Raw genomic sequence first — 51,916 nt, forward strand, 5'->3', positions numbered from 1 at the left:
CACGACGACGCCCGGCACCGGACCGTGTCACGGTCCGGTGCCGGGCGTCGTCGTGTGCGGCTCCGCGAGGCGTCAGGCGCCCACGCGGTCGCGCAGCTGCTGCAGCTCCGCCTGGATGGACTCCGGCAGAGACTCTCCGAAGCGGTCGAACCACTGCTCGATGTCAGCCAGCTCGGCGGTCCATTCCTGCTGGTCCACCGTCAGCGCGTCGTGGAGGTCCTCGGCGCTGATGTCCAGGCCGGTGGTGTCCAGCGCCTCGGGGGTCGGGGTGAGGCCGATCGGGGTCTCCACCGCCTCGCCGCGGCCCTCGATGCGCTCCACCACCCACTTCAGCACCCGGGAGTTCTCCGCGAACCCGGGCCAGGCGAAGCCGCCGTCGCGGTTCCGGCGGAACCAGTTGACCAGGAAGATCTTGGGCAGCTTCTCCGGGTCGGCCTTGCCGGAGACGCGCACCCAGTGGTTGAGGTAGTCGCCGGCGTCGTAGCCGATGAACGGCAGCATCGCCATCGGGTCCCGACGCACCTGGCCGACCGCACCCTCGGCGGCGGCGGTGGTCTCCGAGGACAGCGTCGCGCCGAAGAAGATCCCGTGGTTCCAGTCCCGGGACTCGGTGACCAGCGGGACGGTGGTCTTGCGGCGGCCGCCGAAGAGGATGGCGTCCAGCTTCACCCCGTCCGGGGAGTAGTACTCCTCAGCCAGCATGTCGGTCTGATCGATCGGCGTGCAGAACCGGGCGTTGGGGTGGGCCGCCGGCCTGTCGGCGTCGGGAGTCCACTCGTTGCCCTGCCAGTCGATCAGGTGCGACGGCGGCTCCTCCGTCATGCCCTCCCACCAGACCCCACCGTCATCGGTGAGGGCGCAGTTGGTGAAGATGGAGTTGCCCTTGGCGATGGCGCGCATCGCGTTGGCGTTGGTGTGCCACCCGGTGCCGGGAGCCACGCCGAAGTAGCCGGCCTCCGGGTTGACCACCCGGAACTCGCCGTCCTTGCCGGGACGGATCCAGGTGATGTCGTCCCCGAGGGTCTCGGCGGTCCAGCCCTCCAGCGTGGGGTCGATCAGCGCCAGGTTGGTCTTGCCGCAGGCCGAGGGGAAGGCCCCGGAGATGAAGTAGCTGCGGCCCTCAGGGCTGGTGAGCTTGAGGATGAGCATGTGCTCGGCCAGCCACCCTTCGTCCCGGGCCATGGCCGAGGCGATGCGCAGCGCGTAGCACTTCTTGCCCAGCAGGGCGTTGCCGCCGTAGCCGGAGCCGTAGGACCAGATCTCCCGGGTCTCCGGGAAGTGGACGATGTACTTCTCCTCGTTGCAGGGCCACGGGACATCCTCCTGGCCCGGCGCCAGCGGAGCACCCACCGAGTGCACGGCGGGCACGAAGAACGCGTCGAGCTCCTCCATGCGGCGCAGCACGTCGGTGCCGATCCGGGCCATGATCCGCATCGAGGCGACCACGTAGGCGGAGTCCGTGACCTCCACACCGAACTTGGGATCCTCGGCGTCGAGCGGGCCCATCACGAAGGGGATCACGTACATGGTCCGGCCGCGCATGGCGCCGTCGAACACTCCGGCCAGCGTGGAGCGCATCTCGGTGGGGTCCACCCAGTTGTTGGTGAAGCCGGCGTCGCGCTCGTTCTCCGAGCAGATGAAGGTGCGGGACTCCACCCGCGCAACGTCGGCGGGGTCGGAGAAGGCGGCGAAGGAGTTCGGGAAGTCGGGGCTGGTGAGCCGGGTCAGCGTGCCCGCCTCGACGAGCTCATCGGTCAGCTGGCCATATTCCGCATCGCTGCCGTCCACCCAGTGGATCCGATCCGGTGTGGTCAGTTCTGCGATGTCGCTGACGAACTGGATCAGCTTCTCGTGCGTCGTGGGGGCATCCACCTGGATGTCCTCCGCACCGGGCGCCTTTGCAACGGTGTCGACCATCGTGTCCCTCCATTGGGTTCTTCAGTGCACGTGGGTTCTTCAGTGCACGGCCCGCTCAATCGCACTCCTGTGTGCGGCGACGACGGCGGACATCGTGCGTCGACGGTGACGCGCGCCGGCCGGTGTTCACCTCATCGTGAACACCGAGCCCGTCGAGGCCTTGAGGGACCGGATACCTTCCACTGTACTGGTCCGCGAACCCCGCGACGCACCGAAAGTCCACATAGTGGTCACGGGATGCAGAGTGAACCGATTTTCGTGAGGATCACCACGTTCGGGTCGACGATTTTGCCCTCCCTCCGGAGCCCGTGTATAGTCTTTCTGGTCGAGATCGCGACAGCGGGATCGGCCGACAACAGAACATGCGCCTATAGCTCAGCTGGATAGAGCGTCGGTCTACGGAACCGAAGGTCTGGGGTTCGAATCCCTATGGGCGCACCGATTGGGGCCCGGAATCCCGCCGATGTGGCGGGGTCCGGGCCTCACCTGTCCCCAAGATCCCCAAATCTGTCCCCACGACGGGGATACGCTGGTCCCATGGCAAGCATCGAGACGCGCACAGGCAAACGCGGCACCTCTTATCGGGTCGTCTGGTGGACAGGTCAGAAGCCGAACCGCTACAAGAAGTCAGCGAACTTCCCGACCCGCAAGGCTGCCGAGGACTACGCGAAACTGATCGAGCACGCCGGCGGCGACCAGGCCGCAGCAGATCAGGCGGTACTCAGCCAGTCATCAGCCGCCCCGCACCTCTCGGAGGTCGCCGAAGCGCATATCTCCCGGCTGATCGACGTCAGCGACTTCACCATCGGCCAGTACCGCAGATCCGCACGCCTCCACCTGAGCCGACTCGACATGCCAGTCGACCAGATCACCGACGACGACATCGCCCGCTGGGTCTCGTGGATGAGCAAAGAGGCACGCGACGGCAAGGGCTACAGCCCGAAGACGATCAAGAACGCGCACGGACTGCTGCACTCGGTGCTCGCGTTCGCCGTCAAGAGAGGCCACCGCTCAGACAATCCCGCTGCCGAGACGCGCCTGCCCTCTGCTGATCAGCACGACGAGCGCGACAAGTTCCTGACCCGAGAGGAGTTCGCGGCCCTGCTCCCCCACGTCTCCGAGCGATACCGGCCTCACGCGGTCTTCCTATGGGGCACCGGCGCCCGGGCATCCGAGCTGTTGGCGCTCACACCGGAGGACTTCACAGTCGTGGACGGGGTGACCTTCGTGTCCATCACGAAGTCGGTGAAGATGAACGAGTCAGGCACCGGCACGACGATCGGGCCACCCAAGACTCGACGCTCCCGACGGCGGATCGACGTCGACGACGACACCATGACGTGGGTATGGCCGCTGGTGCGAGCAGCTGGCCACGGCCAGCCGGTCTTCCCGCTCATGCAACCGCGCACGTCCTCGACGCTCTGGAAAGCGATGTGGAAGCCTGCGATGGACCGCGCCCGGGCGGCGGGCTTCACGAAGCGACCGAAGGTCCACAGCCTGCGGCACTCGCACGCCTCGCACCTCCTGGCCGCCGGGATGCCCATGCATGAGGTCTCACGCAGACTCGGCCACGCGTCCCTGTCGATCACCGACGACGTCTACGCACACATCGTGCCGTCGCGCCAGGCGTCAGCCTCCCTCGCGATGGCCGGAGCCGTGCCCGCACTCGCCTCGTCCACCGCAGAGATCGCGTGATCCTGACCGACGAGTTCTGTACGAGTCAGGCCCTCCGGGCTGGGGCATCCCCGGCCTTCTAATCTCGCGTAGAGTCACTCTCAGGTGACGCCCCAGGAAATGCAGGAGCTCGCGACTAATGACTCGCATTCGACTTTGGTCCATGCTGGCTGGCTTGGTCAGGAAAAGGCCTGCCGTTCACGACCGACTCCTCAGTTATGGTCTCGCAGTCAAGACGAACCCCCGCAGGAAGGCGTCAGAGGCGCTTTGGTCCATCATCTTGACGCTGGCGTTCTCTATCCTCGCGGTCGGCTCTCGCCCCTTTTGGTCCGGGTGGTGGTTGTTCCTCATCGGCGTTGCGCTGGCCCAGGCGTGGAGCGCTCTGCGGGAAACTGCCGAGACCCTCTATGATGCCGCCGATCGTGAGGATTCCGAGACTGTAGAGGTCACCACGCACGCACTTTCTGACGGCCTGCGTCACATACAGGACAAGGTGACTGACGTTGTCCTGGAGTCACCCTCGAAGCGGTCCGCCGCGAGCAAAGAACTTGCCCGCCTCGCAGTCTCGACTCTCCTGCAGACCTATCACGGTTCGGTCCGTGGCGCCCGGGTCACTGTGTTCATCCTCAATTCCGACTGGAGTCGCGCCGACCCAGTGGAGTCACGGGGACGCCATGACGTACCGCGCCCTTTCCTCAGCAACGGAGAGCATCGTGACACGCTGTTCTTCGAGTGGCTGGCGAGCAACGACAAGCAGCCTCGGTTCCAAGCTGATACTCACGTCAGGACTGACGGCGATCGACGTGAGCCCAGCGTGCACTACCGGACGTATATAAGCGCGTTGATCTACAACTCCAGGGGTACTTATGGCATGCTGACCGTAGACGCGAAGGAACCCGCGTCACTCGACGAGAGAGACAAGCACCTTATACAGGCGTTCGCATGTGAGCTCGCAACAGCGTTCGCTGTAGCATTGCCCCCCGTCGAACCAGACGGCACAGACCGCCGAGCCATATCTAAGAAGCCGAAGTAGGTGATCTGCATGGCATCCCCCAAGACTCTCACCCTCAATGAGCAAAAGAGGGCGAACGAGATGCAGAAGCGAATCCGCAAGCAGGTCCGCGCCGAACGACAGCGCCGCGAAGCGGTTCGACTGCAACGCCTGAGCCTGCGCCGAGCTTCCGCCCCGCGCAAGGCGACCGCCTAACTCAACCTCCGGAGCGCCTCCAGCCCCTTGGGGCTGGAGGCGCTTTGCTGTATAGGCCTGGCCGTGCCGAACGGCCGACCCGCCCGCGTGACTGTCCGCCGATGGAACGCCTCGCTGAGAGGCCAGCCCCAAGGGTGCTTCTAACCTCCACCACCTTGCGCACTGTCGCCCCGTAGGCTACAATAGAAGTGTGCTCAAGGGGAGCCCTGAAAACAGAAGAAAGGAGGTGAGGCGGATCGAGACAATCGGACTCATCATCGGGGCCGCAGGGATCGCAGTCAGCATCCTGGCCTGGCGATTCCCCCGATCCACCCGATGCCCCCACTGCGGGAAATGAGGAGGGGGCCTGGATATCCCAACTATCCAGCCCCCGGCCTCGGGTCCATTCTACGATCCGCTCCACACCATGAACACCATCATCCGCACACCCTGGCCCTGGGCGGCCCTCGCCATCGTCGCCGGAGCCCTGGTCGCCGCAGGGCAGTGGCCACACCTGGCCGTGATCATCGCCGCCGCCGGGTGCTTCATCTCTGGCATGGGCATCCAGCGGCACCGTTCCGAGACGGAGCCGCGACGATGAGCAGCCAGGAGGAACTGATCTCCCAGGCGCAGCAGACCTACGAGCGGGTGCGCAGCGAGCAGGAGCAGCTGCGCGCCCGTGAGCGGGAGCTGAAGGCCGAACGCGCCGCATCACTCCAGGAGGCCCTGGACGGCGGCGTGACGGCCACACGCCTGGCCGAGGAGATCGGCATCAACCGGGTCACCCTCTACAAGCTCCTGAAGGAACACAGGCCCCGCTGAGATCTACCGAATCGTGACCCGCCTGTCATCGACCCATGTCACACCCGGTGCGTAGACTCACCCGCAGATCAACACGCTATAGGGGTCGCACCAGAGAGGCCACCATGCACACTCGCACCATTCACCGCGCCGCGGTCGCCGTCGGCGCCGCTACCCTGCTGGCCATCACTGGCTGCAATGAGACCGGAGAGCCTGAGCCCGAGAGCGCGGATGCCCTCAACGCCGAGCAGGCCATCTACCCAGAGCCCGGAGGAGAGTCCAGCGACGCGGACGACGCGCCCCGCCCGGTCATCAATGCGCCAGAAGTTGAGCCCTGCCCATACCAGGACGAGCTCGCCGCCCAGGCGCCCGACGACCCGGACGAATTCCTTGATGAGATGGACTCGCTGATCTCCGAAGCGATCGAGCTCGGATGCGAACCCGACATTCACGGCTCGATCACCTTCGAGGAGCCGGTCTACGTATACGACGACGGATCTACCCTCGACGAGCTCATCAGCGTCCGCCACGCCATGTCCGTCGACGACATGTGCGATGAGGGCTACATCTCCGAGGAGGACTGCGAGAACGAGCTCCCCTGACTCCAGGGCTTCCTCTACACGCACGAATGGGCCGCGCCCAGCACCTGACTCGGTGCTGGGCGCGGCCCTACGTGTACGTTCTTACCAGCCCACTCCGATCTGCGCTCGATAGGCTGCAACCTCGACGCTCCAGGCTGCCCAGGATGTGGTCGAGGACCCCGTCTCCAGGCGCCACTTCGACCACTGCCGAGAGTTGTGGCCAGCGCCGGCGTACTCCCAGTAGGCGCGGCCCCCTCGTCCACCTCCCGCGTTGCCCCAGCGGATGCCGTGGCGACGGATGGTGCGCGTGCGGTAGTAGGTGTCCGTGTAGGCCACCTGCCAGGCGCCCTGCTCAAAGTCAGACCCGGAGGTGCTCCGCGTCCACCCGTAGATAGCGCTGGTGCTTGATGTCGACGCAAGGGACGTCTGACTCAGGTTCGCATCACTTTCCGTGGTGGCACCCGGCGTCGGCTCGCCGGAGATCCGCTTCCCGAGCTCGTAGGTGGCCAGATCGATGTGCCCCAGGGCGAGCGCATCGTCCTCGTTGAGGGCTTCCTCCACATCGATGATGCTGTGAATCGGCGATCCGCCGACCAGCACTCCCGTGTTGAAGTCCACCGAGCCATCCCAGTCGGGCCGGTATCCGAGCTCGTAGGCGCGGTCCAGCAGTGGCCGCCAGTCCTCCTGAGGATCGAGCTTCTCGGCCACCTCCGACAGTGCTCGGAGGACCTTTTCGCGGGCACTGGACTCGATGATGGCCCGGTTGTGTTGCTCAATGCTCATTGACTACTCCAGTTCTCTCGGTTTCCCCGGCCTCACTGGCCAGGCTGGTCTCCCCCGCTGCGCTCGCGGGGGACGTTGAGTGAGCCGATGCCCGCGTTGCCGTCAGAGGCTCCTGCGCCGATCGCTTTGAGCACGGACAGCAGCCCGGCGATCAGCCCGGTGATGCCGATCCCCGCCCAGTCGATGGAGGCGTGGTCGATCACGCCGGTGATCTCGCCGCCGACGGCTACGACGATCAGCGCTGCCCAGGTCTGGGCGATGGTGGCGACGGCGCGCTCGGCGGCGTCCTTCCAGAACGTGGTGCTGTACATGAGCGGTCCTCCTGTGTTCATCGGTTGAGGATGATCTCGGCTTGGCGGTTGAGGTATTCGACCTCAGCCGTGATGGTCATGGGTCCGCGGTCTCCGTCGATGAGCCCGCCGTAGTGGCCGCGTTCACGCAGGCACTCCTGCAGGGCACGGGTGGTGCGCTCGCCGAACCACCCGTCGGAGGGGCCGGCGTCGTATCCGAGGCCACGCAGCCAGGTCTGGATGCTGGCGGTGAGCTCGTCACCGTCGAGCCCGATCCGGTCCATCAGGTCTCGCCAGGCCCGGTCGGTCCATTCGTTGTGCTCGTCGACGACGGTCAGGTACGCCTCAGGCCACCGGCCCTGATCGGGCGCAACGGGCGTGCGCTCCCCTGCCTCCGAGTCCGATTCCGGCTCCGGCTCCGGCTCCGGCTCCGAGTCAGGTTCAGGTGCTCCGGCGGCCGCGTCGGTGGCCCAGTGGCCGCGGTCGATGGCTGCGCGTAGCTTCTCCCAGTCGACGCCGGTGGGGTCGGTGCGGCGGTCGGGTGCCCATTCGCCGTGCATGACGTGGCGGATCTCGCCGCGCCACTCCTCGTTGAAGGCGGCGCCGATGCGTGCGCCGGTCTCCAGCTGCGCATCGGTCACCGGGTGGCCCGCCCCGTTCGCGTCGAACGAGACTCCCACCGCGTGGCGGTTGGCATCGTCGCGGGGCATCCCGAACCCGGAGCCGCGGCCCGCGTGCCCGGCAGTGCCAGCAGCGACCAGGTGCGCGGTCCCGTCCCTGCCGATCAGGATGTTGTAGAGCGGGTAGCCGGCGCCGCGGGTGACGTAGGCCAGCGTCGGGGCGTCGGAGGACGAGGCACGGAACGTCTTGTCGCCGGTCTCGGTGGTGTGCCACATGACGGCACACACCTCGGTGAGGCCGCCATCGTGGGCGGTGCGGGTCTGCCAGCCGCCCTGCGTGGTGAAGGGGACATCGGCGTCGCGGAGCAGCCGGTCCAGGCCAGTGAGGAACATCGTGTTCTCCTGTTCATCGGGCATAGGAAGACCCCCGCCGGATGACGGGGGTCGAGGGTGATCAGAGCCCTTCAGGGCGGGGCGGCGGCGGAGGCTCGCGCCGGTCACGGATGTGATCTTCCAGGGTGTCGATGTGGTCGCCGAGGAGCCGGATCACCACCGCATCCTCTCGCCGCTTGTCCCACAGCTCACCGATGCGGCGGTCCTGCTCCAGCGAGTGCGCTCGCACCTGCTCGGCCTTATCCTCGGCCTGCTTCAGTCGGGACCAGAGGTGCCCCTGGGTCGCGGCCATCACGGTCAGGATGACCCCCGTGAGGCTGATGATCGCGGTCATGGCGGCTGTGCTCATTCGACGCCTTTCATGCGTTGAGTCGTTTCGTCTCGGCTGGGAGCCCCCCGCCCTCGAGCTGTTCCCACAGGCGGACGTCCTCTTGGCCGATCGTCCAGAGGGCGATGCCGGCGAGGCCCCAGTCGTGGTCTGCCCGGCCGCGCCATCGGACGATGGTCTGCGCGTCGGAGAAGTAGACGAGGCTGGCCCCGTCGCGGTCGATGACCATGAGCCGACCGATCCACACGTCGTGGTCGGTAGGCCGGACGACCACCTCGGTGTCCTCACCGGTGGCGATCGGGAAGCCCTGCCAGTGCTCATAGACCCAGTCCTGGGAGATGCTGGCCTCCTGCCCGGCCCTGGTCTCGGGCTCGTCGACGTCCTCGAGGGGTCGGAACCGGTTGCGGTCGTCCCACTCGACGCCCTCACGGGGCAGGCGGCCGAACAGCTCCGTGCTGCCGTTGACCTCGACCTCGAATGCCTCGCGGGGCTGGTACCACCACCCGTCGCCCAGGTAGCTGTGATCCAGCCACACCTGCCCGGTGGTGTCGTACTCTGCGACGCCGTCCATGGCTGGGGTGACGTCCTCCTCGAGGGCGAGGGGGACGCTGGTCTCGCTGATGCTGTAGTAGACCCGGGCGGTGCCCTCGCGGACGCGGAGGGCGAGGACCGCCCGGCCGCTGCCGGGGTCGGCGCGACCGGCCGGGACGCGGAGGTCATGCTGGCGAGCTCCGTACCGTCGGTGTCGAGGAGCCGGACCTGCCCGGTGTTGTCGGCCTCCGCGGTGATGCCCTGCAGGGTGATGCGGAAGGCGCCGGCGTCGACGTACTGGTAGCGGGCGAGCGCGTAGAGCGCTTGGCTGCCGAAGTCATTGGCGAACCGCAGCCGGCCGGACCCGCGGAACTGTGAGTAGCTGCTCTGGTCCTGCTGCCACCAGAACCAGGTCTCCCCGTCCGGCTGGGTGTAGAGGTTGTCGAGCTCGGAGGCTCCGGCGTAGTCGTCGATGATCGTGGCCGCGACCGGGTCACGCTTGATGACCTCCGCGGTCAGCGTGTACCCGGTGCGCGGTGACACCGGTCGGCCGGTGTTGTCGATGACCTCGGCGGCGTGGAACTGGTAGGTCAGGTGGGCGTCGCCGACGCTGTTGTCCGTCACGCTCCACAGCGGCACCGCCGAGGGGAGCCCGTATCGGACGGCGTAGTCGCGCTGTTGGAACTGATCGAACAGGACGCCGCGGCTGGTCTCGGTCTGCTGGGGGAACCGCCAGTCGTAGCAGTCGCTGATCCCCCAGAGGGATTGGGAGGACTGGTCCCGGTAGCAGATCCACCCGGTGTGGTGGTGCCGGCTGGACCACGGGGTGACGCCGGTGAACATCTGCCAGGCGGCGTAGTAGCTGCCCGGGAGGCCGCGGTACTCCGTGGGGTCCGGCTTGCGGTGGATGCGCCAGAACTGGCCGTAGAGCGGCAGGCCCATGTGTACCTTGGCCGGGTCGATCTGGGAGGCGGCCCAGTCGTAGACCTCCTCGAGCCAGAAGCCGGGGCTGATCGGCCCCGGCGCAGACCCAGACCAGGCGAAGTCGTAGCTCATGATCTCGACACGGTCGAGGATGCTGCCGAGCTGCGCGTAGCGGACCCAGTTCTCCCCGCCGATGCTGCCGGTGCTGGTCAACGGCGGAAGGGCTGCGGAGCACTCGCGGCCGAGCCCGTGGGCGCGGTTGGCGACGGCTTGGAAGATCGCTTCCGACTCCTCGGAGCGGGTGTCGCCGCCATACTCCATGTCGATGTCCACGCCATAGAGCCACGGGTAGGCCTCGAACATCTGCGACTGGACCTGGTCGGCGAGGTGCCCGCGTGCTGCCGCCGAGTCCCGGAGGCGTCGAAGATCGCCCGCGGCCCGTCGTCGGGGTCGTCCATGTTGCGGAAGCATCCCCAGAACCGGATGTGCGGCCACCGCTGCCGGTAGTCATCGAGCAGGGCCGGGTTGAAGGTCTCGGTGAGTCCTCCGTGCCGGTCCACGGACCAGGCGAAGATCGCCACGTCGGTGATCCGGTCGCCGTAGTGCTCGAGGGCGAACTGGACCCGCTCGTTCCAGAGCAGCCCGACCCATACCCACACCGCCGACGCGTTGGTCATTCTGGCTCCCTGTCCTCCCATGCCAGGCGCAGATGCGCCCGGTCGTCTGTCTCGGTCCTGACCCACAGGTCGGAGCGGCGGGTGATGATGGGAGGCCTGCCCCAGCCCTGAGAGGCCTTGTGCCGGCGGCCGTCGACCTCCGCGGTCCCGTCGACCTGCCCGAACCGGTAGGAGCCGACACGGACGTCGCCGGGGCTGGTGGTGGCGACCCCGACCTGCACGGGGGTCGCGGCGTCCAGGTTCGCCAGGGCGACCACCTCGAGCCCGTCCTGGATGACTCCGTTCCGGTACTGGCGGCCGCCCGGCCGGGTGCCGACCTCGCGTGGGCTGACGGTGACGCCGGTGGCCGGCTTGCCCGGCTGCAGCTGCACGTCGGTGATGTCGATGCGGGCCGTGGCCGGGAGGTCGCGGGCGCGGATGCGCAGCGTGATGCGCTGGACACCTCCGGGGGTGTGGAGGGGTCGCTGCAGCCTCACGCCGGATCACCTGGCAGCGTGTCGGGCCAGTCGTCCTCGGTGACCCATAGCGCGGAGAGACGGAACTGCCCGTCCGGTCCGGTGACCCGGAATCGGCCGTGAAGCCACACGGTCAGCAGGCCGAGCTCCGGGCTGCCGATGCCCTCGGCGACGGTGGCGTAGTAGGTCTGCGAGGGCCGGAACCCCTCGGGGTAGACGTCGACCTCGTCATAGGTGCCCTCGCCGAAGTCCACCGCCACCACGTACAGGGCGACGAATGGGCCGCGCCGCTCCGTGTAGATCCCGAAGTTGGTGGAGATGTTCGGGAACAGGTCGGTGATGTCCCGGAGTCCGGTGCCCTCCTCGGCGCGGTCGGCGAACTCCTCGACGGCCTCGAGGCGGGACTGCATCGCGGTGAGCTCGTCCTGCACCGTGGCGAGCTGGTCCTGCACCGCGGAGACGTCGTCCTGCAGGTCGCTGACGTCCGAGCTGAGTCCGTCGACCTCGCCTTGGACCTGGTCGGCGGTGCTCTGTGCCTCCTGCGCCCAGGATCGGGCGGTGCTGTCCTCGGTGCCGTCCTCCTCGATGGTGCGGACTCTCTCGTCGAGCTCCACCAGGTTCGCCGATGGGTACATGCCGGCCTCCTCGCTGACTCCTGCTGACCATGGCAGCTCGGTGGTGTGCGGCATCCACCCGGTGACGGTGCCGCCGGGCTGCAGCATCAGGTCGGTGACGGTGACTTCCGCCTCGGACGGCAGGGACCGGACCCCGACGCGGAGGGTGATCTTCGCGGGTCGGTCCTGGCCGACATTCAGCACGCCGTGCATGCCAGCGCCTCCCCTCGGTCAGCTCAGCTCGAGCTCGATGGTGTCGGTGCTGCCGTCCTCGTACTCGACGACCGCCTCGACGGTGAGGTCCGGCGTCCAGCCGGAGGGCCCGTCAGTGTCGATGTCGAAGCTGAACGCGTAGTCCTCCCGGTTGTCCGGGGCGATGGTCTGCTCGATCCACCGCTCCCCCGACCCGGCGAACCGGACCGCGTAGTCCCCGGTACCCTGCCCGGTCTCGACGATCTCCGCACCGCTGGATGCCCAATGCGCCAGGCCCTGGTCGAACCGGCTGTTCAACAGCAGGTTGAACGGCACCAGGTCGAAGGTCGACACGTCGCTGCCGGTGGTCATCGACGACGCGTTCCCCGCGTCCTCGGAGCCGAGCTCCCGCAGCTTGGCTGACAGAGTGACCTCCGAGCGCCACGGCTCGATGACGTTGTACTCCATGGCCACGATCCGCTGCTTGTCGTCGACCCCCAGCTCCGGGTCGATGACGGTGACCAGGTCTCCCACGTCGAACCGGTCGATGTCCCGATCAGTCACCGCCGACATGTCGCTGACGGTCAGCTCATAGGAGACATCCGGCCGGGACCGGCGGGCCACCGCATCCAGTGCCCGGTCGAGCATCGCGTGCGGAGAGGTGCCGGAGTCAAAGGTCAGCGTCGCCTCGCGGACGTCGTCGGTATAGCTGAAGTCCTCCACGTAGGGCACCCCGTCGTTGACTTCAGCGATGGTGGTGCCATCCTCGTTTCTGGCGTAGATCCGAGTCACCAGGCTGGTGGTGTCCTCCACCCGGCGGACGTCGCTGAGGCCACGCTGGGCGAAGAACGAGACGCCACGGTCCCGGCCCTCCCGGTCGACCAGGGACACCTCCCGCTCCGCGTTGTTGAACACAAGATCCCCGCCGTGCTGCTCCTGGATGGTGCGCAGCGCCTCCAACGGGTTGGTGTCATCGAGCTCGTAGCTGCGCCGGGTGGTCACATTCGCCACGCCCACACTCCACCCGGTGCCCTCGAGGACGTCCTCCATGGCCTGGCCCGCGGAGGTCTGGGTGTAGTCCTGCCCGGTCACCTCGCCGGCGGTGGCCAGCTCATAGAAGCGAGCCTCCGCGTAGATCTCCAGGACTGGCTGGCGGCCTGTCCTCGCGGTGCTGATGCGGCGGGTCCAGTAGCGCTCGCCAGCGACCTCGACGATCCGCTCGGCGCGGATCAGGTGCGCATGCCGGTGGGAGGCCGGGATGCTGAGCTCGAAGGTGTGCTCCCCGTTGACCTCCGTGGTGACTACGGCCTCGGTCGGGTCGATCACTACGGCGGCGGGCTGGTCGTCGTCCCAGAGGATGACAGGCGCGTAGGGGTAGACAGGCGGGTCGCCCTCCTCCCACTCGCGTGCCTCCACAGTGACCTCGAAACTGCGGGAGTTCTCCCGGCCGAGCTCGTCGGCAAGGATGACCGTCACTTCCCCGGTGTCGATGTCGAAGCCGGCCGCGACCGTGAGGGTGCCACCGTCTGTCACGTTGACATCGACTAGCCGGTCTGCGGTCACGGACCAGTCGGGGTCGCCCGAGACCTCGAACTCCAGCTGCTCGGTGTGCAGCTCTCCCTGCCACAGAATGATGTCGCCGATCGGCTCGAGCTCAGGCGGCGGATCCTCCGGGATGGTCAGCGTGATGCCGGTGAACTCGTCCCCCGAGTCGAGCAGGATCTCCCAGCGCATGAGCCCGTCGAAGGTCTCCGGCAGCTCAGCCGGGTCGGCTTCGTCCCAGGTCTCGCCGTCGTCCTCCGACAGGTAGGGGGTCGCCCCGTCCGGGGCTCCCTCGACGACCGGCTGCTTCTCCCAGGAGACGTGCTCCGCGCCGGTGTGCAGGGTGCCCGCTGCGGTGGCGGTGACCCCCTCCTCGGTGACCTCGAAGGTGTCGACGTGGTCCTGGTCCTGCCCGTTGGCCCACTGGCCGTACGCCATGGCCTCGGCGAACTCGTCCAGGTCGAAGCCGGGGCCGGGGTGCGCCACGAGTGCCTCGTCGAAGGCGCCGCCGGTCCAGTAGTTCGCGGTGCGCAGGTCGAAGATGTCGAGGTTCGCGCTGCTGTTGGTCGCCGGTGCCCCGGAGAGGTCACGGACCGGGCCGGTCCAGGAGCGGCGGCCGGAACGCTCGACGCTGAACATCTGCGAGGTCTGGGCGTCGTAGTCGACCAGCATGCCGACGAACTGGTAGCTGGTGGTCTGAACCCACGGGTGGTCTTCGTACTGGTCCAGCACCAGGTCGCCGGCATCGTCGTAGATCTGGTGCCGGATACGTCCCGAGGATCCCGAGGTCGACAGGTACACGACCGGGTCGTCCCCGGCGCGGGTAGACATCAGCGGGTTGAAGCTCATGGTGTACTGCTGCCGCACCCACATCCCGATCAGCAGCCGGCCCTCATTCGGCCAGAGCCCGTCGAAGTGGGCCAGCTCGAAGCGGCCCTGGTCCTCGGCCGGATCGACGGTGTTGACCCCCATGTGGAGGCCCCAGTAGCCGTCGGTGTACCCGTCGTTGGCGCCGCCGGGGATCCGCTCCCAGGTGCGGGTGTCGTCGACGGCGTCGTAGTACAGGCTGCCGCCGGCCGGGTCGATGCGCTGCAGCGCGACCGGGTTGAGGTCCGGCCAGGACAGGGGCACCTCGCCCGAGTAGGCGAACCGGTCGGACCACTGCGGCATCAGATCCTCCTCGCGTTGGGCCGGAACGTGATCGCCCGCGCCGGGGACACCTCCACCTGGTAGGTCTGTCCCTGCTCGAGCCTCGGCCGGTCATAGTTGCTCATCCGGTGCACCGCCGAGGACACTGCCTCATCCCGGTCGGTGTTCCACAGGTAGAACTCCATCCGGTGGTAGTCCAGGACCAACTCGTGGGTGGTGCCCCACGAGAAGAACCGGGTGAGGCTGACCTCGTGATCACCGATGGTGATCGTGTACTCCTCATCGTTGCCATTGGTCGAGACGACGATGGTAGGGAATGCACGGGTGTTGCCGATGTCGTGGGTGTAGGTCAGTGACCCGGTTCCGGTGAGCTCGGTCGGGTCCGCCTCGAGGGCGGCCGGCTCGGGTCCGACCGTCTCGAAGACGACATCTCCCCGCAGGCTCAGAGGCGATCCGCCACGCCAGATGACCCGCTCCCAGTCGATGGACTCGGCGACGACCACTTCAGGGATCGCCCAGTCCTCGTCTCCCTCGATCACCAAGTCACGAGGCCCACGTACGGGATCGAGCATTGCCATCAGCTCGTCCCGGCGCCGGTAGGTCTGTTCCGCAGACGAGCCCATGACGCGGATCTCGAAGACGATCTGCTGGGCTTCCCGGGACGCGCCGCCGAAGAATCGACCATTGCGTCCCGGGACATCGACGGTGTGAAGCTCCAGCCCACCGAGTGAAGGCCACTCGGTGAGCCGGGCCTCGACACCATCGAGATCGTCAGCCAGTACTCCGCCGTAGGTGAAGCTGGTCATCGCGTTGCTCCCTCCAGGCTCACGCGGCCCCGTGACCGGTCTGCCCGCTGGATGCGGGTGTTGAGATCCTGCGAGAGCTGCTTGACCCGGTCGTCCGAGTCCAGCCGTGCTCCGCGCATGTCCACGTTCAGCGTGAGACCACCGCCGGATCCCTGACCGCCGGGGCCACTGTCGGCGGGGTCCACACGGGCCGCGCTGGGCACTCGTGGACCTTCCACGTCGGGGGCTTGGATGGCGGCCGCCGCGGCGATGCGCTCCGCCTCAGCGACCACGTCATCCTCGCCGTCGGCGATACCTTCGGAGAGCATCTTGGTGATGTTGTTGCCGCCGAGCTCGGGCGGGTTGTCCCGCAGCGGGCCCTCCTTCGCGGGCGACCAGGGCAGGAAGTCCTTGACCACATCGACCGCGCCGGAGATCGCATCTCCGACCCCGCCGACCATGTTCTTGATGCCGTCGATCAGGCCCTGGATGATGTTCTGTCCGCCCTCGAACAGCAACGATCCCAGGTCGCCGAGGTTGGCGACGATGTCACCGGGGATGCCCTTCACGTAGTCGAGCAGCTCCACGAACTTCTCGACCGCGGCATCCTTCACCGAGAGGATCCACTCGCCGAACTGGACGTACAGCTGCGCCAGAGCGATCAGACCCTGCACGATCCGCTCCGGGATCGAGGAGATCCAATCGACGATGCCGTCCCAGATGTCGGAAGTCCAGCGCTTCGCGGTCTCCCATCCGTCGCGGACGAAATCTGCCGCGTTGGAGGCGGCATCGGTCACCCAATCGACGATGTTGTTCCACGCGTCGACGACGAAGGTGACCACCGCATCCCAGGCCTTGGCGGTCCACGCGGAGACCTTGTCCCAGTTGGCGATGATCAGCGCGACCAGGCCGACCACTGCCGCGATGATCCAGCCGATCGGCCCCATGGCCACCAGCCAGGCTGCTGCCATGCGGGCGGCGTGGATCATCGACTGCACACCCATCAGCACCCAGCCGGCCACCACACGAGCAGCAGCAGCTGCCATGGCGGCCGCACCGCGGACCGCGGAGGCGATGATCTGAGCAGTCCACACCGCGGCAATCCGCACACCCGAGGCCACAGCCGCAGCAGTCATCGCCAGGAACCGGGCCGTAATCTGAGCCGCCGCCGTGATCATGGCCGCCACGCCCTGCGCTGCGGCCACCACCATGCGAGCCACCCAGGCAGACAGGGCGGCCACCTTCGCCCAGATCGCCGTGGCAGCTGCACCGATGCCCGTCACCAGCCCGACCACGCCCTTGGCGAGCAGCGGCACCACCGTGAGAATCCCCTTCAGCAGCGGCCCCAGGGCCATCATCGGCATCGCCAGCATCCCGGCCGCCTCGGCGAGGCCACCGTACTTGAACATCAGGTTCTCGACGTTCTGCTGCAGCTTCTCCATCGGGGTCATCAGATCGTTCATCTGATCGGCCTGCTCTTGAGCCAGGCCCGGCATCGGCTCCACGGCTTCCCCGTACTCGTCCCACTCCTCGGCAGTCAGCCCCAGGGTGTCGAGGAAGGCGTCCATGTCGCCCTCGGAGTCAGCCACCGAGCGGCGGAACTCACGCACCGCTTCCTGCCCGGTGTAGCCCTGATCCCGGAAGTGCTCGATGCCGGCGGCCGCGTCGTCCAGGCCGAAGCCCAGGCCCTGCAGCTCATCCGGCACCCGGCCCAGGTTGCGCTCCAGGGTGGCCAGGGGCACGTCGGTCTGAGTGATCAGCCGCGCCATCTGGTCGGAGTTCTCCCCGACGTCGTTGAGGTCATCGCCGAACGGGGCCAGCATCTTGTCCGCGGCCTCGATCGAGTCGGTCAGCTCCATGCCGGTGGCATCGGCCAGAGTGTCGACCGCAGGCAGGATCTCCTCGAACCCCTCGCGGGTGGTGATGCCCTTCTGTGTCAGCAGGTCCATCCCATCGGCGGCGTCGGCCGCGGCGAAGGTGTGGTCCGACATCCCGTGAGCGAGGTCGCGCAGAGAGTCCTCGGTCTCGCCGGTGGCGATCGAGGTCCGGCGCAGGGAGCCCGTGGCGTCTGCCTGGCCCCGGGCGAAGCCCTCCAGGGCTGCACCTCCGGCGGCAGCGCCGATGCCGATTCGGCCCAGGTTGCGCTCCACCGAATCCACGGCAGACTCGATTCCGGAGGACAGCTGGTCATCGACACCGACGCGGACCATCAGGTCAGCAAGACTGGCCATGACTGGCACCCCCTACTTCTTGGGCTCGCCCTTGAACTGTTTGGTCATCGCCTGGGCGATCATCTTCATGTCCTGCCACTTCTGTGCCGGCTTGCGGTCCCACTTGGGGATCAGCTTCTCGAGCTTGACCTTCTTGGAACCCAGGCCCTGCAGGATGTAGAAAGCGGTCAGGGCGGCGTTGGTGTCGTCGCGCTCCGTGCCGAGCGGCCCAGTGACACGCTCGTAGGCCTGCCACTGGGTGAGCTCGGCGCTGGAGATGCGCGAGACCATCTCCTCCCGGGTCATCCCGCCCAGGTGGGCGGTCAGTCGGAAGGTGAATCGCCGCCAGCCGCCTCGCCGAAATCCTCGACCGCCTCCTCGGCTGCGCCCTCGTCCATGCCGGAGAGCTCACGGATCGCCCCATAGACGCGGTCGAGAGCAGCCCCGGACTTGCGGCCCAGCTGCACGACCTCCTTGTCGGTGAACATCCGCTCCCCGTCCTCGCCGACGATGCACTTCGCGGCCAGCGAGGCGCGTACGTCATCCACCGCACCGAGGTTCTTCCGGGAGGCGGCCATCTTCATCTCGAAGGCGTCACGCCCCTGTCCGGTGAGGCCGCGGACGCGCACGGTGCCGCCCCATTCGGGCACCTCCACGTCACGGGTGGGCAGGTCGTCGGCTCCGAGGATGTCGGACTTGGACAGTAGAGTCATCAGGCGGCCTCCGTGATCTCCGGCTTGGAGGTGACCTTCAGAGTCATCTCCGCGGTGAGCTTGTCGTCGTAGGGTGCATCCGGCTCGAATGCGGTCAGGATCGCCTCGAAGGCCCACACGGTGCCGTCGGGGAATGCGATCTCGTACTTGATCGGGTCGTCTTCCTCGAAGTCGTCGACCAACTTGTCGTGCTGTGAGGGGTCGTAGTTGACCTCGACGGAGACTTCGCCGGGATCCTTCAGCCCGCCCAGGAACTCCATGTACCCGTTGGGGCTGTCGTGGCTGGTGACGTCCAGGGTCTCCCGCGAGATGTTCGGCGGGGACAGTGAGGTCACGTTGGCGATGGGCTCGAAGCTGCCCGCGTCATCCTCACGGGAGAGCGTGGTGCCGAAGGCATCAATGCCGGCCATGGTTCAGTCCTCTTTCTGCCGCGCTCACGCGACGTGCTCTGTCTCGATGGAGAATCGGCACGCGACGTGCCGGATGTCGTTGTCCTGCTCTGTCTGGGTCACCGTCTGGGCGTGATGCACGTAGACGGTGTGCAGCCCCTCGATCTCCAGCGGCTGGTGATCGAGGATCCGCACCAGGTGATTCGCCAGCGCGGAGATCTCCCGCTTGCCGTGGTAGGTCGACCAGCCGTGGATGGTGATCGTCGACCGGGATCCGAACCGGTCGTGGGCACCGCGTGGGCTCACCGTGGCCTCGCCGATGCTGATGTAGGGAAACTCGGTGTTCTTCGGGACGTGGTCGTAGACTCCGGTCACCTCGGCCATTAGCTCGGCATCGCCGGTCAGGGCCTGGTAGATCGCGGCCTGGATCGGCCATACCGGGTCGGTGTTATCCATTCGCGCCCCTCTCTATGGCCTGCCGGGCCCGCTCGGGCCAGCGCTTCCGAGAGGCCTCAGCGGCCGGGACCATATAGGGATGGCCAGGATCCGAACTCTTGCCGAACTCGTTGACCATGGCCTTCTCATAGGGACCATCGAGGTTCCCCGACCGGGGCGCGACGTCAGCAGTCATGTCCCCGACCCGCGCCTCGATCGAGTCGCGCAGGTCGCCGGAGTCCACGCGGACGTTGTCCTGGGCGTCCTGCTCCAGCTCGGCCGCTTCGGCCTCCAGCGCGGACTGCAGCTCCTGCTTGATCCGGCCTGCGGCCCGGGCGCCGGCGGCCTTGAGCTGGCCGGCACCGTCGATCTTGACCCGGAGACTCTTAGCCACCGGACTTGCCCTCAGACTTGGTCCGCGTCTTGGACTCGGCCTTGGCCTGCGCCTTGGGCTCTGCCTTCGTCTCTGTCACGCGCTCCCAGGACTTGGACTTCTCCAGCCGCGGGATCATCCTCGAGTAGGTCGCGATCTTGCCGGTGGTCTTGTTCCGGTAGCGGGTCGTTGCCATGACAGCCTCCTCAGCTGGTCGTCTCATCGAATGGGGTCTTGCGCACGGTCGCTCGGGCGATCGCGCTGTGAGTGGAGGACAGCGGGTCCGACTGCAGCTGGTAGACCTCCCCGTCGACCTCGATGCGGTCGCCGTAGGAGACCTCGGCGTCGAGCGGCATCATGGCGCTGTGGGTGATCGTCACGCCCATCTGTGCGGCCACTTGCAGCTCGGTATCCGAGGGGCTGGTCAGCTCGACGCCGATCGTGCGTTCCTGGTCGACCCAGTCGACGATCTGCCGCCGCCCTCGTCGGTGGTGGTCTCCTTGCGCCAGACCTGCGCGTCGACCATGAGTCGCTTCGCGTAGTTGCCGATGGCGCACTGCATGCCCGGGGGAATCATGCGAGCCTCCGGCGCCAGATCAGCGGCCGCAGATCCTCGCGCTGCAGGCCGCTCAGGGTCAGCTGCGGCAGGACGTTCTGCCCCTCACGGACCACGAAGCTCGGCGAGGTGCTGTCGAAGCCCAGCGAGTCCAGCAGCTGCGGATTCGCCACCGCACGAGCAGCGAGCTCCAGCGTGATCCGCTTGGCCGTCAGCAGCTCCGCGGAGTCCTCCTCGAAGCCGGTGGTGTAGGTGATCTCCACGTCCTCGTCCCACACCTCGCCGTCGAGGCGACGCAGGGCACCGTCGGCGCGGACCCGGAAGTCCTCACCCTCGAACGCCTCGGCGTCACCCTCGACCACGGTGGCCACGTCCAGCGGCCAGCCCGGAGGGACCACCCACAGGACAGGACGGCCAGACCCCGGCAGGACTTCCTCCACCTCGGCCTCGGTCAGACTGTGCCGCACGTAGGCGTCGATCGTGGACGAGGCCAGCTGAAGCACCAGCTCAGCGTTCTCATGCTCACAGCCGGTCAGCGACTTCAGCTCATCCGGTGTTGCGTAGGGCATCACTCACCCCGCAGACGAGCGCGCAGCTCTGCCTTCGTCCCCGCGGTCGAGAGGTCGCGCTCAGCAGCCAGCTCGCGAAGCTCTGCCACCTTCAGCGAGTCCAGGTCGACCGACTCGGGCGCGGACTCCTCAGCGATCTCATCGGCAGGCGCATCGGAAGGCTCGTCGGGCTCCTCCTCGGCTGCCTCGTCCGCAGAGACTGCGTCGCCATCGGCTTCAGCTTCGGCCTGCACCGTCTGCTCCGCGATGGGCTCCGTGGTCGTGACGTCGAGCGTCACGTCTTGGCCATCCACGACGGATGCGTGCCCAGCGGCCACCAGCGAGCGGGCCACACCATCCGGCACGTCCACCTGGCGCCCCTTGGTGAGACTCCCGCCACGGGTAGCCACAGAGTTGTTCATCACGATCTTCATGTCCACTCCTCAGGGTTGGACCCGCCCCGCCCCCGCACCAGAGACGCGGGGACGGGACTGGTGATCAGCGGGATCAGCCGGCAGCCGGCACCCGGAGGCGGCGCAGGTAGGCCGGGTTGGTGACATCGCCACCGACCCGGAAGTGGACCTTGAAGCCGACCATGCCCTCCTCGGCGTAGAGCTCTTCGAGTCGCTTCAGGGTCACGCCCATGCGGTCGTAGACCCGGTAGCCAGCGTTGAAGTCACCGAACGCGGCGACATGCTGCTCGGAGCCGTCACCCGGAACCTCGGCGATGTCCTCCTGGTTCTCCAGCGCGTAGCCCAGGAAAGTGTTCGGACGTCCTGCCTGCACGCTGGGCTGCCACAGGTACTGGCCGTTGTCGTCCTTCAGGGTCGACAGCAGCAGCTCCGTGGTGGAGGCGAGGATGAACCGGCCGTTCCGGCGGGCCTGAGAGGGCACGGCGTAGATGAGCTTCTTGAAGTCATCGACCGTGACCCCATCGGCCTGTCCGGCGTCAACCGAGGAGACACCGCCACCGGAGGTCATGAAGCCGGTGGGCTGGTGCGAGGAGTTGCCGCCACCGATGGTGAAGGCCGTGTCCTCGGCCTCGGCGATGGCGCGAGCAAAGCTGTCCCGCACGAAGGCCTCCAGGTCGACGTCGGAGTCCATCAGCTCGTCCTCGCCGATCTTGGCCAGCCCGTAGAGGTCCTGAATGTAGGTGTACTCCTCCTGTGGCGTGGAGGGCATGGAGTCGGAGAGGCTCTGGTCCCCGGTCTCCAGCTTGCCCCAGCCGACGGAGACCTCGTCGAGGGAGCGACGGCGGACACGGTTGGTGCCGATGGTCCGCTGACCGGCGATGTTGCGCACAACGGTCAGGGCCGGGATGTCGCGGCGCAGCTCGGTCTCCAGTGCCTCGGGCACCAGGATTTCGCCGGCCTCGTCCTGCACCAGGGCGCGTGCCTCGGGAGATAGACCGCCGCGGCCGTGGCGGATCAGGTCGAGGAACGCCATACGAGCGTCGCGGGCCTCGGCGTCACCGGGCAGGTTCGACGTCCGGTAGCTCTTGGCGCCAGACTCCCGAGACCCGGCCTCCGGGTTCTCCGGGTTGGGGATGGACCGCGCCATCTCCAGGTCGCGGGCCTCCTGCTCCTCGACCCGCTCGATGCGGTCAGTCAGGGAGCGGAACTCGTTGTTCATCCGCTCGTAGGACTGGCGCTCCTCAGCGCTCAGGTCGCGGTTCTCGTTCTCGCTGCGGGTGACCAGCTCTCGCGTCTGCTCGACCACGCTGGCGCGCTGCTGTCGCAGCTCAATGCTCGAAGGCATCGTTCAACCTCCTCGGTTGTCGTATGGGTAGTGAAGGGATGCCTGCTGCGCGCAGGCGTGGTCGCCCCGACGAGGGGCACCGCGCCACCCGGCGAGGGCGGAGCGGAAGAATCAGGCGGAGCTCACGCGCTCCATGTAGTCGACGCCGAGCCGCGCAGCCGCCAGGGCGAGGCCCCGGCTGTCCTCCTGCGCGTCGCCAGCGGGCGCGTCCTCCCCGCCCTCCGGCGAGGTTTCCTCCTCGGCGTCGTTGAGCAGTGCGCTCAGGGACTCGACGGCCTGCTGCACCGCGGCTTTGTGGTCATCCGTCAGGGCGGTGCCTTCGCGGACCGCGTCGAAGGCGCGGGCCATGGCGAGGGTGCGCCCAGACTCGACCACCGCGGAGGGGTCCATGGGCACGGAGACAGCAGAGAACTCGATGAGCTCCCACTCGTGGACGTCGCCGGTGCGGGTGTCCATGTCGGTGATGTCGAACCCGACGCTGACTGCGTTGAGGAATCCCTCACGGTAGAGCCGGTCAGTCTCGGCGCCCTCGGGGCTGCCGGTATCGAACACGGCATCAGCCAGCAGCTGCCCGTCCTCGATGGAGATGTTCTCGGCTCGCCCGATGGGCAGCCGCGAGTAGTCATGGTTGGGCATCACGACCGGGTTGGCCTTGAAGCGCTCCAGGTTGGCACCACTCATCTGCAGGTTCAGGCCGTCGCCCTTGCGGCCCTCGGTGGCGACGATGAATCGGATCGGCCGACCGGGCTCAGTGCCGGATGCCTCGGCACGCTGGGCGAAGCCGTGGAGGTACACGCGGTTCATGATCTGTCCCTTCCGGGGTTGGTCATCTGTCGGTCATGGGCGGGGCGCCCCTTCTGCCTCTCCTGCTGCTGGCGGTCGTGCGCCTCGTCTCCGCACTGGTGCTCACCCGGGTGTCCCTCTCGGAGCACGCAGAGCCCACGGCACCCGGTACTGGTCGATCCGCAGATGGTCATGTGCTGATCTCCATGTCGCATTGGCAGCCTGCAGCCTGGTCGGCGTCGAGGTTCGCCCAGTCGCCGGGCCAGCGGGCGCCGTTGGAGAACGTGTCGCCGACGTCGACGGTCTCGCCGTCGAGCGCCGCGTGCTCCGAGCGGGGATTTCCCGAGTTGGTCCGCCAGGTCTTCTTCTTCGCGCCCGATTGCTTGGCTGCCTCCTGGCGCCCGAAGCCGAACGCCTCGGTGACCCGGCTGACCGCGATCTGTGAGGCTCGCGCCGTGGTCAGGTTCTCGAAGACGTTGCGGATCTCGTCTGCGTTGGATGCGGATGCCACCGCGCTGAAGGTGGAGTCGTTGATCTGGCGTGCTGTGTTGCGCCCCATCGTCGACATCCACCCAGCGAAGCCGCCGTCGTCGAGATCCAGGCCGAACCGCGATAGCACCTCACGTGAGGAATCCAGCGCAGCGGATAGCCCCAGGGAGGCCAGCAGTCGGGCGAGCTCGCGATCCGAGGATTCCCGGTCGATCGCTCGGGCTCCGCGCCCGGTGTACTCCGCCAGAACCTCCTCCTGCTGATCAGCGAAGAACCGAGACAGAGCCCGCTCGTGGGCCGTCACGTGCCGCTCTCGCATCGACGGCGAGCGCGTCGCGGCTCCTGCGCTGCGGCGTGCCCGTTCGGGCTCGTCGAAGGTGCCTGCCGGCACCATGTTCAGCGGATGCAGGTAGACGTCGCCGCCGTCGACCGGGGACTCGTCCTCCTTGCGGAGAATGTCGTTGGTCGAGAGCCAGCCCCACTGCTTGCCGATGGCGTAGGCGTCGTAGCGTGTCTTGATGTCGCCGCGTTCCAGGGCGGCGGCGTTGAACTTCACGTACAGGTCGGACTCGGCGAACAGCCGGTTCAGGACGCGCTCCAGTCGGACGATCCACGGCATGAGCGAGTAGCGGACGAACGCGACACCCTGCTCGGCGATCCCGGAGCCCCACGAGGTGGAGCGCTCCACGTCGCCGATCAGGTGTGGAGGCACGAAGAAGATGTGCCCTGCGATGGTCGAGGACGTGTACTTCTGCGTTTCCAGGAACTGGGCTTCGGCCGGCGGCAGGCCGACGTTCTCCCAGCTGACTCCGCCTTCAAGCACCGCGGGCTTATGCGACTTGCCGAATCCGCCGTGCGATTCGTTCCACTGCTGGTTCAGTCGGTCGAACTGCTCGTCAGTCAACGAGCCGTCAGTGGTGAGGACGCCGCCGGGCAGGGCGCCGCGTGCGAAGAATCCGGCGCCGTACTCCTCGGCCGCGAATGCGGTGCCGATCTTGGTGCGGGCCAGGCCGATCGGGGACAGCCCCCAGTTGCCCATGCCGAATGCCCGGAAGTGCAGGATGCGATCCTGCGGCACAGCACGCTTCTGCCCGGGCGTGAAGCCGGGCACGTACTCCGCGCTGTTCAGCGTGATCAGGTAGGACAGCTTGCCCGAGGCGGTGCGCTTCATCTCCACCGAGGTCGGGGCGATCGGCCACAGACCCTTGGTGCGGCCATCGCCGCCGATCTCCCGGTAGGCGATGCCGTTGCCGCGCAGCAGCATCCAGCCGACCATGCCTCGGAAGAACTCTCCAGCGTCCACGTCAGGATTCGGGCGGTCCGTCAGCAGTGGGATCAGCGGATGGTCTCGCACCTGCTCGCGTCCGTTCGCGGTGCGCCGGTAGACGTGGACTGGCAGCTGAGCGATGGCCTCCGAGATCAGTCGCACGCAGCCGTAAACGGCGGAGACCTGCAGTGCCCGCTCTGCGTCCACCGCGACCCCGGCTGCCGTGGAGGTGCCGCCGAGTCGAGGCATGCGGCCCCGCTTCACAGGATCAGAGGCAGAGAAGAACTCGCGAAGAATCGGCACATCAGCCTCCTCTCTTGGGCAGGTTGCCGATCGCGATGAGGACGAGACCGGCGAGGATCAGGGCGGCTGGAATGTAGATCAGGGCGACCCCGGCCACAGCTAGCCCGGCGCCGAGGAGTTCGAGCCTCGATTGCGTCTTCTCAGACATGCGCTCAGCCTCCTAGTTGCCGGATCCTCGGCTCGGGTTTCTTCTCCACGGGGCGGTCCAGGCACCACAGGGCGCCGGTGAAAGCGATCAGCGGGGAGACGTCCACCGGGGATTTGCGTCTGTCCCAGAGGAAGCTGCCGCCGTCGGTGAGTTTCGGTGTCGCAGTCGCAGCGGCCACATCGACCACCGGTTGCGGGAAGTGCCGGAATCCGTTGTCACGGACCGCGTCATAGAACTTGCCCGTCCCGGAGGTCAGCTCCGGGCCGGACCAGGACACGACCGGAAGACCTGCTTCCTCCAGCTGCGGCATCAGATCTGACACCGGGGCGCCGCGAGTTTGGCCGGTCACCGCGTCGATGATCTCGGCGCGCTCAGTCAGCCAGTCGATGACCCAGCCGGTGCCCGCCGATTCAGAGACCGAGCGGGACGCCACCAGCTCCACCTGCGGGAACCCGTCGGCGTCCCGGCCAGCGAAGGCGATGTGCGCCCGGCCGCGGTCGACCGCGATGTCCACGCAGGCGACGACGTTGCCGACGATCTGCGGCATTTCCTCGCCCGGATGATCCTCGGCGACCCACTGGCCGGCCTCCCACGCGCCCGGCGGGAACGGGCCTTCCAGCGACCCGTCCGACCACTGGCACAGAACCTCGGTTCGGAACACCCACTCCGGGTCTGTCTTGGCCGCAGACATCAGGGACCGCTCAGTGACCAGGCCATGGCCCAGCGACGGGTTCGCCTGCGCCCAGCCCTCGGGGTCCATGACGTCGCAGCCCGGCGGCGCCGACCACTCGAAGATCCCCAGCGACTCATCGCCGGTGGACGCGCTCGACTCCTCGGCGTCGTCCATGCCGGGAACGCCTTCCGCCGGCAGCAGCGACTCCGGGTCGTCGTCAGCGTTGATCCCGTCGGGGTCACCCAAGGGCTTGTGGGCCATCTTCCGCAGATAGCGCAGCACGACCGAGGTCGCGTCGCCGGCGTTCGACATCGCCCACACCTGGGCGTTCGGGCGGGCGATCGTCGTCTTGGTGATCGCGCCCCAGGCATCCCAGGTCTGATGCTCGCGCAGCTCGTCGAGCATGATCAGATCACCCGAGAGACCACGGCCCGCTCGGCGGTTCGCGGCCTTGACCTTGTACCGCTCCCCCGACTTCAGCCGGATCGTCTTCTTGCCGTTGACCATGATCGGCTTGTCAGCCAGCTCGGCGAGCTCCGGGGTCTCCTCGATGATCTCCAGGGCGCCGTCCCAGACCTCCTCGGCCGTGTCCAGATCCTGCGCCGTGCCCAGGATCAGATTGATCCCCAACATGTAGAGCATGAACAGGGCCAGCACCTGCGACAGGGTCGACTTCCCCTGCTGGCGTGCTACCAGCACGACGACCGTGCGGAAGCGGAACAGCGGAACATCCTTGCCGCGGCGGTGCATGTTCTTCACCGTCACCCCGGGCGAGAGTTCCAGGGCATGGATCAGCAGCCACTTCTGCCACGGGTACAGCGTCACGTCGCAGACGTTCTCCGCGAACCTGATCGCCGCGAATCCCAACGAGGTGTTCTCCGTCAGCGGCCGCAGCGGGCGCGTCCACACCCGGGGAACCTCAGAGCCCCGCAGCTTCTTAGACTGCCCGGAGCCCCGTGTCTTTGCGGAGTTGCGCGAGCTTGCCACCCGAGCCCCCCTTATCCTCCTTGTCCAGCTTCTGGCGAGCGATCGGCGTCAGACCCAGAGCGTCGAGGAACTTCAAGAACGTTGGCAGCGTGACATTGTCGTTGTGGGGCACGGTGGGCCTGTCGCCACTCTCGGACGCATCCTCTTTCGCCCACTGCACGATCACGTCCCAAGCGTCGATCTTGTCGGCCAGAGCGCGAGCCGCGGCGATGGTCCCGGCGTCAGTCTCGGTCAGGTGGTCAGCAGCTTCGACGGCGTCCTCGAAGGCATCTCGCACGTCACCCACTGTCACCACCGCCTCGATGTCGAACCCAGCCCCTCGCCGAAGACAGCAGGCCAGCCAGGGAACCGCCGGACGCCGTCGGCATCGTCGAAACTCTCCAGCCAGTGCTTCACCCCGGCCTGCTCCCTCGGCACATCCCGGCCTCGGCTGCGCACCCGGCGCATCAGCTCCTCGCGTGGCGCCGAGAGCAGGAACGTGTCGGTCGCTCGGACCATGCGCGCAGCACGCCGACGTGCCGACGAGGTCGCCGCCGAGCGGATCACCACAGCACGAGCGCCGGCGTCATCGGCCAGCCGCTTCAGTGCGTCCGTGAAGTGCCGCTCCGAGAGCCACTCCGGGTCGTCGCGGTCGTAGACTGTGAGCCCTGAGCGCCGGGCCTCCGTGGTCTTGCCCGCACCAGGCGGGCCACAGAGCAGGACAACCTGACGCACAGGATCACCGCCATTCTCAATAAGACTTGCGGGGCGACTTGACAACAGGTATCACGCACACGCATGTGCGACCCCCCTATGCCCCTCGGGGGAGGGAGGCCGCTAAACCCCCGCTGTTGCCGCCCCCTTGGGCTTCAGAGTTTTGACCCGCCCCTCCCCTTTTCGCCGCGCTGTGATGCCGTCAGGGCATCGGGTCGGACGATTTTCTGAGGATCGCCCCAGATTTTTCGGCGGCTTATTGAGAATGGCGGGGCTACCACTGGCGCGATGTGTGGCCGATGTTCACGGTCGCGGTCTTGCCTTCAGCCTTATTGCAGGACAGATGCGCAGGACTCCAGTTCGCCGGATCCCACGTGAGGTGCGGGAACAGGGCGCGTGACTTGACGTGCTGGACGGAGCAGCCGTCGGGGTCAGTGGAGGGCAGGTCGTAGTCGATGGGCTGCTTGCAGATGCAGCAGGGTTCGCCGCGTGCTCGGCCTTTGCGCTTGACCTCGTCGAGCGCACGGGCGGCGCGGCGTCCGTTCCAGGCGGGGGTGCTTCGGCCGTCGGTCATGGCACCATCCCCCCTGTGTTTTTCGGTGGGGGTGCACCCTCCCCCCCCCTCCAGTTTCTGGCGAGGGTGGGGGTGTGCCCCGGTCGCGCCTTCCCCTGCGTCGACCGGGGCACTGACTCCCAGAACCACCTGTGAAAGGAACATCGCCGGACATGCGAAAGGCCCCATCCCGATCCGGGAGAGGGCCTTTGGATACACGTCTGCTTGAACCGAGACCAGATTAACACACGTCAGGCGGCCTCGCTCAACAGCCCGATCAGCACGTTGAAACCTGGGTCAGCTGCGTGCCAGCGCGCCTCGCACTCGGCACAGGTGATGTCCCAGTCTATGGTCGGCCTCAGTCCCCCACTCGCGTCCCAGACGCCAGCAGTCAGGGCCGCCTTCCGGTCGCCGTTCTCATTGCAGATCCAGGTGACGCCGCAGGCAGGGCAGGCCTTCCTCAGAGGCCGACGCGCTGGTGCCGGGTCGACGATCTGATGGATGCTGTCGATCATGTCACGCGTGACCTGCACCAGGTGCGCGACGATCTCGGGGCGGTCCTCCTGCGCCCAGCGGTCCAGGATGACATCGAGAGGCCCAGTGAGCCCTGACCTCTCGGCCTCCTCCTGCTGTGCGGTGTGGAGCAACTGCAGCTGCAGCTCGACGGCGTCTGTGTTGATCGGCAGTGGGCTCTCGCTACTGCCACCCTGCCCGCCGCCTGATGGTTGGACCTCCCCGGCCAGCTGGTCGAGCAGCGCGGGCCGCTGGACCAGCCGGCCATCTGCTCGCTTGGCGAGGTGGGCGCGGATGAGCTGGTGGATGTTCTGAGGGAGCGTCATGGGCTCGTTCATGGGGCCTCCGTGGTGCGTGTGGGCATGAGAAAGCCCCCGCCGCTGGTGAGCGACGGGGGCCTCGTGTGTCGGGCTAGGTGGTTAGAGTCTCGTTAGCTCGCCCCGTAAGCCCGGCGCGAATCACGCAGGAGATCCGCCGGGCGTACGTAGGTGGGATTGCGAGACTCATCCGAGGGCTGTTTGTCGAGCTGCAATTCAGCGTAGGGAATGATCTGTCGGGCTGCGAGCTCCACGCAGTGCGGGGCCACCACATCGAGCGTTTCGGTCGACGCCCGTGCCACGGGTGAGTACCAGCGCTCGCTCAAAGCCTCCGTACTATTGGTCCACTCGATCCACTTTTCGCGGAGCTGGCTCGACGTATTATGCGAGTCGCTGGCGATGAGTTCTTGAACGTGCAACTCCGTCAGCTTGTCGAGGAACGGCATGAGCCGGCTCGTCTCCCTGAGGTTCTGGTACGCCTTGTCCTGGTCGTTCTCGGTCCGCTTCCAGAGTTCTCGATTCGCCAGCCAGACGATCTCAGGGATGGTGTCGATGTGCCAGTAGGTGTCTGTCGTCATGCGTGCGTCCCCTTCAATTGACGGTGCTTCACCTCACAGTGAGGTGCTTCCAGCGTACGAGGGCCAACTGACGTTTCGAAGTCGCGGGCGGAGTGTCAGAACGGCCGGTGCATCTTCCGCCATGCTCTGGCGTCGCCTCGGATCTCGTCCGCGGCCTCGAGTGCGGCGAACCATGCCATCGCGGGCCATGCCCAGCAGCGAGTGATCAGGTGGGCGCCCATGCGACTCTCCCGTGTCGTCCCGAACCGCAGGAGCGCGCCGCCGATCAGGACCACGATGATCCCGGCTGCGTAGGCTGCGGCGATGCCGGTCATGATGTTCAGTGCGATGTCCATGTCTCCTCCTGGGTGATGGTGAGGGTGATGCCGGGCGCGTGCGGCCGGGCGTCACCTTCCCTCGGGTCTGGTCCGGTGAGGTGTGCGTTGGTGTCGTCGGGGATGACCTGCGCGTCGACGAGCCCGTCCATGACTGCTTTGAGGGTGGGGACGAGGTTGTGGGCGTCGTAGGCGTGCCTGGTTTTCTTGTGCACGTGGGCGGTGACGTGGATCCGCTGGTAGGGGCCGATCCGGGCTGTGCGGGCCATGAGTCCAGCGGTGCGGCGCCATTCCTTGGTCCGGCGTGCCCTCGGCGCCCAGTGTTCGCGCTGGTTGGCGTTGATCCAGTCGGCGGGCTGCGGGATGAACAGTTCAGGCATGGTTCTTGCCCATGCGCTCGCGGATCTCCTCGCGGAGGTAGTACGCGCCGATGCCGCATCGACCTTCGGTGTTGAGTAGGGCGATGAGGTTCGCGGTTCGCTGCTCGTGGGCGAGGGCGAGGGTGGCCTGTGCCTGCGAATCCAGCGCGACGGCGAGCATCGTCGCGTCAGTCTCCCCTTCGGATTCCATCCACTCTCGCAGTGCTTCGGTGCTGTACTCAGCGTCTGCGGCGTGGCGATTGCCTGGAATGGTCGTCATGTGGTGCTCCTACTCGTTTCAGTTGGCGGTCGCGTAGTCGTTCTGGTGGTCGTCGTCGATGATCGTCGCCAGGTACTCGACGAGGTCGCGGAACCCCGGTTGCAGGGCGTCGAGCGTGCCGCCGACATGAGCGAAGATCCAGCCGGCGGCCTCGGCGATGGCGTCGGTGTACGCCTTGGCCTGCGCCGCGAGATCGGCGAACGCGTCTCTGGTGGCCTGCTCGCGGGCACGCTCGTCGAGCAGCTCGGATGCGCGGGTCATGTAGAGCTCGGCCACGCGGGGCTGTCCGGTATCGAGGCAGTGTCTGGCGCGGGTGATCAGGTCGTCTGGGGTGTGCGGGATCGTCATCTCGTGTTCCTCCTCGTGAAGCCGATGCGGGGTCGGCTGCGGTCATCCCATCCGTCGTCGAGGTCGTCCTGTGTGCGGGCGATGCCTCCGCGGAGCTCGAACGGCTCGGGGTGTCCGGCGTGCTCGGTGGTGGACTCGGCGCCCTGGGGTTGTCCGGGGTCGTCGGCGGCGTCGGTGATTTGGTCGGCGTGCGCTTCGACGAGGCGGCACACGGCGCGGTAGAGACGGATCATGCGGCGGCTCCTATCGGGTTGCGGCTGATGCGGCGTCCGGCGGCGAGGTAGCGGCGGGCGCGTACGTTGGCGGCCCGTGCGGCGGCCTCGAACGTGCGATGGGTGCTGATGTGACCGGCGCTGTCTCGTTAGGCTGTGACGTGCCACCGGACGGCCTTGTGTGGGCGTGCTCGTCGTGGGACGGCCCAGAGTGTGGCTTTGTGGCCGTCGGTTCCGGTGGCGGTGATCCCCCCAGGCGGGGTGGGCGTTGCTGGTGTGCTCGGCGACTACGGATAGTCCGCCGTATCGAACCGTCCTGCGTGATTCGAATGAGCTTCCTTTCCAGTGCTTGCATGTATATACACACCGCGCTAGTCTGTATATACATGCACCGATGGAGGCAGAAACGATGACGAACAAAATCAATGTCGAGACGCTCACCCCGACCGAACACTGCCCCGTCGAGGGCACGCACCCGATGAACTTCAAGATGGCCTTTGCCGACCAGGCCGCACTTGAGGTCTCCCGTGTCCTGTCGGGAGAAAGCACGTGGCTCACCGACAAGACAGTGAGCGACCTCACCGCCCCCGGTGGCACCGAGGACTATGCCGTCGCCGAGGCAATGGCGCGGGCGCGACTCGGCGGGTTCACCGACTTCTGGTTCGAGGAGATCCCGCTCGAGGTCGCCCGGCGCATGGTGCTGATCCGCGAGTGGGAACGAAAGCGGGAAAGTGAGGGCCGCTAATGCCCACCCCGCTCCGAGCGGTGCGCATACCCTCCAAGATCTGGGAACCGGCCCTAGCAAGAGCCAAGGCCGAGGGGCGCACCCTGACCGACGTGATCCGCGAACATCTGGCCGAGTACGGCCAAGAACCTCAAGAAGACGAATAGCCGAATGGCCCCGCACCTACCCGGTGCGGGGCCATTGTGTGTCCTCTAGGGCACGAGTCGGCCCCGCCGTCCCGATGAGGGGCAACGGGGCCGTGGTGTGGGTGTTGCCAGAGTCAGCGTCGGACTACGAGTGCGGAGAAGATGGTGACGGTAGCCGTATTGAATCGGGCCACAGCGCCAACCCAGGCTTCGTGACGCGACGCATGTTGGCGATCATAGAAGCGCGAGGCGCAGAGCTCGGGGCCAACGAGTCAATGAGCACGACTCCCAGACTACGGCTCGAGCGCTTCTTCAATTGCCTGCTGGTAGACGTTCAACGGCGGCATCACGCCCGGACCGGCGAAAGCTTGGGCAACCTGCCCGACATTAGTTGTGTGGACATTCTGGAGTATCAGGGGCTGGGGCTGCCCCAGGAGGAGGTTCGAGGTGTCGAGATCATACGACATGAAGGTGATGCTGCTCGACTGCAACGGGTACTGGAGCAGCACATTCTGGCCCCCCAGACGGCTCATGACCTTGTCGAACACCGGCGTCGGTGTCACGAAGAACAGGCCCTTGAGGCACAACTGTTCGCGTTGAAGCACATTCCCCTTGTAGATCAGCTGGGGCAGGATCCGCTTGTTTACGTTCTCCCAGTTGAAGCCTGCTGTTGCCTTTTCGACTCGCCTCGCCGGATCGAGCAACTTGCGACGCGCATCCTGATAGTTGCCCGTTGTGTCGATCGACTGGACCTCGATAGCGACGAACTCGACGAGGTTCCCACCGGAGTCGACCCGGGCGAGGATCCAGTCGACGAAGTAGGCTCCGGTTCCCTGCCGCTGCGGGAGGTGAAGCTCTCCTCCCCAACGCTTGCCGAAGACAGCTACGACTTCGGAGTTCCTGTGACGGGCCTCGACGACAGCTGATGCGCCAGCTTTCAGTGGGAGACCGGGCGCGAACGCCCTGTCGGCGACGTCGCGCAGGATTCGGTAGTCATCCGCGTACAGGCGGATCGGGCAACAGATTACCGGGCTATTCGTGGCCGGCTTGAGCGTGCAGACCCCTGCAATGGTCCCGTCGCGTAGCGTCTTCGTGCAGGTGTCATCCATAAACGGGCACCGAGCCCGTTGGGCAGCCTCGATCGCCTCTTGCGAATCGTCGTCCGAGCGGTAGCCGAAGAACTCGTGGATCGTGGTCGCCACTAGGCTGTGGCTTCCTCATTGGCGGCGATGCGACCCTCGGCTGCGCGCAGCAACCCCACTACCTGATGGGCGATTGCCTCGGCCAGCTTGACGGGCACTGCGTTTCCGATCTGCCGACCCTGCGCCGTCTTGGACCCCTTGAGGATCCAGGTGTCGGGGAAGGACTGAAGGCGGGCCGCCTCGCGGACCGTCAGCTGTCGCGGCTGGAACGGGTGAATCGGCGGGTGGAATCCGGCCAGATGATTGCCCTTTGGGCCGTACCCTCCTCCCGCTCGGATGGTAGTCGCTGGCTTGTCCGGATCCAGTCGAGCACGCCGGTAGTTCGGGTCTGTCTCGCCCGGCCCGAGCTCGCTCCATCGCTCGGCCACGTGAGCCGCGTGCTTAGGAGGGGTGTGGCTCCAATCCTCATCAAACTCGCCGTCGATGTCGGCGATAGCGTCTCGGACCGTCACATGCTTTCGGGCGTGCGTCGGCTCCGGCAGCGACGGCTTCCCCTCGCGCAGGCCGATCACGACGAGACGGCGACGCGCCTGAGGGACGCCGAAATCTGCGGCATTCAGCACGCCGTACGCGAATTGGTACCCCTGAGCCTCGAGCCCCGACATGATGCCGGTGAGGTGGTCGCCGTTCTTTTTGTGCGTCAGTGCCGACACGTTCTCCAGCACCATGGCTCGCGGCTTGAGTCGCTCGACTACGCGCATGTATTCCTTCCAGAGGAAGTTGCGCGGGTCGTTCGGGTCGCCCTTGCCAGCGGACGAGAAGCCCTGGCACGGCGGCCCGCCGATCACGATGTCCACGCCGCGCATCGACGGATTGTAGTCGCAGATATCGCCTTCGAATACGTTCCACTCAGGCCGGTTGTGGCGAAGGGTCTTGCATGCCTCGAAGTCGTTGTCGACGGCCGCGATGGTCTCGCAGCCGGCGGCCTCGAATCCGAGATCAAGGCCGCCGCATCCGGTAAACAGCGAGACCACTCGGAGCGGTTCCTCGGCGGCGGGGGCACTCTGCTTTCGATTCGACTGCCAGTCACTCACAAACGCCATCCTTTCACGGCTGACCCGACATGCACTGCATTTGGCTTAGATCGCCCTGGGTGTCGTTCCGCTGGGCGGTAGCGAGAGCAGTCTCGCACGAGCTTGGACATGGCACTTGGTCGCGACGGTGTGGGCTGGGTGCCTGGCCGAGCAGGTGATGGTGAAGCTGCTCATGGGGCCCTCCTGCGGGCATAGGTAGATCCCTGTGCGCCGCTCTCAGCGCTTGCAGGGCTCGGGGTGTGTGGTTGTGCGACTCGGGGCGTATGGGACCTGGAGCGGTCAGAACAGGGCGGGCTGGGCGACGGTCTCGCCCAGCTGAACCTCGTGGTGTGGTGCTTCCTCGTCCTGGACGCCCTTCGGCGGCCTACCGTGGACGCGCCGGTAGTCAGCGATGTAGTGGGCCAGGTCTGGGTCGCTGGCGTCCCGGATGGGCCGGTGCCGGTCGTTCAGCAGCGCCCACGTGTAGACCGCGTCATGGTTGTTCCGGCGTGCCTGTTCCTGCTCCCAGACCTCGCGGGCGACGGCACCTGTGGCTGCGCGCTTCTCGACGATCCACCGGTGCATGGCGACCTGGTCGCGGCAGAAGTCGAGGTAGGTGCCGCCGTATCCGCCGGCTTTCTTCATGTGCCGCCATGTCTGGGGCGCCTCGCTGCCTTCCTCAGCGGCGGCCAGGTGATTCTCCGCCAGGAATAGGTTCGTCTCGGGGCTGCCACCGGGGTGCGTGTAGGGGATCCTCACGGTGCCCGGCACCTCGTCGGACTCGCGGAGATGTACCTCGGGGGTCGTCCAGGGCCGGCGCCACCGGTGCGGCGGGTGCGCCTCGGAGCCGGGTGGGCGGCCCGGCCACTCGTGGTCGTGATCGGCTGCGGTGGTCACGTGGTGCCCTCCTCGTCGACGCGGCCGCCGATGCGGTCGAGCTTGTCGCGGAGCTCCTCGGGCATCGGCGTGCCCTGTGGCTTCGGGAGCTCCCCCAGCGCGGCCCGCTTCGCCTCCGACTGGACACGGGTGGTGATGAGGATCCGGCGGCACTCTGCCGCAGTCAGTACCGGCGCCTTGTCGATCGCGAGAACGCCGTAGTAGTGCTTGATCCCCCATCGGACCTGTTCGGGGGTGAACTTCCTCAGCCCGTGGTGCCACACCTCGGCGAGCGCGGGGATCTCCTCGGCGGCGATGACGCGGGCGTCGATCTGCGCCAGGTAGGTGACGGCGGCCTTGGCGTCGGCTTCGGTGAACTGGTCGGGGCGGTCGGTCATCGTGTGATCCTCCTCGGCTCGTCGGGGGTGGGGGCGTCGAGCATGAACGGGTTGTCGGCGGCGGCGCGCTGCTCGTCCCAGCCCTCTGTGCGGGAGAGCCAGGCGCGGCCCGCGTCGAGCCGCTGCTCGGCGCTGGTGCGTCGTGGTCCGCCATCGCGCTTCTGGAATTGGTGAGCGTTGGTCAGCCACGTGTAGAAGCTCCGTGACCAGTCGACTTGTCGGCGGTCGTTGGCCTTGGCGTGGTTGACGAACTTCTCGGCCTCGAGGTTCAGGTCGACGCCGAGCTCGTGGGCTCGGGTGGCGTGCGCCTCGGTGGGGGTCCAGTCGTCGGGGATCGGCCGGGCGGGCTTGCGTCGCCCCTTGCTGCTGCTCATGTCGGCGCTCGCGCTTGCGCGTGCGTCGCTCATCCCTACTTCAGTAGGGATGGGTACGGGTACGGGTACGGGAGGATTCGGGGCCGATTCGTCCTTGGCTGATGCGGACCCGATCGGCACCTGATCCTGACCCGATCGGGTACCTGATCGGGTACCCGACTCGGCGGTGCAGAACTCACAGTCGGGAGCGACCACGCCGCGCCCGACGTGCCAGCGCAGATGATTGCCTCGGGCGGCTCCGGTGGATTCGGCGCCGCGCTTGGCCTCGACTGCCTCCCGTGTGGGTTGGTAGTCCTGCCAGTTGCGGAACGTCCATCCAGTGTCGGTCTGCTCCCACAGGCCGGCCTCGACGAGCTCGTCGGCCTCGGCTGTGGTGCCTCCAAGTCGCCGCAACTGGCCCGGGGTGATCGCTCCGTCGGTGAGGTAGTCGGCGCACCAGGAGCCGGCGACGGTCCACACGCCGACGGCGGCGAGCGAAAGCTCGGCGACCTTCGGGTGTCCGTGGAACTTGTCGTCGACCTTGAACCAGGTCATGCGGGACTCCTCTCGTTGAGTTGTTCGGGTCGGCGGAAGCCGCCTTGCCAGCGGCGAGCTCGGGCGATGGCTTGGATGCTGAGCTCGTCGATCCCGTACTCAGTTGCCAGTCGGGTCAGCACCCGGTGCATGTCGTCCTTGTGGGCTGCTGCGCCGGCGCCGCATGAGCAGCGGAATGAGTACCCGTGCACGGGCCGCCGGCGGAGGTTCATGTCTGCTTCGGGTGGGTCGCACGCCCAGCCGCCGAAGTCGACGACGACAGCGACCTTGCGGGGCGGGTGCCCGGCTGAGCAGGTGATGGTGAAGGTGTTCACGCGGCCCTCCTGCGGGTGTGCTGATTGCCGCGGCCGGCGAGCGGATTTCGAGTCATGCCGTGGTTGCGGCCGGTGAGGACGTCCCAGGCGTGGTCGATGCCGCGGGCGGTGTCGCGGTGTGGGTTCTTCCGGCCGTTGAGGACGTTGCTCAGCGTGCTCGGGGCGCATCCGGCGAGCTCGGCGATCTGGGCGAGTGTCCAGCCGAGCCCTTGCAGTGCTGCGATGCGGTCGCGGACCTTGTCGGCGTCGTCTCCGGTGATAGTGAGGTGGCCGTGGTATCCGACTTGTCGGGTCCAGCGGCGCTGTTGTGCGGATGCGGCGTCCTTGCAGGGTCGGCACCTGCAGCCCTTCACCTTGTAGCCGGTGAGGTCGCCGCGGCCGATTGGGCAGGTGGTCATGGTGTTCTCCTGGTGGGTACGAGTCGGCCCCGCCGCCCGGTTGAAGGGCGGCGGGGCCGGTGATCGTCAGTGATGTTCAGTGAGCCGTCAGCGACGATCACTGACGGCGGGAGCGGATCGCGAGCGTGGCGCCGATGATGACGCCGACGAAGTTGATCGCCACCCATGCGGCGGCGATGATCGCGACCGCGGTGAGGATGCTCATTGCCAGCCGCCCCACTCCCCCGAGGGCTGGCCGCCCCAGGTGTCGGCGGGTTGGGCCTGCTCGGCGGGCCGGCCGCCGCCGGTGGAGGCACCGGCACCGTTGAAGCCGCCTCCACGCCCCTGCCGCTGGACGCTCGCCGTGGCGAACCGCAGGGACGGGCCGACCTCGTCAACCTGCAGCTCCCAGGCGGTGCGCCGGTTGCCTTCCTTGTCCTCGAAGCTGTTGGCCTGCAGTCGCCCCTGGGCGACGAGGCGGGTACCCTTCGCCAGCGACTCGGCGACGTGCTCGGCGAGCTCGCGCCAGACCGTGCACCGGACGAACAGCGCTTCGCCGTCCTTCCACTCGTTGGCCTGCTTGTCGAAGTTTCGGGGCGTGGACGCGATGACGAAGTTCGCGACGGCCACACCCGAGGGCGTGAAGCGCAGCTCTGGATCGGCGGTGAGGTTCCCGACGACGGTGATGATGGTTTCGCCTGCCATGTGGTCAGTTCTCCTGTGTGGTCTCGCCGGTGGTGAGCAGCTGCAGCAGCCGGTCGCCCTCGGCTTCGGTGATGTCCTTCCAGCCGGTGAGGGTGCGTCCGAGCTGGTCGGATGCCCAGCCGGGCACGGATCCGACGTTCTGCTGCTCGGCGAGCTCGTGGATCTCTGCCCAGGTCTGTTCGGTGATCGGCGCGGTGTCGTGCACGCCGCCGGGAAGGTCTGGCTCGGGCTCCTCGGCGGGCTCCGGCTCCGGTGCGGGGTCGGGCTTCGTCTCGGTCTTCGTGGTGGTCTTCGCCTTGGACCGGGTCTTGCGCTTCACGGTGGCGGCCGGCTGTTCCTCGACGGTCTCGCCGAGGTCTTCGAGCTGGCCCTCCTCGACGCTGTAGGGCATGCCCAGCAGGACGTCGGCGAACATGGTGCGGCACGCCTCGGCCTGTGCCTTGGCGGTGAGCATCGCGATCGGGTCGCGCTGGTAGAGGGCGTTGCCGGTGTATCCGGCCTGCTTGGCGCGGTCCATGTCCCATGTGAACGTGTGCCACTCGCGGGAGCCGCGTCGCCTTGCCCGGACGGTGACGCTGTTCTGGTCGGCGTGGGTGCGCTCCACCTCGTGTCCCTGGCCGACGGCGAGGCCGACCATGGTGCGGGCGTACATGGCGGGGCGCCCGTACACCGGGAAGATGTTCTGCACTGCGGTCAGCGGGTCGAGGCCGATGGACTTCCCGGCGAGGATGACCACGCCGACGTCGGCGGCCAGCTTCTCGGGGGCCTTGTAGTTCTTGCCCTCCTTGCGCAGCGCGTCGGGGATCATCCCGGATTCGGCGAGCGCGTTGCCGAGCTGGCGGGCGGCGCCGAGCTCTGCGGCCCAGTCGCTGATCTGGATGACGCTGGCCGGTGCGGCGTGTGGGGCAGGGATGGCGAGCTGGTCGCCGGCGTGCTTCTGGATCTCTGTCATCAGGTTCTCCTGTTCAGGCGGCGGTGGCCGCGTTCGGTGCGGTGAGTGGTTCGGTGATGAGTCGGTCTCGGAGCTTCTTTGTCTTGGCCGTGTAGGCGGCGGCGAGGAACCAGCCGTACTGAGTCGCGATCTCTGCGGGGTTCCCGGCGAGCTGGTAGAGGCTGGTCCCCAGGGGCTTGCCCTCGTAGCGGGCGGCCTCTCCGTCGCGGTGGAGCGGGGTCACGTGGGCGACGTAGGTCGCGTGCACCTCAGGCATCGGCTGCTCGGCGCCGTCCTGGTCGAGGTAGAACTCCGCCCGCGAGTAGGCGGCGGTCTGCATGGCGGTCTCGCCGTAGACGCTCTTGGAGGTCTTGAGGTCGATCTGCACCAGCTCGCCGTCGGCCAAGTACGGGGACCGGCATAGCAGGTCGAACGTCCCGGCCCACCAGTCGGCGCGGGACGCGCACGGCCGCTCGAACAGGGCCGGTTCGATCTCCCAGGCGTCCAGGAACTCCGCGTACCCCTCGATATAGGAGCCGTGGAGCGGGTCTGCCGTGGTGACTTCCCCGGTCTGGTGCAGCCGCTCCGCGAGGTCATGAACGGCCGTGCCGGTGATGCCAGCGGTGTCCTTCGCCTGCTTGTGGGCCATCTTGGCCTCGCGGATGATCGAGTCGTCGGCGAGCGTGGCGAGCGCGGCCTTATTCTCTGCAGCCCACTCGCCTGCCTTCGTGGCCGCCCACCAGATCAGGGCGTCCTTCGGGGTGCCGCCAGCGATGAGGCCGGTGACTCCCCGGACGGGGCGACCGTCGAGCCGGTAGCGGTGGTTCTCTGGGTTGAACTCCAGGCTCATGACTGGTCCTCCTGGTGGCGGGTCTCTCGGATGCGGTCGTGCGGGATGCGGGGCGCGTCGTGGCCCTGCCAGCGGGGCTCGCAGGTGACGGTCTTGGAGTTGACCCGGCGGACGGTGTCCCAGACCGAGATGCCGTGCACCCGGTGCCGGATGAGGTCACCGGGGCGGAGCCGGTCGAGATCCACGGTGGCGTCGGCGTCTGCTTCCGCCTCCTTCTGCTCGCGGCCCAGCTTGGCCTCCAGGTTCTCGACCTTCACCCGGGCGCGGTCGGCCTCCTGGGCGGCGTCGAGCGCCCGGTCGGTGAGGGCGGACGACTGGGCGACCTGCCGGGGTGTGCTGCGGCGGCGGATGCCGGAGACGGCGCCCGGGTCGTCTGTGCCGACGCCGAGGTGCCGCTGGTAGTAGTCGGAGCGTGCCTGCGCCCGCTGGTGGTACTCGCGGGCCTCGGCGAGCTTCTGCGCGGTGGTGGTCATGCAGTCTCCTCGGTCAGGACTTCGTCGGGGCAGGGCTGGTGTGGCTCGGTCTCCCATGAGCCCGTGTCGAGGTCGGAGGAGATGACATGCGCCGCCTCGGGGATACCGCTACTGGCGCCGGAGGCTCCAAACCCGATCTCCTCCGACTCGCCGCTGTCTGGGTCGATCCGGTGAATCGTGTAGTCAATCCGGTACTCGCTCATGGCTTCTCCTCGGTCAGGCTGTCGATGAACCCGTAGACCTGCTTGTGGGCTTTCCTCCAGTCGTGTCGGGCCTCCGCGAGCTGGTCGAGCAGGTTCGGCCCGGGCGTCCTGCCCTCGGCCTCGCACCAGAGCTCGTCAGACTCCAGTGCGCGGAGGGCAGCGGACGCGTTGGCGAAATCCGCGACGTAGCCCTTCAGGATGTGTGCTGCTGAGTTTCTGATGGTCATGTCTTCCTCTCAGGTGGTGGTGTTGTCGCCGATCAGCCCGAGCAGGCCGACCGTGGCGAGTGCGGCACCGGCAAGCGCGGTGCCGGCGTCGTGGAAGTGGGTCACGTAGACGGCGACGCCGATCACGGCCAGCGGCGCCCACAGGCGCAGCTTCCGGCGGACGTGTGCGGGGCGGTGGCGTCGGGTCAGGTGAGAGTGCGGATTCATCGGCCCTCCTCCATCTCCCAGAGCCGCTCTGCGTGGGACTCCTGGTCGTCGGCGAGATGCTCGGCGCACAAGCCGTCACCCTCGGAGCGCTCCGGGCAGCCGTCCCACTCGCACGGACGCGTGTGCCACATCGGTGTCGTGAGGCGCATCGGTCATTCCTCCTGGTGTGCGGCGATCACCGCGAGCAGGTCGACGGCGGCACGGTTGGCGGCGTCGAGGCGGGTCGGTGTCATCTGCGCCCCGTAGCGCTGGGATGCCTGCATGACGCTCCATAGGGCGGCCTTGATCTCGGTGTCGCCGCTGGTGAGTGTCGGGGTGGTGTCGATCGGGGTGTCACAGCACATCGGGTGTGCTCCTCTCATGCGGCGGCGGGGCGTCGGCGGATGCCCGCGACGATGTCGCCGGGCTCGTCGGTGTGGCTGATCGCCTTCACGAGCAGCAGGGCCTCCTCGTGGGTGGGCATCCGGGTGAACGCGTCGTGTCGGCGCTGGTGGAGCTTCACGACGCGTCGGAGGTCGCTGGGGCGGATGGACGGGTTGACCTCTTTGATGCGGTTCTCGACCGCTGTGCGGCTGATTTTGGGCATGACTGATCTCCTGCCCGCCGAGACGCGAACGTCAGGGATATACGGGCTGATGTGAGGGTGGTGCGGTGATGGTGGTGCGCGAGTGCGCGGGGTGATTAGGCGGCGTCGCTGAGCTTCTGCATGAGCTCGGCGCGGCGCTTGGAGTCCAGGACGGCGGGGCGTTCCGTGACGCGGCGCTCCCGGATCGCAGTGACGGCGTCCTCGGGGATGCGCCACTCACTGCGGGGCTTGTCGTCGGGCATCTTCCGTGCGCCGGGGAATCGCCCCTGACGGCACCAGACGCGGATGGTCTTGGCGGTGAATCCGAGGGCGTCCCCGGCCTCGGCGGGGGTGAGCCAGTGTGTTGCACTCATGCGGCGGCCCTCCAGGTGCGGATGACCCCGCCGTGTCGCGATCGGGCGCGGCTCGTGGTGAAGCCGACGGGCTCGATGATGCGGGCGATGCGAGCGGTGTTGAACGCCGAGCCGAACCAGTTGGGGTGGTCGGGTTCGCCGGTCATGAGTCGGAGCTCATCGGCGGTGAAGGTGGTGCCGTACTTCGCGGACCATGCGGCGAGCGCTTCGATTGACTCGCGGGCCTCAGCCAGCCACTCGGCCCGGGGGTCGGTGCTGATCGCTGCTGCAGTTGCCATGTCACGCGGCCGCCTCACCGTAGTAGTACTCGGTCAGCGCGGAGGGTTCGACGTGGAGGGCTGCGGCGATGCGTGCGATCTCTCCGACGCTCAGGTTCTCCGGGGCGTCCAGGCGGCGGCGGAGGGTCACGCGGGGGATGCCGGTGGTCTCAGCAAGGCTGTTCTCGCTGTGCCCGGCGTTGTCCATGAGGTCTCGGATGTGCTGTCCGAGTGCTGCTCTTTTGTCCATACGGACTACATTAGGCAAGTTTTGTCCGTACGGTCAACCTGGGGTTGAAAGTTGGCGTGTTGCTGTTGTCCAGATGGTCATAGACTGACTGCCATGAGTATCAAAGACCTGGACGAGTACGCACTGGCCTACCGGCGCGCCCTCGCCGCCGAGCTGCGCCACGAGCGCGAGACCCGCGGAGTCACCTACGACGCCATGGCGGCATATACCGGCATGCAGATCAAGACGCTGCACCGGTACCTCTCAGGCGAGCGAGACATGCCTTTCGGTCGGCTCCACGCGATCACTGACGCCCTAGACGTCAGTCTGCCCGCTGTGATGCGCAAAGTAGAGGAGCGCGTCCACCAGCCGTGAGGGGCTGACCCCCAGGCTTGCGGACACTCTCGTGATGTCCTCGATCGTCATCTCGCCCATCTCGTGACCCCTCATTCGTCGGTGCGATTCGAATGTATGTTCGAGCCTACAGGGCGGAGGTGACACTGTTGCAAGATTCACATGTCGTGCCTGTGACGCACCCTGACAGCGTGTCCCCACTGGGGACGGATACGCAGACTAACGCGGTCAATGGGTTCGATCAGGGCCAGTATGGCCGCCCCTTCACGCGGAGACTACTTCCCTGCAATGGCGCGGATCGTAGCGCTTTAGTCATGAGGTCCGGCAAGGCGGTTCGAATCCCTATGGGCGCACCGAAGAGACGAGCCTCGATCCTTGGCATGACAGGGATCGGGGCTCTTCTCATGCTCGGCGAAGGTTTCGATGGGCGACGCCGGTCCGCTCGTGCGTCCAGTCATCGCGCACGCGCACCCGATGACGCCGCCACTCCACACCTCGTCCGACGACGGACGAACGGAGCACGTGTCACCGAGTTCTGGACGCTCCGGGCCAGATCTGGTCCAAGATGTCCTTCCACGTGATGATGCCGACCGTCTTTCCAGGGGCCCGCACCACGGCGAATTGCTCACCGGCGGCTCGCATCTCCTGGAGGGCGTCGAAGACAGTGGTCCCGGACACCATCAGAAGCGGCTTGCGTGCCACGCGCTCGGCAGGCTCCTCAGGCCGCGCGCGCAGGGTGTCGCGCACGTGGACCACCCCGAGGCCAGCGGTCCCGGAGCGCCCCACCAGCACCCTCAGCCTCCCGGACGCCCGACACGCTTCCTGCACCTCCGCCATCGTGGCCCCGTCGCGAAGCGTGGGCACAGCCTGCTGCGGGGACTCGACGACGTCATCCACTGTCTGCACGCCAAGGGCCAGCAGATCCGAGATCTGGCGCCCGGACTCCCGGTCCAGCGTTCCGGCCTTCGTGGACCGTTCCACCAGGGTGCGAATGGTGTCTGAGTCGTAGCCGGCGACGGCGGCCCGATCCACAGGCTCGACACCCGCCGCTGCGACCAGACGGTTGGCCAAGCCGTTGATGGCCCGCAGCAGGGGACCCAGGATCGACACGATCACCTGGGCCGGCAGGGCGACGAGAGTCGCGGAGCGCTCCGGATCGGCGATCGCCCAGGACTTGGGCGCCATCTCCCCGACCACTAGATGCAGGAACGTCACCAGCAGCAGCGCCAATCCGAAGCTCACAGCGTCAGCGACCCATGCGGGCAGGAAGCCGAACACCGGCATCAGCAGATGATGGACTGCCGGCTTGGTCACAGCGCCGAGGGCGAATGTGCAGGCTGTGATGCCCAGCTGCGCGGCGGCAAGCATCAGCGTGAGCTGGTCCAGACCTCGGATCGCCGCGCGGGCCGAGGCGCTGTGCTGAGACTTCGTCTCCAGGCGGTGCCGCCGCGCGGCCAGCAGAGAGAACTCGATGACGACGAAGAACGCCGACAGCGCGATGACCACCACTGTGGCGATCGTTGGAATCAGCCACTCAGTCACAGCGTCTCCTCCCTGAGCTCGAGGACGACGGAGTGCGGCACGTGGCGGTCGAGGGATCTGATATCCGCCTCGAGGAAGCGCAGCACCGGCGTCGCTCCGGTCAGGGGCACTGCGCCGCTGTGCAGATCAATCCGCACGCGGTCACCTGGAGCAGGCAATCCCCCAGAGACGTGGATGATGAGACCCGACAGCGTCTCGAAGTCGCCCCGTGGCAGATCATATCCGATCGCCCGTTCCACCTCATCGACATGCACAGATCCGTTGACGTGCCACGTCGACTCAGCAACGGACACGATGTCCAGGGGGATCTCCTCATCATGCTCATCAGTCAGCTCACCGAGGACCTCCTCAGCGAGATCCTCCAGAGAGATCACGCCCGCGAACCCACCATACTCATCGATCACACACGCGAACTGTGTCCGCTGGCGTCGAAGTTCATCGACGGCGTCAGGCATAGTCATCAATGTCGGCAGGATGACAGGAGGCCTCATGAGATCCGAGACCGGCCTGTTCCACGGCTGCTCTGCGGCGAGGACATCGAGGAGATGAACCACCCCTACCGGGGCGTCTGACTCATCGATGACCGGATAGCGGGTGTGCTCCCGAGCCATGAGCTCACGAACGCCGTCGATCGTGGTCTCAGGCGTGACGACGCCCGCCCGAGAACGAGGAATCATGGCGTGCTCCACATCATGGTCAGGGAAGTCCAACAGACGGTCGAGCACGAGGAACAGATCCTCCGGGAGATCTCCGCTCTGTCGCGAATCGTCGACGATCTGTTCCAGGTCATCGGCATCGGCTGTGGAGTCGACATCATGAACGGGCTGAATCCCGAGCAGACGCAGGAGCACGTTGGCCGACCGGTCGAAGAACGTGATGAGCCACCCGAACGCCACCAGATACAGATGCGTGGATCCGGCGAGCCTCAAGGCAAGTACTGTGGGGTTCGCGATCGCGTAGTTCTTGGGGAAGAGCTCGCCGAAGATCATCTGTACCACTGTCGAGACGGCGAGGGCCACCACGGTTCCGGCGCCGACGGCCGCGGCCCGGGGGACGTCGACCAGTCCGAACAGGTCCCCCAGCGCCTCACCCACAAGGGGTTCTGCGACGTAGCCGACGAGCAGTCCAGTCACGGTGATGCCCAGTTGGGCGCCGGAGAGCATGAACGATGTGCGGTTGGTGACCTTCAGCGCCTTCGCGGCCGCAACCTCACCACTCGCGGCACGCGTCCTCAGCTGGTTCCGGTCCACCGACATGTAGGCGAACTCTTGGGCCACGAAGTAGGCGTTGGCGGCGATGATCAGCAGGATGACCAGGCATCCCACCAGCAGCAGGAGGAGGGTCGTCATCGACTGCCGCCCTCGATTGCCCAGTCGGAGGTCCCGGCACCCTGAGCCGAAAACCTCCCCTGAGAGATGACGGGAGTGGGCTGGAGGCCCGAACGGTGCAACATGGCCGCCCGATGCAGATGGCGGGCGGCCGACGGTTGATCACAGTCCACGGGGGACGACGTCCTTCCTTAGGTGACGGATACGTACAGTATAGAAGCCTCCTGCGACGGGCGGCTTGGTGGTAGGCCGCGGCGACGCTACCTTGGCAGACGAGGATCACGCGCTCTGTCCGTCTGCGGAATACTCCCCGCGGATGATCCCCCACCCCAGGCGTTTCTCTAAGCTGGCCGACATGCACGCTCTGCGCACCCTGACAGCTGGTCCCGCCGTCGTCATGCTGGGCCTGGCCGCCGCCCTTCTGCCCGCGCCGGCCGCAGCGGCGTCCGGCGATCCCACCGATGATGTGGTCCGGGATCTGTCCATCAGCATCGACCTCGACGAGGACGGGGTGATGCACGTGAAGGAGACCTACGACTGGGACTTCGGTGAGCGAGAGGGCCTGGGCTTCTTCCGCACGCTGAGCACCCAGATGCCCTCCGACGAAGGACCCCGCGTCGTCGACTATGAGGACTTCGCCCTGACCAGCCCCACCGGAGCGCCCGCCGCCGTCGCGGACATCGAGGAGTCGAGGGACGCCCTCCAGCTCAGCCTCGGGGCTCCGGAAGGGTCCGAGGACACTCGCACCGGACTGCAGACCTATGAGCTCAGCTACACCGTCCATGGTGCCGTCAACCCCTCGTCCTGGGACTGGATCGTCGCCGGTCCGGACCAGGACGTCTCCATCGAGCGGGTCACCACCGAGGTCACCGCACCGGAGGAGATACTCGACGGCGCCTGCTGGCAGGGCACCGACTCCGACCTGGACGACGGCCGCCCCTGTCCGGCAGAGATCGACGGCGAGACGATGACCGCCACGGCCACGACCCTGGAGCCGGGCGGGTGGCAGGGCGTGGAGGTCACCGTCCCGGAAGGCACCTTCTCGGCAGCGACTCCGGTCTATGCGGAGCCCACCGCCTCAGAGCGTCTCGCCGACACCATCGCCCCGGTCTCGGACCGCATCGGCACGCGGTGCTGCAGGCCTGGTGGGCCGCGGCGGCCGCGGGGGTCGCCGCCGTCGCCGGAATCTTCCTGCTGCGGCGCCGCTCCGGCCGCGATGAGCACTTCCCCCTCCTCGCTCCCGGAGCGCTCCCGGAGCCAGGGGCCACTCTGGGGATCGCGCGCCTGGAGCAGGAGCCCCCGGCCGTCCCCCGTCATGCGGTGCCGGACGACCTGAGCCCCTACGAGGCAGCCCTGCTCTGGAGGAAGTCCGCCCTGTTTCTTCCGGCCGACTTCACCACACTCACGCTGGTGGATCTGGCCGCCCGCGGCCACCTCCACCTGGAGGAGACGACTGCCGAGCACGACGACGACAGCCGCGACTGGCTGGCCTCCACCACGATCGCCGACCGGAGCGGCCTGCCCGACGATGAGCAGGATCTTCTCGCGGCCCTCGACGCCGAAGGGGACGGCGAACCGATCCGACTTTCCGAGCTGGGCGATGAGTTCTCCACCGCGGCACAGAAGGCCCAGGCGAAGGCCCTGGCCTGCTTCGACGCGCGGCACCTGCTCAGTCGGCGGTTGGGCGGAGCAGGCAGCCTGTGGGACTGGACCGCGGCCGCCGGCATCACGGTGCTGCTCGTCGTGACGATCCTCGCCTGGGCCTTGACCATGCCGACCTCGCTGAGCCTGCTGCTCACCGGGATCACCGGGGCCCTCCTCCTGCTGGGGGTCCTCTGGGCGGCGACCGCGACGATGGGCACCCGACGCACTGCACTCGGCCGGGCCCACGTGGAGCAGCTGCGCGGACTGCAGGCCGCTCAGGCCGCCGTCGTCGAGACCTCCGACGGCACGGGACCGACCTCCGAGCTGACGCCGGATCAGATCACTTCGCAGCTGCCGTACGCCATGGCTCTGGGCGAGGCGAAACGCTGGGCCGCGATCGCCGAAGGCTTCGCCGCAGCCGGTGACAGCACCCTCCGCCCCCAGGGCCTCTCGGCCGGCAGCTGGTTTCTGCTGGCCACAAGCATGCAGCATACGATCGGCGCCTCGCACAGCTCCTCCGGCGCGGGTTCAACAGGATCGCCGGGGTTCTCCGCCGGTTCCTTCGGAGGAGGCGGTGGCGTCGCCGGGCGATGATCAGTCCGACTGAGCCTGCATGGTCTCCACGATGCTCCCCCTCCACGTCCGTGATGCGCTCCGCGGCCATTCCGTCTGCCGCCGGAACCGGAGACCGACTCGACGACAAGACCTGCGCCCTCATACGGGGCAGTGCGCTCAGAGGCTGCGCAGGAGACGCACCCCGGTGCCGCCGTCCCAGCTGGCCGAGCCCTGGACCCGGAACCCGTTGCGCTCCAGCACCCGCCGGGAGGCCACGTTCCCATGGGACACCTCCGCGGTGAGAGTGCACAGCCCGTAGGAGCCGACGGCCAGCTCGCAGATCCGTCCCACCGCCCAAGTAGCCACGCCGCGTCCTGCGGCGGCCTCCGCCACCCGGTATCCGAGGCTCGCACCGCCGGCGTCGACGTCGGTCAGGTTGATCCGGCCGATGATCGGCTGCCCGCCTTCGGGACCGAGGATCACATGGAACAGATCGGTGCCCTCCTCCTGCGCGTCGAGCAGCGCGTGCAGCCGGTGGTCGAACTGCGCGAAGAAGTCGTCGCCGCGATCCGGGATGGACTGGGCGAAGTACTCGCGGTTGCGCTCCTCGAAGCTCAGCAGGCGGTCCCGGTGCGCAGCGGCCAGCAGCTCGATGCTCCACGCCATGGGCCGGATCCTTCCTGATCGCCCCCGCCGGACGATCTGCACCATCACATCACGTCTGCCTCACCACATCTGATGGTGCAGACGTGATTCTGGTGTGCAGAACGACGCCGCCTCGCCGCCGAGACACGGGCGAATCCTCCGCGTCGGGCCGGGTGAACTCCCAACGGCCCACGTTGCGAGCACAGAAAAACACAGATAAAGTCTGGTAAATCCCAACGAACGTGGGTAGAATCACACTCACGGGCACTTCCAGGAGCCACCGGCTCCGTGACCCGCCCCACCGGCAGCACCCGCCAGATCGGAGGACACGATGGCCCTGCTCGCACCCGAGCGCCACGACCGCATCCTGGCCCACCTTCGCACCCACGGCACCGTGACGGTCCAGCAGATCGCCGAAGATCTGTCCGTCACCCGCGAGACCGTCCGCAGGGACCTGGACCACCTGGAGAACGCCGGAGCCCTCCGCCGGGTCCACGGCGGTGCAGTCCCCGCCTCCCCCTCCTCTCGCACCGAGACCTCCTGGCGGGACCGGCAGGCCAGCCGCGCCGCGCAGAAGCAGGCCATCGCTCGGGCCGCCGTCGACTTCCTGCCTCCCGTCGGCACCGGCTCCCTGATGATGGACGCCGGCACCTCCACCGAGGCGCTCGCCGACCTCATCGCCGCCGAGTCACGCGACGCCGGCCCGGCCGAGTCCCGCGTGGTGATCACCAACGCCGTGCCGATCGCCCAGAAGCTCAGCGACGTCACCGCCGTCGACCTGGAGATCCTCGGCGGTCAGGTGCGGGGGCTCACCGGCGCCGTCGTCGGTGACCGCGCCCTGGAGACGCTGGCCGGCCGCCAGGCCGACGTCGCATTCATCGGCACCAACGGGATCGACGCCGAGTTCGGCCTCTCCACCCCGGACGCCGCCGAAGCAGCCATGAAAGCCGCCCTGATCCGCGCAGCCCGCACCTCCGTGCTGCTGGCTGACTCCTCCAAGCTCGGCCGCTCCACCCTCGTCCGCTTCGCCCAGCTGAAGGAGATCTCCGTGCTCATCACCGACGCCGAGCCCGACCCCGGGCTGCAGGACGCCCTGGACGCCGCCGATGTGACCGTCGTCGTGGCGGTGCCGCGATGATCCTCACCCTGACTCCGAACCCCAGTCTCGACAAGACCGTCGAACTGGACGCCCCCCTGGCTCCGGGGGCCGTGCAGCGCGCCGTCCGAACCTCCACCGAACCCGGTGGCAAAGGCGTGAACATCTCGCGCGCCCTGGTCGCCGCCGGGCAGGAGACCCTGGCGGTCCTCCCCGGAGACCACACTGACCCAGTGCTCACCGCGCTCACCCAGCTGCGCGTCCCGCATCGTGGCCTGTCCCTGAGCGAAGCGCTGCGCACCAACATCACCGTCACCGATCCGGCAGGCACCACCACGAAGATCAACGAGCCCGGCCCAGCCTTCGACGAGGTCCGGACCGAGGCGCTGCTCTCCCTCGCCCTGGACGCCGCCGAGGGCGCCAGCTGGGCGGCCCTGGCCGGCTCGCTGCCCCCGGGCGTGCCCGTCGACTTCTACGCCCAGGTCATCGGGCGGCTGCGAAGGAACCTCGGGCCGGAGGCTCCGCAGATCGCCCTGGACTCCTCCGGTCCGGCGCTCGCCCGAGCCGTGGCCGCCGAGCCGGACCTGATCAAGCCCAACGGTGAGGAGCTGCTGGAGCTGGTCACCCTGCTCACCGGCTCCAGCCCCCGCTTCTCCGACGGCCGCACCATGGAGCCCGAGGAGCTGGAGAGCCGCCCGGCCGAAGTGCTCCGCCTGGTCCGTATCGCCCAGGACCACGGCGTGCGCACCGCCCTGGTCACCCTGGGCGCCCACGGCGCCCTGCTCGTCCCCGACCGCCCTGGCGACGAGGTGCTGCGGGCCTGGGGCCCGGAGCTTCTCGCCCGCTCCACCGTCGCGCCGGCGACGCCTCCCTGGCCGGGCTGCTGCTGGCCGCTCAGCAGGGCCAAGGTCCTGCCGGCCGGCTTCGGCAGGCCGCAGCCCAGGGCCGTGCCGCCGCCGCACTCCCCGGATCGGTCATGCCGACCCCGGATGATCTCGACCTCGACGTCGTCGTCGTGGAGCCACTCTCCGTCTGACCCCGCGTCAGCCGGATCCATCCCTGGAACACCACCCCGGAACACCGCACCCGAACTGCGAGGGACCCGCCATGAAGAGCATCATCACCCCGGAGCTCGTCAGCCTCGACGAGATCCGCAGCAGCGCGAAGCGAGAGGTCATCGAGCAGCTCGCCTCCCGCATCCAGCAGGCAGGTCGTACCGCGGCCGCCGAGACCCTGGTGGCCGACGCCTGGGCACGCGAGGAGAAGTCCGCCACCGGTATGCCCGGCGGCGTGGCGATCCCCCACTGCCGCACCTCGGCCGTCACGGAGGCCACCCTGGCCTTCGCCCGACTGCCCGAGCCGGTGGACTTCGGCGCCAAGGACGGCCCTGCCGACCTGGTGTTCTTCATCGCCGCCCCCGACGGCGCCGACAAGGCTCATCTGAAGATCCTCGCCGCCCTGGCCCGCTCCCTGGTCAAGAAGGACTTCGTCGCCGCCCTGCGCGAGGCCGAGGACTCCCAGGGGGTGGTGGACCGGGTCACCGAGGCCGTCGCTCCTGCCGTGGCCGAGCTCGAGGGGGCTGCGGGTGCGCCCGCCGACACCGCCCCGGCCGCAGCCGCAGGGCACGCTGCTTCGGCCACCTCCGGGGGCCGCCGGATCGTGGCCGTGACCGCCTGTCCCACGGGGATCGCCCACACCTACATGGCCGCCGACGCCCTGAAGCAGGCCGCCGAGGAGGAGGGCGTGGAGATCCATGTGGAGACCCAGGCTCTGCCGGGGCCACCGCCCTGCCCGCCGACGTCGTCGCCGGTGCCGACGCGGTGATCTTCGCCGTCGACGTCGACGTCCGGGACAAGGCCCGCTTCGCCGGCAAGCCCGTGGTGCACGTGCCCGTCAAGCGCGGCATCGACGAGTCCGCCGCGCTGATCGACCGGGCCCTGGCGGCCGTGGACGACCCCTCCGCCCCGCGCGTCTCCGCTGAAGAGTCCGGCGAGGAGTCACATTCCGGGGCTGAGGAGAGCTTCGGCAAAAAGACCCAGCGTGTGCTGATGACCGGTGTCTCCTACATGATCCCGTTCGTCGCCGCGGGCGGTCTGCTCATCGCCCTGGGCTTCCTTCTGGGCGGCCATGACATCACGGACGTCGCCGACGACGTCGTGTTCGGCAATACTCTGTTCAATCTCCCCGACGGCGGCCTCCTCACGTACCTCGGCGCCGTCGCGTTCACCATCGGCGCCACCTCGATGGGGTTCTTGGTGCCAGCTCTCTCGGGCTACATCGCCTACGGCATGGCTGACCGCCCCGGCATCGCCCCGGGCTTCACCGCCGGCATGGTCGCCGTGTCCATGGACGCCGGGTTCATCGGCGGCATCGTCGGCGGTGTGCTGGCCGGCGCCGTCGCCGCCGGGTTCCGCCGTCTGGAGGTCCCCCGCTGGCTCGCCGGACTGATGCCGGTGGTGATCATCCCGCTCATCGCCACTCTGGTCTCCTCCGGCCTGATGTTCCTGCTGCTGGGCGGACCCATCGCCAGTC

At 67.5% G+C, this 51,916-nt stretch carries 69 protein-coding genes, 1 tRNA gene and 3 pseudogenes (1 of these 73 cut by a window edge); 13 read left to right on the forward strand and 60 right to left on the reverse strand.

Going from position 1 to position 51,916, the window contains the following annotated elements:
* Positions 1-72 precede the first annotated feature (72 nt).
* Positions 73-1,917: a phosphoenolpyruvate carboxykinase (GTP) gene (locus BCY76_RS07955; RefSeq protein ID WP_085437498.1), complete on the reverse strand. Its 1,845-nt coding sequence runs from the start codon at positions 1,915-1,917 to the stop codon at positions 73-75.
* A 364-nt stretch (positions 1,918-2,281) separates the two neighbouring features.
* On the opposite strand from BCY76_RS07955, the gene BCY76_RS07960 reads away from it, so the two are divergent.
* The 6 genes from BCY76_RS07960 to BCY76_RS07980 all read left to right on the forward strand — a co-directional run bounded on the left by BCY76_RS07960 (position 2,282) and on the right by BCY76_RS07980 (position 6,180).
* Positions 2,282-2,355: transfer RNA gene (locus tag BCY76_RS07960), tRNA-Arg, on the forward strand.
* A 99-nt stretch (positions 2,356-2,454) separates the two neighbouring features.
* Positions 2,455-3,612, forward strand: coding sequence for a tyrosine-type recombinase/integrase (locus BCY76_RS07965; protein WP_070158481.1), 1,158 nt, complete (start codon positions 2,455-2,457; stop codon positions 3,610-3,612).
* 142 nt (positions 3,613-3,754) lie between these two features.
* Positions 3,755-4,624: a hypothetical protein gene (locus BCY76_RS07970; protein ID WP_070158480.1), complete on the forward strand. Its 870-nt coding sequence runs from the start codon at positions 3,755-3,757 to the stop codon at positions 4,622-4,624.
* A 580-nt stretch (positions 4,625-5,204) separates the two neighbouring features.
* Positions 5,205-5,378 carry a hypothetical protein gene (locus BCY76_RS18055; RefSeq protein ID WP_170922628.1) on the forward strand — a complete coding sequence of 58 codons (174 nt, stop codon included), beginning with the start codon at positions 5,205-5,207 and terminating at the stop codon, positions 5,376-5,378.
* Positions 5,375-5,599: a hypothetical protein gene (locus tag BCY76_RS07975; protein ID WP_070158479.1), complete on the forward strand. Its 225-nt coding sequence runs from the start codon at positions 5,375-5,377 to the stop codon at positions 5,597-5,599. The genes BCY76_RS18055 and BCY76_RS07975 overlap by 4 nt, the downstream gene beginning before the upstream one ends.
* A 104-nt stretch (positions 5,600-5,703) precedes the next feature.
* Complete coding sequence (locus BCY76_RS07980; protein ID WP_070158478.1) at positions 5,704-6,180, forward strand: hypothetical protein; 477 nt, start codon at positions 5,704-5,706, stop codon at positions 6,178-6,180.
* 81 nt (positions 6,181-6,261) lie between these two features.
* Here the strand turns inward: BCY76_RS07980 and BCY76_RS07985 are convergent, their stop codons facing one another.
* The 36 genes and pseudogenes from BCY76_RS07985 to BCY76_RS08140 all read right to left on the reverse strand — a co-directional run bounded on the left by BCY76_RS07985 (position 6,262) and on the right by BCY76_RS08140 (position 31,262).
* Positions 6,262-6,942, reverse strand: coding sequence for a hypothetical protein (locus BCY76_RS07985; protein ID WP_070158477.1), 681 nt, complete (start codon positions 6,940-6,942; stop codon positions 6,262-6,264).
* A 32-nt stretch (positions 6,943-6,974) separates the two neighbouring features.
* Positions 6,975-7,253: a holin gene (locus BCY76_RS07990; protein ID WP_070158476.1), complete on the reverse strand. Its 279-nt coding sequence runs from the start codon at positions 7,251-7,253 to the stop codon at positions 6,975-6,977.
* Positions 7,254-7,270: 17 nt separating this feature from the next.
* Entirely contained in the window at positions 7,271-8,245 is a 975-nt protein-coding gene (locus BCY76_RS07995) for a peptidoglycan recognition protein family protein (protein WP_070158475.1), read from the reverse strand.
* Between the two features lie 61 nt (positions 8,246-8,306).
* Positions 8,307-8,594, reverse strand: a complete 288-nt coding sequence (locus BCY76_RS19165) for a hypothetical protein (protein WP_237090044.1) — start codon at positions 8,592-8,594, stop codon at positions 8,307-8,309.
* Between the two features lie 10 nt (positions 8,595-8,604).
* On the reverse strand, positions 8,605-9,144 hold the full coding sequence (locus tag BCY76_RS19170; RefSeq protein WP_237090045.1) for a hypothetical protein: 540 nt from the start codon (positions 9,142-9,144) through the stop codon (positions 8,605-8,607).
* 902 nt (positions 9,145-10,046) lie between these two features.
* Positions 10,047-10,499: pseudogene (locus BCY76_RS20700) on the reverse strand (hypothetical protein); the annotation flags it as partial.
* A gap of 202 nt (positions 10,500-10,701) precedes the next feature.
* Positions 10,702-11,181 carry a hypothetical protein gene (locus tag BCY76_RS08005; RefSeq protein WP_070158470.1) on the reverse strand — a complete coding sequence of 160 codons (480 nt, stop codon included), beginning with the start codon at positions 11,179-11,181 and terminating at the stop codon, positions 10,702-10,704.
* Positions 11,178-11,987: a hypothetical protein gene (locus BCY76_RS08010; protein ID WP_070158469.1), complete on the reverse strand. Its 810-nt coding sequence runs from the start codon at positions 11,985-11,987 to the stop codon at positions 11,178-11,180. The genes BCY76_RS08005 and BCY76_RS08010 overlap by 4 nt, the downstream gene beginning before the upstream one ends.
* A gap of 18 nt (positions 11,988-12,005) precedes the next feature.
* The gene (locus tag BCY76_RS08015) at positions 12,006-14,678 is read right to left on the reverse strand and encodes a phage tail protein (RefSeq protein WP_085437504.1); all 2,673 of its coding nucleotides are present in this window, start codon (positions 14,676-14,678) and stop codon (positions 12,006-12,008) included.
* Positions 14,678-15,463: a hypothetical protein gene (locus tag BCY76_RS08020; protein WP_070158467.1), complete on the reverse strand. Its 786-nt coding sequence runs from the start codon at positions 15,461-15,463 to the stop codon at positions 14,678-14,680. Before BCY76_RS08020 ends, BCY76_RS08015 begins: the two co-directional genes overlap by 1 nt.
* Complete coding sequence (locus BCY76_RS08025) at positions 15,460-17,673, reverse strand: phage tail protein (RefSeq protein WP_070158466.1); 2,214 nt, start codon at positions 17,671-17,673, stop codon at positions 15,460-15,462. The genes BCY76_RS08020 and BCY76_RS08025 overlap by 4 nt, the downstream gene beginning before the upstream one ends.
* A gap of 12 nt (positions 17,674-17,685) precedes the next feature.
* Positions 17,686-17,943, reverse strand: a complete 258-nt coding sequence (locus BCY76_RS08030) for a phage tail assembly protein T (RefSeq protein ID WP_139827686.1) — start codon at positions 17,941-17,943, stop codon at positions 17,686-17,688.
* 32 nt (positions 17,944-17,975) lie between these two features.
* Positions 17,976-18,365 carry a hypothetical protein gene (locus BCY76_RS08035; RefSeq protein ID WP_070158464.1) on the reverse strand — a complete coding sequence of 130 codons (390 nt, stop codon included), beginning with the start codon at positions 18,363-18,365 and terminating at the stop codon, positions 17,976-17,978.
* On the reverse strand, positions 18,365-18,775 hold the full coding sequence (locus BCY76_RS08040) for a phage tail tube protein (protein ID WP_070158463.1): 411 nt from the start codon (positions 18,773-18,775) through the stop codon (positions 18,365-18,367). Before BCY76_RS08040 ends, BCY76_RS08035 begins: the two co-directional genes overlap by 1 nt.
* A gap of 24 nt (positions 18,776-18,799) precedes the next feature.
* A complete protein-coding gene (locus tag BCY76_RS08045) occupies positions 18,800-19,210 on the reverse strand; it encodes a DUF3168 domain-containing protein (protein ID WP_070158462.1) in 411 nt (136 codons plus the stop codon).
* Positions 19,203-19,583, reverse strand: coding sequence for an HK97 gp10 family phage protein (locus BCY76_RS08050; protein ID WP_070158461.1), 381 nt, complete (start codon positions 19,581-19,583; stop codon positions 19,203-19,205). The genes BCY76_RS08045 and BCY76_RS08050 overlap by 8 nt, the downstream gene beginning before the upstream one ends.
* Positions 19,576-19,758 carry a hypothetical protein gene (locus BCY76_RS08055; RefSeq protein ID WP_070158460.1) on the reverse strand — a complete coding sequence of 61 codons (183 nt, stop codon included), beginning with the start codon at positions 19,756-19,758 and terminating at the stop codon, positions 19,576-19,578. The genes BCY76_RS08050 and BCY76_RS08055 overlap by 8 nt, the downstream gene beginning before the upstream one ends.
* A 10-nt stretch (positions 19,759-19,768) precedes the next feature.
* Positions 19,769-20,032 carry a phage head closure protein gene (locus BCY76_RS08060; protein WP_237090047.1) on the reverse strand — a complete coding sequence of 88 codons (264 nt, stop codon included), beginning with the start codon at positions 20,030-20,032 and terminating at the stop codon, positions 19,769-19,771.
* Positions 19,987-20,139, reverse strand: coding sequence for a hypothetical protein (locus BCY76_RS19180; protein ID WP_237090048.1), 153 nt, complete (start codon positions 20,137-20,139; stop codon positions 19,987-19,989). The genes BCY76_RS08060 and BCY76_RS19180 overlap by 46 nt, the downstream gene beginning before the upstream one ends.
* Positions 20,136-20,687 (reverse strand): hypothetical protein, encoded by a 552-nt coding sequence (locus tag BCY76_RS08065; protein WP_070158458.1) that lies wholly within the window; start codon positions 20,685-20,687, stop codon positions 20,136-20,138. Before BCY76_RS08065 ends, BCY76_RS19180 begins: the two co-directional genes overlap by 4 nt.
* The gene (locus BCY76_RS08070; RefSeq protein WP_070158457.1) at positions 20,687-21,100 is read right to left on the reverse strand and encodes an SAP domain-containing protein; all 414 of its coding nucleotides are present in this window, start codon (positions 21,098-21,100) and stop codon (positions 20,687-20,689) included. The genes BCY76_RS08065 and BCY76_RS08070 overlap by 1 nt, the downstream gene beginning before the upstream one ends.
* 73 nt (positions 21,101-21,173) lie before the next feature.
* Entirely contained in the window at positions 21,174-22,424 is a 1,251-nt protein-coding gene (locus BCY76_RS08075) for a phage major capsid protein (protein ID WP_070158456.1), read from the reverse strand.
* A 111-nt stretch (positions 22,425-22,535) separates the two neighbouring features.
* Entirely contained in the window at positions 22,536-23,228 is a 693-nt protein-coding gene (locus BCY76_RS18550) for an HK97 family phage prohead protease (protein ID WP_070158455.1), read from the reverse strand.
* Between the two features lie 169 nt (positions 23,229-23,397).
* Positions 23,398-25,266: a phage portal protein gene (locus tag BCY76_RS08085; RefSeq protein WP_070158454.1), complete on the reverse strand. Its 1,869-nt coding sequence runs from the start codon at positions 25,264-25,266 to the stop codon at positions 23,398-23,400.
* 1 nt (position 25,267) lies between these two features.
* Complete coding sequence (locus BCY76_RS18065; RefSeq protein ID WP_170922629.1) at positions 25,268-25,414, reverse strand: hypothetical protein; 147 nt, start codon at positions 25,412-25,414, stop codon at positions 25,268-25,270.
* A gap of 4 nt (positions 25,415-25,418) precedes the next feature.
* On the reverse strand, positions 25,419-26,996 hold the full coding sequence (locus BCY76_RS08090) for a terminase large subunit domain-containing protein (protein WP_083277203.1): 1,578 nt from the start codon (positions 26,994-26,996) through the stop codon (positions 25,419-25,421).
* Positions 26,997-27,024: 28 nt separating this feature from the next.
* Positions 27,025-27,351 carry a terminase small subunit gene (locus BCY76_RS08095; RefSeq protein WP_139827687.1) on the reverse strand — a complete coding sequence of 109 codons (327 nt, stop codon included), beginning with the start codon at positions 27,349-27,351 and terminating at the stop codon, positions 27,025-27,027.
* Positions 27,352-27,362: 11 nt separating this feature from the next.
* Complete coding sequence (locus BCY76_RS08100; protein WP_070158451.1) at positions 27,363-27,788, reverse strand: hypothetical protein; 426 nt, start codon at positions 27,786-27,788, stop codon at positions 27,363-27,365.
* Between the two features lie 253 nt (positions 27,789-28,041).
* Complete coding sequence (locus tag BCY76_RS08105) at positions 28,042-28,341, reverse strand: hypothetical protein (RefSeq protein WP_070158450.1); 300 nt, start codon at positions 28,339-28,341, stop codon at positions 28,042-28,044.
* Between the two features lie 230 nt (positions 28,342-28,571).
* The gene (locus BCY76_RS08110) at positions 28,572-29,171 is read right to left on the reverse strand and encodes a DUF7341 domain-containing protein (protein WP_070158449.1); all 600 of its coding nucleotides are present in this window, start codon (positions 29,169-29,171) and stop codon (positions 28,572-28,574) included.
* Positions 29,172-29,263: 92 nt separating this feature from the next.
* Positions 29,264-29,728 (reverse strand): hypothetical protein, encoded by a 465-nt coding sequence (locus BCY76_RS08115; RefSeq protein WP_070158448.1) that lies wholly within the window; start codon positions 29,726-29,728, stop codon positions 29,264-29,266.
* Between the two features lie 95 nt (positions 29,729-29,823).
* Positions 29,824-30,063, reverse strand: coding sequence for a hypothetical protein (locus tag BCY76_RS08120; RefSeq protein WP_070158447.1), 240 nt, complete (start codon positions 30,061-30,063; stop codon positions 29,824-29,826).
* Entirely contained in the window at positions 30,048-30,422 is a 375-nt protein-coding gene (locus tag BCY76_RS08125; protein ID WP_070158446.1) for a hypothetical protein, read from the reverse strand. The genes BCY76_RS08120 and BCY76_RS08125 overlap by 16 nt, the downstream gene beginning before the upstream one ends.
* Positions 30,415-30,681: a hypothetical protein gene (locus tag BCY76_RS08130; protein ID WP_070158445.1), complete on the reverse strand. Its 267-nt coding sequence runs from the start codon at positions 30,679-30,681 to the stop codon at positions 30,415-30,417. The genes BCY76_RS08125 and BCY76_RS08130 overlap by 8 nt, the downstream gene beginning before the upstream one ends.
* 18 nt (positions 30,682-30,699) lie before the next feature.
* A complete protein-coding gene (locus BCY76_RS08135) occupies positions 30,700-31,029 on the reverse strand; it encodes a hypothetical protein (protein ID WP_070158444.1) in 330 nt (109 codons plus the stop codon).
* Positions 31,026-31,262, reverse strand: coding sequence for a hypothetical protein (locus BCY76_RS08140; RefSeq protein ID WP_070158443.1), 237 nt, complete (start codon positions 31,260-31,262; stop codon positions 31,026-31,028). The genes BCY76_RS08135 and BCY76_RS08140 overlap by 4 nt, the downstream gene beginning before the upstream one ends.
* Before the next feature lie 373 nt (positions 31,263-31,635).
* Between BCY76_RS08140 and BCY76_RS08145 the strand changes: the two genes are divergently transcribed.
* Positions 31,636-31,986, forward strand: coding sequence for a hypothetical protein (locus BCY76_RS08145; protein ID WP_139827688.1), 351 nt, complete (start codon positions 31,636-31,638; stop codon positions 31,984-31,986).
* Positions 31,987-32,404: 418 nt separating this feature from the next.
* Here the strand turns inward: BCY76_RS08145 and BCY76_RS08150 are convergent, their stop codons facing one another.
* The 20 genes from BCY76_RS08150 to BCY76_RS08240 form a co-directional block, all read right to left on the reverse strand.
* Complete coding sequence (locus BCY76_RS08150; protein WP_085437506.1) at positions 32,405-33,313, reverse strand: NotI family restriction endonuclease; 909 nt, start codon at positions 33,311-33,313, stop codon at positions 32,405-32,407.
* Positions 33,313-34,347 (reverse strand): DNA cytosine methyltransferase, encoded by a 1,035-nt coding sequence (locus BCY76_RS08155; RefSeq protein ID WP_170922630.1) that lies wholly within the window; start codon positions 34,345-34,347, stop codon positions 33,313-33,315. The genes BCY76_RS08150 and BCY76_RS08155 overlap by 1 nt, the downstream gene beginning before the upstream one ends.
* Positions 34,348-34,626: 279 nt before the next feature.
* Positions 34,627-35,223: a hypothetical protein gene (locus tag BCY76_RS08160; protein WP_070158440.1), complete on the reverse strand. Its 597-nt coding sequence runs from the start codon at positions 35,221-35,223 to the stop codon at positions 34,627-34,629.
* On the reverse strand, positions 35,220-35,600 hold the full coding sequence (locus tag BCY76_RS08165) for a hypothetical protein (protein WP_070158439.1): 381 nt from the start codon (positions 35,598-35,600) through the stop codon (positions 35,220-35,222). The genes BCY76_RS08160 and BCY76_RS08165 overlap by 4 nt, the downstream gene beginning before the upstream one ends.
* On the reverse strand, positions 35,597-36,508 hold the full coding sequence (locus BCY76_RS08170) for a hypothetical protein (RefSeq protein WP_085437508.1): 912 nt from the start codon (positions 36,506-36,508) through the stop codon (positions 35,597-35,599). Before BCY76_RS08170 ends, BCY76_RS08165 begins: the two co-directional genes overlap by 4 nt.
* A complete protein-coding gene (locus BCY76_RS08175) occupies positions 36,505-36,822 on the reverse strand; it encodes a hypothetical protein (protein ID WP_070158438.1) in 318 nt (105 codons plus the stop codon). Before BCY76_RS08175 ends, BCY76_RS08170 begins: the two co-directional genes overlap by 4 nt.
* Positions 36,819-37,220, reverse strand: coding sequence for a helix-turn-helix domain-containing protein (locus tag BCY76_RS08180; protein WP_070158437.1), 402 nt, complete (start codon positions 37,218-37,220; stop codon positions 36,819-36,821). Before BCY76_RS08180 ends, BCY76_RS08175 begins: the two co-directional genes overlap by 4 nt.
* A 201-nt stretch (positions 37,221-37,421) precedes the next feature.
* Positions 37,422-37,904 carry a single-stranded DNA-binding protein gene (locus tag BCY76_RS08185; RefSeq protein ID WP_070158436.1) on the reverse strand — a complete coding sequence of 161 codons (483 nt, stop codon included), beginning with the start codon at positions 37,902-37,904 and terminating at the stop codon, positions 37,422-37,424.
* A gap of 4 nt (positions 37,905-37,908) precedes the next feature.
* Positions 37,909-38,856: a hypothetical protein gene (locus BCY76_RS08190; RefSeq protein ID WP_070158435.1), complete on the reverse strand. Its 948-nt coding sequence runs from the start codon at positions 38,854-38,856 to the stop codon at positions 37,909-37,911.
* A 13-nt stretch (positions 38,857-38,869) separates the two neighbouring features.
* Complete coding sequence (locus BCY76_RS08195; RefSeq protein ID WP_070158434.1) at positions 38,870-39,685, reverse strand: hypothetical protein; 816 nt, start codon at positions 39,683-39,685, stop codon at positions 38,870-38,872.
* Complete coding sequence (locus tag BCY76_RS08200) at positions 39,682-40,158, reverse strand: hypothetical protein (RefSeq protein ID WP_085437510.1); 477 nt, start codon at positions 40,156-40,158, stop codon at positions 39,682-39,684. Before BCY76_RS08200 ends, BCY76_RS08195 begins: the two co-directional genes overlap by 4 nt.
* On the reverse strand, positions 40,155-40,361 hold the full coding sequence (locus BCY76_RS08205; RefSeq protein WP_070158432.1) for a hypothetical protein: 207 nt from the start codon (positions 40,359-40,361) through the stop codon (positions 40,155-40,157). Before BCY76_RS08205 ends, BCY76_RS08200 begins: the two co-directional genes overlap by 4 nt.
* Positions 40,358-40,588 (reverse strand): hypothetical protein, encoded by a 231-nt coding sequence (locus tag BCY76_RS08210; protein WP_070158431.1) that lies wholly within the window; start codon positions 40,586-40,588, stop codon positions 40,358-40,360. Before BCY76_RS08210 ends, BCY76_RS08205 begins: the two co-directional genes overlap by 4 nt.
* A 9-nt stretch (positions 40,589-40,597) precedes the next feature.
* Positions 40,598-40,795 carry a hypothetical protein gene (locus BCY76_RS08215; protein ID WP_070158430.1) on the reverse strand — a complete coding sequence of 66 codons (198 nt, stop codon included), beginning with the start codon at positions 40,793-40,795 and terminating at the stop codon, positions 40,598-40,600.
* Positions 40,792-40,944, reverse strand: a complete 153-nt coding sequence (locus BCY76_RS18070; protein ID WP_170922631.1) for a hypothetical protein — start codon at positions 40,942-40,944, stop codon at positions 40,792-40,794. Before BCY76_RS18070 ends, BCY76_RS08215 begins: the two co-directional genes overlap by 4 nt.
* A 3-nt stretch (positions 40,945-40,947) precedes the next feature.
* The gene (locus BCY76_RS08220) at positions 40,948-41,139 is read right to left on the reverse strand and encodes a hypothetical protein (RefSeq protein ID WP_070158429.1); all 192 of its coding nucleotides are present in this window, start codon (positions 41,137-41,139) and stop codon (positions 40,948-40,950) included.
* A 14-nt stretch (positions 41,140-41,153) separates the two neighbouring features.
* On the reverse strand, positions 41,154-41,381 hold the full coding sequence (locus tag BCY76_RS08225) for a hypothetical protein (protein WP_085437511.1): 228 nt from the start codon (positions 41,379-41,381) through the stop codon (positions 41,154-41,156).
* A 95-nt stretch (positions 41,382-41,476) separates the two neighbouring features.
* Positions 41,477-41,734, reverse strand: a complete 258-nt coding sequence (locus BCY76_RS08230; protein WP_070158428.1) for a helix-turn-helix domain-containing protein — start codon at positions 41,732-41,734, stop codon at positions 41,477-41,479.
* A complete protein-coding gene (locus BCY76_RS08235) occupies positions 41,731-42,012 on the reverse strand; it encodes a hypothetical protein (RefSeq protein WP_070158427.1) in 282 nt (93 codons plus the stop codon). Before BCY76_RS08235 ends, BCY76_RS08230 begins: the two co-directional genes overlap by 4 nt.
* A 1-nt stretch (position 42,013) precedes the next feature.
* The gene (locus BCY76_RS08240) at positions 42,014-42,241 is read right to left on the reverse strand and encodes a helix-turn-helix domain-containing protein (RefSeq protein ID WP_083277201.1); all 228 of its coding nucleotides are present in this window, start codon (positions 42,239-42,241) and stop codon (positions 42,014-42,016) included.
* Positions 42,242-42,334: 93 nt separating this feature from the next.
* On the opposite strand from BCY76_RS08240, the gene BCY76_RS08245 reads away from it, so the two are divergent.
* Positions 42,335-42,595: a helix-turn-helix domain-containing protein gene (locus BCY76_RS08245; RefSeq protein WP_070158425.1), complete on the forward strand. Its 261-nt coding sequence runs from the start codon at positions 42,335-42,337 to the stop codon at positions 42,593-42,595.
* A gap of 504 nt (positions 42,596-43,099) precedes the next feature.
* Here BCY76_RS08245 and BCY76_RS08250 read toward each other — a convergent pair.
* Both BCY76_RS08250 and BCY76_RS08255 read right to left on the reverse strand, forming a co-directional pair.
* Positions 43,100-44,116: a CNNM domain-containing protein gene (locus tag BCY76_RS08250; RefSeq protein ID WP_070158424.1), complete on the reverse strand. Its 1,017-nt coding sequence runs from the start codon at positions 44,114-44,116 to the stop codon at positions 43,100-43,102.
* The gene (locus BCY76_RS08255; protein WP_070158423.1) at positions 44,113-45,465 is read right to left on the reverse strand and encodes a hemolysin family protein; all 1,353 of its coding nucleotides are present in this window, start codon (positions 45,463-45,465) and stop codon (positions 44,113-44,115) included. Before BCY76_RS08255 ends, BCY76_RS08250 begins: the two co-directional genes overlap by 4 nt.
* A 334-nt stretch (positions 45,466-45,799) precedes the next feature.
* Between BCY76_RS08255 and BCY76_RS20360 the strand changes: the two genes are divergently transcribed.
* Together BCY76_RS20360 and BCY76_RS19900 are read left to right on the forward strand one after the other, a co-directional pair.
* Entirely contained in the window at positions 45,800-46,780 is a 981-nt protein-coding gene (locus tag BCY76_RS20360) for a DUF2207 domain-containing protein (protein WP_070158422.1), read from the forward strand.
* A complete protein-coding gene (locus BCY76_RS19900; RefSeq protein WP_070158421.1) occupies positions 46,765-47,682 on the forward strand; it encodes a DUF2207 family protein in 918 nt (305 codons plus the stop codon). Before BCY76_RS20360 ends, BCY76_RS19900 begins: the two co-directional genes overlap by 16 nt.
* Before the next feature lie 138 nt (positions 47,683-47,820).
* On the opposite strand, the gene BCY76_RS08270 is transcribed toward BCY76_RS19900, so the two are convergent.
* A complete protein-coding gene (locus BCY76_RS08270; RefSeq protein ID WP_070158420.1) occupies positions 47,821-48,309 on the reverse strand; it encodes a GNAT family N-acetyltransferase in 489 nt (162 codons plus the stop codon).
* Positions 48,310-48,619: 310 nt separating this feature from the next.
* Between BCY76_RS08270 and BCY76_RS08275 the strand changes: the two genes are divergently transcribed.
* The 3 genes and pseudogenes from BCY76_RS08275 to BCY76_RS08285 all read left to right on the forward strand — a co-directional run.
* Entirely contained in the window at positions 48,620-49,426 is an 807-nt protein-coding gene (locus BCY76_RS08275) for a DeoR/GlpR family DNA-binding transcription regulator (protein ID WP_139827689.1), read from the forward strand.
* Positions 49,423-50,115 (forward strand): annotated as a pseudogene (locus BCY76_RS08280) (1-phosphofructokinase family hexose kinase); the annotation flags it as partial. The gene BCY76_RS08275 and the pseudogene BCY76_RS08280, both read left to right, overlap by 4 nt.
* 376 nt (positions 50,116-50,491) lie before the next feature.
* Positions 50,492-51,916, forward strand: a pseudogene (locus BCY76_RS08285) (PTS fructose transporter subunit IIABC); its annotated part runs 603 nt beyond the window's last position; the annotation flags it as partial.

Source organism: Nesterenkonia sp. PF2B19 (genome assembly GCF_001758425.2).
Classification (GTDB): domain Bacteria; phylum Actinomycetota; class Actinomycetes; order Actinomycetales; family Micrococcaceae; genus Nesterenkonia; species Nesterenkonia aethiopica.

What these genes read in the sequence shown, in the direction of transcription:
- BCY76_RS07955 (WP_085437498.1), bottom strand. Translation starts at nt 1,917, where the DNA reads ATGGTCGACACCGTTGCAAAGGCGCCCGGTGCGGAGGACATCCAGGTG.
- BCY76_RS07965 (WP_070158481.1), top strand. Translation starts at nt 2,455, where the DNA reads ATGGCAAGCATCGAGACGCGCACAGGCAAACGCGGCACCTCTTATCGG.
- BCY76_RS07970 (WP_070158480.1), top strand. Translation starts at nt 3,755, where the DNA reads ATGCTGGCTGGCTTGGTCAGGAAAAGGCCTGCCGTTCACGACCGACTC.
- BCY76_RS18055 (WP_170922628.1), top strand. Translation starts at nt 5,205, where the DNA reads ATGAACACCATCATCCGCACACCCTGGCCCTGGGCGGCCCTCGCCATC.
- BCY76_RS07975 (WP_070158479.1), top strand. Translation starts at nt 5,375, where the DNA reads ATGAGCAGCCAGGAGGAACTGATCTCCCAGGCGCAGCAGACCTACGAG.
- BCY76_RS07980 (WP_070158478.1), top strand. Translation starts at nt 5,704, where the DNA reads ATGCACACTCGCACCATTCACCGCGCCGCGGTCGCCGTCGGCGCCGCT.
- BCY76_RS07985 (WP_070158477.1), bottom strand. Translation starts at nt 6,942, where the DNA reads ATGAGCATTGAGCAACACAACCGGGCCATCATCGAGTCCAGTGCCCGC.
- BCY76_RS07990 (WP_070158476.1), bottom strand. Translation starts at nt 7,253, where the DNA reads ATGTACAGCACCACGTTCTGGAAGGACGCCGCCGAGCGCGCCGTCGCC.
- BCY76_RS07995 (WP_070158475.1), bottom strand. Translation starts at nt 8,245, where the DNA reads ATGTTCCTCACTGGCCTGGACCGGCTGCTCCGCGACGCCGATGTCCCC.
- BCY76_RS19165 (WP_237090044.1), bottom strand. Translation starts at nt 8,594, where the DNA reads ATGAGCACAGCCGCCATGACCGCGATCATCAGCCTCACGGGGGTCATC.
- BCY76_RS19170 (WP_237090045.1), bottom strand. Translation starts at nt 9,144, where the DNA reads ATGGACGGCGTCGCAGAGTACGACACCACCGGGCAGGTGTGGCTGGAT.
- BCY76_RS08010 (WP_070158469.1), bottom strand. Translation starts at nt 11,987, where the DNA reads ATGCACGGCGTGCTGAATGTCGGCCAGGACCGACCCGCGAAGATCACC.
- BCY76_RS08015 (WP_085437504.1), bottom strand. Translation starts at nt 14,678, where the DNA reads ATGCCGCAGTGGTCCGACCGGTTCGCCTACTCGGGCGAGGTGCCCCTG.
- BCY76_RS08020 (WP_070158467.1), bottom strand. Translation starts at nt 15,463, where the DNA reads ATGACCAGCTTCACCTACGGCGGAGTACTGGCTGACGATCTCGATGGT.
- BCY76_RS08025 (WP_070158466.1), bottom strand. Translation starts at nt 17,673, where the DNA reads ATGGCCAGTCTTGCTGACCTGATGGTCCGCGTCGGTGTCGATGACCAG.
- BCY76_RS08030 (WP_139827686.1), bottom strand. Translation starts at nt 17,943, where the DNA reads ATGGTCTCGCGCATCTCCAGCGCCGAGCTCACCCAGTGGCAGGCCTAC.
- BCY76_RS08035 (WP_070158464.1), bottom strand. Translation starts at nt 18,365, where the DNA reads ATGACTCTACTGTCCAAGTCCGACATCCTCGGAGCCGACGACCTGCCC.
- BCY76_RS08040 (WP_070158463.1), bottom strand. Translation starts at nt 18,775, where the DNA reads ATGGCCGGCATTGATGCCTTCGGCACCACGCTCTCCCGTGAGGATGAC.
- BCY76_RS08045 (WP_070158462.1), bottom strand. Translation starts at nt 19,210, where the DNA reads ATGGATAACACCGACCCGGTATGGCCGATCCAGGCCGCGATCTACCAG.
- BCY76_RS08055 (WP_070158460.1), bottom strand. Translation starts at nt 19,758, where the DNA reads ATGGCAACGACCCGCTACCGGAACAAGACCACCGGCAAGATCGCGACC.
- BCY76_RS19180 (WP_237090048.1), bottom strand. Translation starts at nt 20,139, where the DNA reads ATGATTCCCCCGGGCATGCAGTGCGCCATCGGCAACTACGCGAAGCGA.
- BCY76_RS08065 (WP_070158458.1), bottom strand. Translation starts at nt 20,687, where the DNA reads ATGCCCTACGCAACACCGGATGAGCTGAAGTCGCTGACCGGCTGTGAG.
- BCY76_RS08070 (WP_070158457.1), bottom strand. Translation starts at nt 21,100, where the DNA reads ATGAAGATCGTGATGAACAACTCTGTGGCTACCCGTGGCGGGAGTCTC.
- BCY76_RS08075 (WP_070158456.1), bottom strand. Translation starts at nt 22,424, where the DNA reads ATGCCTTCGAGCATTGAGCTGCGACAGCAGCGCGCCAGCGTGGTCGAG.
- BCY76_RS18550 (WP_070158455.1), bottom strand. Translation starts at nt 23,228, where the DNA reads ATGAACCGCGTGTACCTCCACGGCTTCGCCCAGCGTGCCGAGGCATCC.
- BCY76_RS18065 (WP_170922629.1), bottom strand. Translation starts at nt 25,414, where the DNA reads ATGTCTGAGAAGACGCAATCGAGGCTCGAACTCCTCGGCGCCGGGCTA.
- BCY76_RS08105 (WP_070158450.1), bottom strand. Translation starts at nt 28,341, where the DNA reads ATGACCGACGGCCGAAGCACCCCCGCCTGGAACGGACGCCGCGCCGCC.
- BCY76_RS08110 (WP_070158449.1), bottom strand. Translation starts at nt 29,171, where the DNA reads ATGAACGAGCCCATGACGCTCCCTCAGAACATCCACCAGCTCATCCGC.
- BCY76_RS08115 (WP_070158448.1), bottom strand. Translation starts at nt 29,728, where the DNA reads ATGACGACAGACACCTACTGGCACATCGACACCATCCCTGAGATCGTC.
- BCY76_RS08120 (WP_070158447.1), bottom strand. Translation starts at nt 30,063, where the DNA reads ATGGACATCGCACTGAACATCATGACCGGCATCGCCGCAGCCTACGCA.
- BCY76_RS08125 (WP_070158446.1), bottom strand. Translation starts at nt 30,422, where the DNA reads ATGCCTGAACTGTTCATCCCGCAGCCCGCCGACTGGATCAACGCCAAC.
- BCY76_RS08130 (WP_070158445.1), bottom strand. Translation starts at nt 30,681, where the DNA reads ATGACGACCATTCCAGGCAATCGCCACGCCGCAGACGCTGAGTACAGC.
- BCY76_RS08135 (WP_070158444.1), bottom strand. Translation starts at nt 31,029, where the DNA reads ATGACGATCCCGCACACCCCAGACGACCTGATCACCCGCGCCAGACAC.
- BCY76_RS08140 (WP_070158443.1), bottom strand. Translation starts at nt 31,262, where the DNA reads ATGATCCGTCTCTACCGCGCCGTGTGCCGCCTCGTCGAAGCGCACGCC.
- BCY76_RS08145 (WP_139827688.1), top strand. Translation starts at nt 31,636, where the DNA reads ATGGAGGCAGAAACGATGACGAACAAAATCAATGTCGAGACGCTCACC.
- BCY76_RS08165 (WP_070158439.1), bottom strand. Translation starts at nt 35,600, where the DNA reads ATGACCGACCGCCCCGACCAGTTCACCGAAGCCGACGCCAAGGCCGCC.
- BCY76_RS08170 (WP_085437508.1), bottom strand. Translation starts at nt 36,508, where the DNA reads ATGACCTGGTTCAAGGTCGACGACAAGTTCCACGGACACCCGAAGGTC.
- BCY76_RS08180 (WP_070158437.1), bottom strand. Translation starts at nt 37,220, where the DNA reads ATGACCACCTGCCCAATCGGCCGCGGCGACCTCACCGGCTACAAGGTG.
- BCY76_RS08185 (WP_070158436.1), bottom strand. Translation starts at nt 37,904, where the DNA reads ATGGCAGGCGAAACCATCATCACCGTCGTCGGGAACCTCACCGCCGAT.
- BCY76_RS08190 (WP_070158435.1), bottom strand. Translation starts at nt 38,856, where the DNA reads ATGACAGAGATCCAGAAGCACGCCGGCGACCAGCTCGCCATCCCTGCC.
- BCY76_RS08195 (WP_070158434.1), bottom strand. Translation starts at nt 39,685, where the DNA reads ATGAGCCTGGAGTTCAACCCAGAGAACCACCGCTACCGGCTCGACGGT.
- BCY76_RS08200 (WP_085437510.1), bottom strand. Translation starts at nt 40,158, where the DNA reads ATGACCACCACCGCGCAGAAGCTCGCCGAGGCCCGCGAGTACCACCAG.
- BCY76_RS08205 (WP_070158432.1), bottom strand. Translation starts at nt 40,361, where the DNA reads ATGAGCGAGTACCGGATTGACTACACGATTCACCGGATCGACCCAGAC.
- BCY76_RS08210 (WP_070158431.1), bottom strand. Translation starts at nt 40,588, where the DNA reads ATGACCATCAGAAACTCAGCAGCACACATCCTGAAGGGCTACGTCGCG.
- BCY76_RS08215 (WP_070158430.1), bottom strand. Translation starts at nt 40,795, where the DNA reads ATGAATCCGCACTCTCACCTGACCCGACGCCACCGCCCCGCACACGTC.
- BCY76_RS18070 (WP_170922631.1), bottom strand. Translation starts at nt 40,944, where the DNA reads ATGCGCCTCACGACACCGATGTGGCACACGCGTCCGTGCGAGTGGGAC.
- BCY76_RS08220 (WP_070158429.1), bottom strand. Translation starts at nt 41,139, where the DNA reads ATGTGCTGTGACACCCCGATCGACACCACCCCGACACTCACCAGCGGC.
- BCY76_RS08225 (WP_085437511.1), bottom strand. Translation starts at nt 41,381, where the DNA reads ATGCCCAAAATCAGCCGCACAGCGGTCGAGAACCGCATCAAAGAGGTC.
- BCY76_RS08230 (WP_070158428.1), bottom strand. Translation starts at nt 41,734, where the DNA reads ATGAGTGCAACACACTGGCTCACCCCCGCCGAGGCCGGGGACGCCCTC.
- BCY76_RS08235 (WP_070158427.1), bottom strand. Translation starts at nt 42,012, where the DNA reads ATGGCAACTGCAGCAGCGATCAGCACCGACCCCCGGGCCGAGTGGCTG.
- BCY76_RS08240 (WP_083277201.1), bottom strand. Translation starts at nt 42,241, where the DNA reads ATGGACAAAAGAGCAGCACTCGGACAGCACATCCGAGACCTCATGGAC.
- BCY76_RS08245 (WP_070158425.1), top strand. Translation starts at nt 42,335, where the DNA reads ATGAGTATCAAAGACCTGGACGAGTACGCACTGGCCTACCGGCGCGCC.
- BCY76_RS08255 (WP_070158423.1), bottom strand. Translation starts at nt 45,465, where the DNA reads ATGACGACCCTCCTCCTGCTGCTGGTGGGATGCCTGGTCATCCTGCTG.
- BCY76_RS20360 (WP_070158422.1), top strand. Translation starts at nt 45,800, where the DNA reads ATGCACGCTCTGCGCACCCTGACAGCTGGTCCCGCCGTCGTCATGCTG.
- BCY76_RS08270 (WP_070158420.1), bottom strand. Translation starts at nt 48,309, where the DNA reads ATGGCGTGGAGCATCGAGCTGCTGGCCGCTGCGCACCGGGACCGCCTG.
- BCY76_RS08275 (WP_139827689.1), top strand. Translation starts at nt 48,620, where the DNA reads ATGGCCCTGCTCGCACCCGAGCGCCACGACCGCATCCTGGCCCACCTT.